Source organism: Burkholderia sp. Tr-862, assembly GCF_011753085.1.
Taxonomy (GTDB): Bacteria; Pseudomonadota; Gammaproteobacteria; order Burkholderiales; family Burkholderiaceae; genus Burkholderia; species Burkholderia ambifaria.
This window is the reverse complement of record NZ_VWWG01000055.1, coordinates 1-41,251: the sequence shown is the minus strand read 5'-3', so window position 1 is coordinate 41,251 and position 41,251 is coordinate 1. Positions and strand designations below refer to the sequence as shown.

Sequence of the window (41,251 nt, the reverse complement as noted above, 5' to 3'; positions counted from 1 at the left end):
GTCTGGTGCGGGCGAGGAACGCGTCGAGCGCCGCGTCGCCCGCGTAGCAGTCGACGCCGTCGAGCGTGCGCGGCGTGCGGCTCCAGCCGGCGCACGGGAAGCCGAAGCGCCGCAGCGTATCGAGCACGGCCTGGCCGAGCGTGCCGAGCCCGAGCACGCCGATGCGCCGCGACGCGGCCGCGCGCACCGGCTTCTCGCACCATGCCTGGACGCGCTGTTGCGCCGCATAGTCGAACAGGTCGCGGTGGATCGTCAGCACCGCCTGCGTCACGTACTCGACCATCCCTTCGACGATGCCCGGCTCGATCATCCGCACGACCGGAATGTGTGCCGGCACGCGCGACAGGTCGAACTGATCGATGCCGGCGCCGACCGAAAACACGACCTCGAGGTTGGGCAGCAGTGCGACCGGGTCGTCCGGTGGTTGCCACGCGGCGAGATAGCGGACGGATTCGGCGTCGCCGAGGTCCGGCCAGATCCGGAACGGCAGATCGGGCGCCTGTTGCGCGAAGCGCGCTGCCCACTGCGCGCCGCGCACCGGGTCGGCCTTGTACAGGAAGCTCATCGTCGGTGTCCTTCAGCCGAGTGCCTGGCTCACGATCGCGAACGCACGCAGCGCCGGGTCGCGCGCAGGCGTGGCGCCGCGCGCCATCGCGACGACGGTATCGACGCGCGGCAGCCCGAGCCCCTCCAGCCAGTCGGACAGCCCGCTGTCGCTGGGCAAGTCGAGCCGCACGAACATCCCCTCGTTCAACGCGAGCCAGTGGCTGATCAGCGCCTGCGCGCGCAGCGCATCCGGCGCGATCACCGGGCCGACCACGTGGCCGGGGCCGAAACGGCGGAACAGCGCGAAGCCGAGCAACTCGCCGTCGCGATCGAGCGCGATGCCGTTCGCGACGTCGAGCAGCGCATCGGTCACCGCGCTCCGTTCGTAGCCCGCCGCGCGCGACGCGAGCGCGGCGAGGCGCGGCCCGTCGTTGGTGCCGAGCGGGCGCAGGCGCTCGCCGGGCGGCAGCGAGATCAGCGGCGGCCGGAATGCCGCGCCCTGATGCTGGTCGATCGTATCGATCGGCTCGAAGCCGAACGCCGCGTACAGCGGCTCGCGTCCCGGCGTCGCATGCAGAAAGACGGTTCGTGTGCCGAAGCCGTCGAGCGCGCGGGCGAGGAGCTCGCGCTCGATGCCGCCGCCCGCGCGCTCGGGCGACACGATCACCATGCCGAGCGCCGCGTGCGATTCGCCGAGGCGCCAGCCCAGCGCGGTCCCCACGACGCCGGTCTCGTCTTCGGCCACGATGCCGCCGCCGAGCTGGAGCACGAAGCGCCAGTCCTCGAGCCGGTGCGGCCACTTGACCGCCTCCGACAGCCGATGGGCGGCGGGCAGGTCGGTTTCGGCGAACGGGCGATAGGTAAGCGTGCGGGAAGAATTGAGGTCGGACACGCCGGACTCCGGATGGGTAGAAATGACCTATCGACTCTGCCAGCGACCCACGGGCGCGGATAGGACGATTCGCCTGTTTTCCGGCGGTGACGGACGCGCCCGCGAGATCGACGCAAACCCGTTCGATCGACGCGGACGAACGCGCTGATCGTGCCAGCGCGGCCGATCAATCCCACCACTCCTGCTGTGGAAACGCCACTACGATAGATGCACTGGACGGCGCTGCCGCCTGCCGGAGGGCCGCACCGGTAGGCGAGCCCGCTGCGGCAGCACGGCGCCCACCGGCCGGCCCCGCCGCGCGCGATCGCGCCGCAGATCGTGCTGCATGTGCCGGGCAACACGCGGCGATTCTGCGTTTTGAGCGGCGCCGAACGATGCGCGAACGACTTTTTGCCCTGATTCAATTTCGTCAAACCCAGCCCATCCCCGGCCCTGCCGGGGCTTCACACCGACAGGACCTGACCATGATCCAGTTTGAACCGAAGTACATCACCTTCGACTGCTACGGCACGCTGACCCATTTCCGGATGGCCGAGACGGCGCGCGAAATCTATGCGGATCGGTTGTCACCGGCCACGATGGAGGCCTTCGTGCGCGCGTTCGCCGCCTATCGGCTCGACGAGGTGCTCGGTGCGTGGAAGCCGTACCGTGACGTCGTCGTCAACGCGGTCCGTCGCACCTGCGCGCGGCTCGGCGTGAAGTTCGACGAAGCCGAGGCCGAGCTGTTCTATCACGCGGTGCCGACCTGGGGCCCGCATCCGGACGTGCCGGCCGGCCTGTCGCGGCTGGCGTCGAAGTACAAGCTCGTGATCCTGTCGAACGCGATGGACGACCAGATCATGAGCAACGTCGACAAGCTCGGCGCGCCGTTCCATGCGGTGTTCACCGCACAGCAGGCGCAATCGTACAAGCCGCGGATGCAGGGCTTCGAATACATGTTCGACAAGCTCGGCTGCAAGCCCGAGGACGTGCTGCACGTGTCGTCGAGCCTGCGCTACGACCTGATGACGGCCGAGGATCTCGGGATCAAGCACAAGGCGTTCGTGAACCGCGGCCACGAGCCGGGCACGCCGTTCTACAACTATTACGAAGTGTCGGACATCGGCCAACTGGCGACGCAGCTCGGGCTGTAAGTCGGCTGCGCCGGCCGATTCATCGATCGGCGCGACGGGACGGGACTTGACCGCGATGCCGTCGGAGCCCGTCGCGTCCCGTCGCGCGTTCGATCAGCGTACGAAACGAGGGTAATTACCGATATCGAGTCGTTCAAGGCGGGGCCGCCCGGGCCGATATATGTACCGAACGGTTAATATTTCGAGGCCCCCGCATGAAGTTGTCCACCAAACTGCTGATGCTCGTCGCCGCGGCGCTGCTCGGCGTCGTCCTGCTCGCCGCGTTGTCGCTGCACACGCTGCGCGACGCGCTGATCGACAGCCGCAGCGAAGAGATCGTCATTCTGCTGACCAAGGCCGAGCATCTGGTCGATTCGTATCGCGCGATGCAGACGAGCGGCACGCTCACGCAGGAGCAGGCGCAGCAGCAGGCCAAGGCCGCGCTGGCGGCGCTCAACGCGAATTCGAAGAGCTACTTCTGGGTCACGACGGCCGACGGCGTCAATCTCGTCCACCCGAACGCGAAGTTCATCGGCACGCGCGCGAAAGGCAACCGCACGACCAGCGGCCTGACCGACAGCGAGGCGTACCGCGCGGGCATGGCGCAGTCGCATTTCGCGCTCGTCGACGTGCTGATCAAGCGCAGCCCCGACGCGGACCTTGAGCCGAAGCTGCAGGGCGTGGTCGCGATTCCGGACTGGGACTGGTGGATCGGCACGGGATTTTTCTACGACGACATCAATGCGGCGTTTGCCCGGCTCGCGATGGTGCTCGGTGCCGTCGCGCTTGTCATCGCCGCGGCGCTCGCGGCCATCGCATGGGGCGTGCTGCGCAGTGTCAGGCGCACGCTGGGCGGCGAGCCCGCGCATGCGACGCAGATCGCCGCCCGCATCGCCGCCGGCGAACTGGACGTGCAGTTCGATACGGCGCACGCCGCGCCCGGCAGCCTGCTCGTCGCGCTGGGCGACATGAAGGCGCGGCTGACCGACACCATCGCCGAGATCCAGACCACGACCCACTCGATCGCCACCGGCACCGGCGAGATCGCGCAAGGCAACCTGGATCTGTCGCAGCGCACGGAGCAGCAGGCCGCGTCGCTGCAGGAAACGGCCGCGAGCATGGAGCAGATCACGTCCACGGTCAAACAGAACGCCGACAACGCACGCCAGGCGAATGCGCTCGTGGCCCAGGCGAAGGATGCGACCGAACTCGGCGGCGCCGCCGTGCAGGCGGTCGTCGAAACGATGCGGCAGATTTCGGACGGATCGGTGCGGATCGCCGACATTACCGTCGTCATCGAAAGCATTGCATTCCAGACCAACATTCTCGCGCTCAACGCTGCGGTGGAAGCCGCGCGGGCCGGCGAGGAGGGGCGCGGGTTCGCCGTCGTCGCGTCGGAAGTCCGCTCGCTCGCGCAACGCAGCGCCGCGGCCGCGAAGGACATCAAGGGATTGATCGACGCGTCGGTCGAGCGGGCCGGCAGCGGCAGCCGGCTCGTCGAGACGGCCGGCGCGCGCATGACGGAGATCGTCCGGTCGATCGACCGGGTGGCCGACATCATGGGCGAGATTTCGGCGGCATCGGCCGAGCAAAGCACCGGCATCGAACAGATCGGGCTGGCGGTCGCGCAAATGGACGAAGTCACCCAGCAGAACGCCGCGCTCGTCGAGCAGGCGGCTGCGGCCGCATCCTCGCTGGACGAGCAGGCGGCGCGCCTGCGGGCCGCCGTATCGGTATTCCGGCTCGCTGCGTGACGGCTTCGCGCCGTCCGTCCGCGGCCGGCGCATCATCCTGCCTTCTGTGCGCCGCGCCGGCACACGCCCGGCGTGCGCGCCGACATGCCGGTGATGGACGCGTCGCCGCATGGCGGCGCGGTTCCTGACGGCTGCACGGGCCCGGTTTCCGGGCAGTCCCGTCATTCCTCCCGTTTTCCCCCAAAGCCGTTCCGATCGAGCGGCATTCTTCTGAACTTTCCTGCGGGACGTCCCGTCGCGATTCCCACCGTCGACGCCCGTCATGCGGCGATCTGCCGCAACCTGCCGCTCGTTTCGGCCGTCGTGGGCAGGCGCGCACGAATTCGACACAAACGTGCGGTTTGCGTGAGCCAAACGCGCGCCGGATGCCGAACGGGCAATTTTGTCGGCGCAATCTGCGGCGGCCGCGGCCTTACGATTTCCTGCATCGACACGGGTTCGGTAACCACCGCGACACGCCGCCGGGCCAACGGCGACACGTGCGTGCACGCAGCAATTCATGCTGCGCGGGCGGCTCAAAACGGTCGATTCGTATCGTGCGGGCGGCCCGAATCGCGACAAACCGCATTTTGGCGATGCTTAAATGAATTGCATGTGTACGACGTTGCGCCCGCCACCAGCAAGCGGGCGCGGCGGGATTCGAGAACCACGCTGGACCCAGGACCCCACTTTCCACAGTCAGGAGCAGTTCGGATGAGCGACGATATCGACAACGGCGGCAAGGGCGGCTTCACGCGCCGCGACATGATGAAGGTCATGGCGGCGAGCGGCATGATGGCCGCCGGCGCCGGCGGACTGCTGATGACCCCCGGCTCTGCATTCGCCGCGCCCGCGCCGAAGCGCGGCGGCAAGATCCGGGTCGCGAACGAAGCCGGCTCGACGGCCGATACGCTCGACCCGGCCAAGGGCTCGACGGGCGCGGACTACACGCGCTTCTTCATGTTCTACAGCGGCCTCACGCAGCTCGATGCGAGCCTGACGCCGCAGATGAACCTCGCCGAGTCGCTGCAGACGACCGATGCGAAGACCTGGATCATCAAGCTGCGCAAGGGCGTCACGTTCCACGACGGCAAGCCGGTCGGCCCGGCCGACGTGGTGTTTTCGCTGATGCGCCACAAGAACGCGGCCACCGCGTCGAAGGTCAAGACGCTTGCCGAACAGTTCGCGGACGCGAAGGCGAGCGGCCCGGACGAAGTCACGCTCACGCTCGCCAGCGCGAACGCGGACCTGCCGGTGATCCTCGCGACGCCGCAGCTCGTGATCGTCAAGGACGGCACGACCGACTTCTCGACCGGCATCGGCTGCGGCCCATACAAGCTGAAGTCGTTCAAGCCGGGCGTGTCGACCGTCGGCGTGCGCAACGACAGCTACTTCAAGCCGGGCAGGCCGTATGTCGACGAGATCGAGCTGATCGGCATCAGCGACAGCGCCGCGCGCCTGAACGCGCTGCTGTCGGGCGACGTGCACCTGATCAACGCGATCGATCCGCGCTCGACGCAGCGGGTCTCGTCGACGCCGGGCTACGCGCTGAAGGAAACCAAGTCGGGCCTCTATACCGACCTGATCATGCGCAGCGACAACCCGATCGTCTCGAGTCCCGATTTCGTCGAAGGGATGAAGTACCTGTTCGATCGCGAGCAGCTCCGCACGGCGGTGTTCCGCGGCTACTCGGTGATCGGCAACGACCAGCCGATTCCGCCGGGACACCGCTACTTCAACGCGTCGCTGCCGCAGCGGGCGCACGATCCGGACAAGGCGAAGTTCCTGTTCCAGAAGGCGGGCGCGCTCGGCGCCACGTTGCCGCCGATCTATGCGACGTCCGACGCGAACGGGTCGATCGAAATGGCCGTGCTGCTGCAGCAGGCCGGCCAGAAGATCGGGCTGAACGTGCAGGTCAACCGCGCGTCGCCCGACGGCTACTGGTCGAACCACTGGATGAAGCACCCGCTCACCTTCGGCAACATCAACCCGCGCTCGAGCGCCGACGTGCTGTTCACGCAGTTCTTCAAGTCGGATGCGCCGTGGAACGAGTCGGGCTGGAAGAACGCGAAGTTCGACCAGCTGCTGCTCGCCGCGCGTTCGGAAACCGACGACGCGAAGCGCAAGCAGATGTACGGCGACATGCAGGTGATCGTGGCGCAGCAGGGCCGGGTCGGCATTCCGGCGTTCATCAGCTTCCTCGACGGCTACGACAAGCGGCTCGCGGGCCTCGGCTCGATCCCCACCGGGCCGATGATGGGCTTCACGTTCGCCGAGAACGTGTGGTGGAACGCATGACGTTGTGGCTGGCCGCCGTCGCGCGGCCGGTGCGGACCACCGCGCCGGCCACGCGCGGTTTTTTCGGGAGTGCCGCTCCATGAACCGAATTCTCATCGGCCTGATCGGCCGGCGCATCGCGGTCACCGCGCTGACGCTGCTGATCGTGTCCGCGATCATCTTCACGATCACGAACCTGCTGCCGGGCGACGCCGCGCAGGCCGCGCTCGGCCAGTCGGCGACGCCGGAGACGGTCGCCGCGCTGCGCCAGCAGTTCGGCCTCGACATGCCGGCGCACGTGCGTTACGTGCACTGGCTCACCGGCCTGCTGCACGGCGACTTCGGCCGGTCGTTTTCCGGCGACATGCCGGTGTCGGAGCTGATCGGCGGGCGCCTGCCGAAGTCGCTCACGCTGGCGGCGATCACGACCGCCGTGTCGGTGCCGATCGCGCTGCTGCTCGGCATCCTCGCGGCAGTCAAGCGCGAGTCGGTGATCGACCGCGTGATCAGCCTCGGCACACTGTCGCTCGTCGCGACGCCGGAATTCCTGATCGCAACGGTCGCGGTGCTCGTGCTGGCCGTGAAGCTGCACTGGCTGTCCGCGCTGTCGTACAGCGGCCCGATCGAAAGCCTGCACGACTTCCTGCGCGCGTACGCGATGCCGGTGCTGACGCTGTGCGCGGTCGTGATCGCGCAAATGGCGCGGATGACGCGCGCCGCGGTGATCGAGCAGTTGAGCGCGTCGTACGTCGAGATGGCCGTGCTCAAGGGCGCGAGCCCCGCGCGCGTCGTGCTGCGCCATGCGTTGCCGAACGCGATCGGCCCGATCGCCAATGCGATCGCGCTGAGCCTGTCGTATCTGCTCGGCGGCGTGATCGTCGTCGAGACGATCTTCAACTATCCGGGCCTGGCGAGCCTGATGGTCGACGCCGTCAGCAACCGCGATTTCCCGTTGGTCCAGGCGTGCACGCTGATCTTCTGCGTCGCTTACCTGACACTCGTGCTGTTCGCCGACCTGTGCTCGATCGTGTCGAACCCGCGACTGCGCACCTGAGTGTTTCGTCTTCCTTCCGAGATGCCGCCCATGCAACCGATCGAACCCGTACAACGCAGCAGCGCGCTGCCGCCATCCGGCGACCCGCCCGTGGGGCGGGGCAGCGTGCCGCCTGCCGCGCCTGCCCCCGACCAGCCGCGCAAGCGCCGCGCCGCGCGCATCGCCTTGACCGCCGGCGGCCGCGTCGGCCTGTCGATGGTCGGCCTGATGCTGTTCATCGCGGTGTTCGGGCCGCTGATCGCGCCGCATGACGTCGGCGCGATCGTCACGCCCGACGTGTTCGCCTCGTTCAGCGCGAAGCTGCCGTTCGGTTCCGACTTCCTCGGCCGCGACATGCTGAGCCGGATCCTGTACGGCACGCGGCTGACCGTGCTGCTCGCGCTGGCCGCGGTGCTGCTCGCCGCGGTGACCGGTACGACGCTCGGGCTGCTCGCGACCGTGTCGGGCCGCGCGGTCGACGAGACGATGAGCCGGCTGCTCGATGCGCTCACGTCGATTCCGTCGAAGATGTTCGCGCTGATGCTCGTCGCCGCGTTCGGCTCGTCGCTGCCGCTGCTGGTGCTCACCGCCGCGATCAGCTACATGCCCGGCTCGTACCGGATCGCGCGCGCGCTGGCCGTCAACATCAGCACGCTCGAATTCGTGCAGGTGGCCAAGGCGCGCGGCGAAAGCGCGCTGTACATCGCGTGCGTCGAGATGCTGCCGAACATGATCCACCCGATGCTGGCGGACACCGGGCTGCGCTTCACGTTCGTCGTGCTGCTGCTGAGCGGCCTGAGCTTTCTCGGGCTCGGCGTGCAGCCGCCGTATGCGGACCTCGGCTCGCTCGTGCGCGAGAACATCGCGAGCCTCGGCGACGGCTCGGCCGTCGCGATCATGCCCGCGGTCGCGATCGCGATCCTGACGGTGGGCGTCAACCTGATGATCGACGGTCTGCCGCATCGCGGCCGCCGCAAGGGCGCGGCCGGCGCCGCCGGAGGACACTGATGCGACACGAATCGAACCCGCTCGTCGAGGTGCGCGGGCTGCGCGTGGTCGGCGGCCGGCCGGGCGGCGAGGAAACGACGATCGTCCACGGCGTCGACTTCGAGATCGGGCGCGGCGAGGTGCTCGCGCTGATCGGCGAATCGGGCTCCGGCAAGACGACGATCGCGTTGTCGCTGATGGGCCATGCGCGCACCGGATGCCGGATCGCCGGCGGCTCGGTGAAGCTCGACGGCACCGACGTGTGCACGCTTTCCGCCGCGGCGCTGACCGCGCTGCGCGGCCGCAAGGTCGCGTATATCGCGCAGAGCGCGGCCGCCGCGTTCAACCCGTCGCGCACGATTCTCGACCAGGTGATCGAGGGCGCGCTGATCCACAAGACGATGACGAAGCGCGACGCGCAGGCGAAGGCGATCGAGCTGTTTCGCGCGCTCGCGCTGCCGGAGCCGGAGACGATCGGCAAGCGCTATCCGCACCAGGTTTCGGGCGGTCAACTGCAGCGGCTGATGGCCGCGATGGCGTTGATCACCGATCCCGAGCTGGTGATCCTCGACGAACCGACCACCGCGCTCGACGTGACCACGCAGATCGACGTGCTGCAGGCGTTCAAGAACGTGATCCGGCGCTACGGGATGAGTGCGGTGTACGTGTCGCACGACCTGGCCGTGGTCGCGCAGATGGCCGACCGGATCGTCGTGCTGAGCGACGGCGTGATCCGCGAGGCGGGCGACACCGAACAGATCCTGCATGCGCCGACGCACCCGTACACGCAGAGCCTGATCGCGGCGGTCACGCCGAACGATGCCCAACGCGACGCGCAGGCGCAAGCACAAGCACAGGAGCCGGCTGCGCCGGCGCCGCTGCTCGACGTGCGCGGCGCGATCGCGGGCTATGGCGGGCGCACCGCGAACGGCTGGCCCGCGAAGGTGATCCTGCACGAAGTCGACCTGCGCATCGGGCGCGGGCAGACGGTCGGCGTGATCGGCGAATCGGGTTCCGGCAAGACGACGCTCGCGAAGGTGATCGCGGGCCTCGTGCCGGCGACCGGCGGCGCGATCCTGCTCGACGGCGAGCCGCTCGCGCGCGATATCGTCAAACGGACGAAGGAGCAGCACCGCCGCGTGCAGATCGTGTTCCAGAACGCCGATACCGCGCTCAACCCGGTGCATACCGTCGAGCGCACGCTCGCGCGGCCGCTCGCGTTCTACCACGGGATCAAGGGCGCGCGTGCACGCCGGCGCGTCGCGGAGCTGCTCGAACTCGTGCGGTTGCCGCCGGCGGTCGCCGCGCGGCGTACCGGCGAGCTGTCGGGCGGGCAGAAGCAGCGCGTGAACCTCGCGCGCGCGCTCGCGGCCGAGCCCGACCTGATCCTGTGCGACGAGGTCACGTCGGCGCTCGACACCGTGGTCGGCGCCGCGATCATCGAGCTGCTGCGCGACCTGCAGGCGAAGCTCGGCGTGTCGTACGTGTTCATCACGCACGACATCGCGAAGGTGCGCGCGATCAGCGACGACATCGTCGTGCTGTATGCGGGCCGCCGCGTGGAGACGGGCAGCCGCGACGCGCTGTGCGCGCCGCCTTATCACCCGTATTCGCACTTGCTTGTGTCGTCCGCGCCGGAGTTGCGCGCGGGCTGGCTCGACGATGCGGCCGAGCGTTGCCATCGGCCGCTGGTGCCGATCGGCGAGCGCGAGAACGAGGCCGAGCTGTGTCCGTTCCTGTCGCGCTGCGCGATGCGCGTGGACGGCGTGTGCAACCGGACGGCCCCGCCGCTGCGCACGCTCGGGAACGGCGCGCAGGTGCTGTGCCATCGCAGCGAGGAGGATCTCGCGCGCTTCCAGGCGGAGCCGATTCCCGCTGGCGTCACGCCGGTGCAGCTGTAGTGCGTGGCGCGCGAACCGTTCATCGCGCGGTGCGGTGAACGGCCCGCCGCATAGTCTGCTGCGGCGGTCGCGTAAAACGGCGATTTGTATGCGTGCCGCGCGCGAATACGCGGCAACTGCGGTTTTTGACGGTGATTAAATGATTCTCATTGAACGGTCGCCGATCGTCGTTGCCGGCATGCAAAAGAAGGATCCAATGAAACTGGAATCGTACTGGCTGGATACCCGTCCCGCGTTTCGCGCCGGAAGCGTTGGCCCCGTCGAAGGGCGGGCCGACGTCGTGGTGATCGGCGGCGGTTTCACCGGCTTGTCGGCAGCGCTCGCGCTCGCGCAGCGCGGCGTCTCGGTGGTCGTGCTCGAAGCCGCGCAGGTCGCGGGCGAAGCGTCGGGCCGCAACGGCGGCCAGTGCAATACGGGCGTCGCGCAGGACTACGCGTCGCTGGCCGCGCGCATCGGCGCCGCGCAGGCGAAGCAGTTCTATCGCGCATACGAAAGCGCGGTGAAGAGCGTCGAGACGATCGTGACCGAACAGGCGATCGATTGCGATTTCCGGCGCGCCGGCAAGCTCAAGCTCGCCGCGAAGCCGCAGCACTTCGCGGGGCTCGAAAAGACCTTCGACGCGTTGCGGCGCGACGTCGATCCGGACATCGAGCTGATTGAGCCGTCGCGGATCCGCGATGAAATCGCGTCCGACGGTTTTTACGGCGGGCTCCTGCAGCGCAACGGCGCGCAGATGCACATGGGCAAGTTCGGCGTCGGGCTCGCGCAAGCGGCCGTGCGGGCCGGCGCACGCGTGTACGAGCACGCGGCCGTCACGCAGCTCGACCGGCTCGACGGCGAGCGCCACCGGATCACCTGCGCCCGCGGCACGATCGTCGCCGACCGCGTGCTGGTCGCGACCGGCGCATCGCAGCACGGGCCGTTCGCGTGGTTCCGGCGACGCATCGCGCCGGTCGGCAGTTTCATCGTCGTGACCGAGCCGCTGCCCGACGCGCAGTTGAACCGGCTGTTTCCGCATCGCCGCGCATACGTGACGTCGCGCCAGATCGGCAACTACTTCCGCGTGACGCCCGACAACCGGCTGCTGTTCGGCGGCCGCGCGCGCTTCGCGATGTCGAGCCCGCGCTCCGACGCGAAGAGCGGCGACGTCCTGCGTGCCGGCATGGCCGGCTACTTCCCGGAACTGGCCGGCGTGCGGCTCGACTACTGCTGGGGCGGCCTCGTCGACATCACCGCCGACCGGCTGCCGCGCGCGGGCCAGCACGACGGCCTCTATTACTCGATGGGCTACAGCGGCCACGGCGTGCAGATGTCGGTGCACATGGGCCGCGTGATGGCCGACGTGCTGTATGGCGCGGCCGCGTCGAACCCGTGGCGCGAGCTCGAATGGCCGGCGATACCGGGCCATTTCGGGCACGCGTGGTTCTTGCCGCTCGTCGGCGCGTATTACCGGATGCAGGATTTCCTGCATTGAAGCGAGCGCCGGGAGAATTCGACATGACAGTGCAATTCGTTGGCTCGCCGCGTGTCGCGCGGCCCGTCTCGCCGGCGATCGGCGACGTGCTGCGCACGATCGACGCATCGTTCGCGCAGCCGCTGAACCTCGATACGCTCGCAGCGGTGGCCGGGTTGAGCGTGTCGCGTTTCACCGCGCGTTTTCGCAGCGAAACCGGGCTGTCGCCGCACCGGTATCTGTGTCTCGTGCGGATACGGCGGGCGCAGGACCTGTTGCGCGCCGGTCTCGCACCGTCGGTCGTCGCGACCGACGTCGGCTTCTTCGATCAGAGCCACCTGTGCCGGCATTTCCGGCGCGTGCTCGGGATCACGCCGCGCGATTACGTGGTCGCCCGAACGGGCGGCGCGCCGGTGCGAACGCCATCGACGCGCCTGCACGCCGAACGCCGCGAAGCGTCGTGTCACGCGGCGTAAGCGCACGCATGGACGACATGCCCCGCTGAGGATGTCCGGCAGAAGAGCCGGCGAACGACGATTTCCGATATCGCGTGACGGCTTTTGAACCAGTCCGCCGCGCACTGCACAGGAGCAGAAATGACCGCAGTTTTCGTGTTGCACCGGGCCGACGGCGCACCGTCTTCCACCGCATTCCGCAAGCAGGCGTTCGGCGCGAGCGATCCTTTCGCGTCGCATCGTGAGATTGCGTGGGAAGGCCCCGACGCGATGGCCGCGGGGCGGATCGTTTTCGTCGGCGAACTGGACGTGTCGAGCTTTCCGCACATCGAAACCGTCGTCGTCGTCCAAGGCGAGCTGACGCTCGAAGCGGCCGGGGCCGCGCCGCTGGTGCTCGGCCCGGGGCAAGGCGCCGTCATCGGCGGCGGCACCGAACTGCGCATCGCCGCGCAATCGCCGGTGCTGCTGACGTTCTGCGCGGCAGCGTGCGCGCAACCGACGAAACGCGGCCTCTTCGAGCTGCGCGCCGACGCGGACTTCAAGCCGTCCGCCACGCTGCCGGCCGAGGTGCTGCTCGGCCCCGCGCCGCAATGCCGCAGCGACAACGTGTTCACAGACGACGGCGCCGGGTACTGCGCGGGCACGTGGGATTCGACGCCGTATCACCGGATCGTCCGGCCGCATCGCGCGAACGAGTTCATGTTCCTGCTGGACGGCGGCGTCCGGTTCGCGGCGCCCGACGGCAGCGTGCAGTCGCTCGGTACCGGCGACGCGCTGTTCGTGCCGTGCGGCGCGTCGATCGGGTGGGAAAGCAGCGAACGCGTGGCGAAGTTCTACGTGATGCAGAACGTCAAACCCTCTACCGAACGAGACTGAGCATGTCCCCTCCGCTGCGCCATATCGAAACTTCGCCCACGCTGCCGGCTTCGGCCGACGTCGTCGTGATCGGCGGCGGCATCATCGGCGTCTTCACCGCGTACTACCTGGCCCGGCGCGGGGTGTCGGTCGCGCTGGTCGAGAAGGGGCGGATCGGCGCCGAGCAGTCGAGCCGCAACTGGGGCTGGTGCCGGCAGCAGAACCGCGACGAGCGCGAATTGCCGATGGCAAGCAAGAGCATCGATCTGTGGGAACGATTCGCCGCCGAATCCGGCGAGGACACGGGCTTTCATCGCTGCGGGCTGCTGTATCTCAGCAATGACGAGGCCGAGCTGTCCCGCTGGGCCAGCTGGGGCGAATTCGCGAAGACCGCGGGCGTGACCACGTACATGCTCGACAGCAAGCAGGCCGCCGAACGCGGACGGGCCACCGGGCGGCAGTGGAAGGGCGGTGTTTTCTCGCCGACCGACGGCACGGCCGATCCAGGCAAGGCCGCGCCGGCCGTGGCCGCCGCGCTGATCAAGCTGGGCGGCAGTGTCCACCAGCACTGCGCGGCGCGCGGCATCGAACTCGAAGGCGGCCGCGTCGCGGGCGTCGTCACCGAGGCCGGCGTCATCAAGACCCGAACGGTCGTGATGGCCGGCGGCGCATGGGCGTCGTCGTTCTGCCGCCAGCTCGGCATCCGCTTTCCGCAGGCGTCGATCCGTCAGTCGATCCTGAGCGTGTCGCCCGTCGAAACGCCGCTGCCGGATGCGATGTACACGTCCGGCGTGTCCGTCACGCGCCGCAGCGACGGACGCTACGCATTGGCGATCAGCGGCCGCGCGCGCGTGGACCTGACGCCGCAGTTCCTGCGCTTCGCGCCGCAATTCGTGCCGATGTTCGCGAAACGCTGGCGCAACCTGCTGCCGGGCGGCCTCGAAGGCGTGCGCGGCGGCCATGAAACGTTGAAGCGCTGGCGCCTCGACGCGCCGACGCCGATGGAAGCCGTACGCATCCTCGATCCGAAGCCCGACATGCCGACGGTCGCCGAAACGTACCGCCGCGCGGCCGAACTGTTGCCCGAACTGCGCGAAGCGAAGATCACGCACGCGTGGGCTGGGTTCGTCGACAGCACGCCGGACGGCGTGCCGGGCATCGGCGAAGTGCCGGGCGTACCGGGGCTGATCCTCGCGGCGGGTTTTTCGGGTCACGGCTTCGGGATCGGCCCGGGCGCCGGGCACCTGATCGCCGATCTGGCGTCCGGTGCGCAACCTTTCGTGGACCCGGCGCCGTACCGGCCCGGCCGGTTCAGCGAGTCCGCATGGGGCAAGGTCGCGGATTTCTAGTGCAAGGCCGTCGCGCTGATGCGGGCGCAGCCTACCGACGAGGCGCTTCGATCCGGATCGCGGACGAGCGGCCGGACCGGTGCGGCGAACGTTGGTCGGCCTGGCAGCGCGGTGCGGTGCGGTGCGGTGGACAGCTTGGGAGTGCTTGATGCGTTTCAGTTCCTACTGGCTCGATACGTCGGAGCCATTCGCGAGCAGCTCGCCGGCGTTGCCCGACGGAAGTTGCGACGTCGTGGTGGTGGGCGGCGGCATCACCGGTTCGGCCGCCGCACTGGCGCTGGCCAGGAAAGGCGCGCGCGTGATCGTCTGCGAGGCGGGCACCGTCGGGCAGGCGGCATCGGGACGCAACGGCGGCATGTGCAACAACGGCTTCGCGCAGGATTACGCGTCGCTGTCGCAGCGCCTCGGCACGGAACTGGCCAACCGGCTCTATCTCGCGTTCGATGCGGGCGTCGACACGGTCGAGCGGCTGGTCACGGAGGAGTCGATCGATTGCGATTTCGTGCGCTGGGGCAAGCTGAAGCTCGCGGCGAAGCCGGAGCATTACGACAAGCTCGCGCGAAGTCAGGCCCTGCTCGCGGCGAGCGTTGACCCCGACACGCGCCTGGTCACGAAGGCGGAGCTGCGCGACGAGATTGGCTCGAACCGGTATCACGGCGGGCTGCTGTTCGGCAAGAGCGCCGGGATGCACGTCGGCCGTTATGTGCGCGGCCTCGCGCGCGCCGCGCAAACCCGCGGCGCGCATATTTTCGAGCATGCGCCGGTGCTCGGCCTGAAGCGGCAAGCGGGCGGCGCGTACGCGGTGCAAACACCGCTCGGCGAGATCCGCGCGCGCCAGGTGCTGCTCGCGAGCGGCATTTCGCAGGTCGGGCCGTTCGGCTGGGTTCGCCGCAGGATCGTGCCGGTCGGCGCGTTCATCATCGTCACCGAGCCGTTGCCGAACGACCTGCTCGACCGCTTGCTGCCGACGCGCCGGATGGTCACCGACACGAAGAACTTCGTGAATTTCTTTCGCGTCACGCCCGACAATCGGATGCTGTTCGGCGGGCGCGCGCGTTTTGCCGCATCGAATCCGCGCTCCGACGAAAAGAGCGGCGCGATCCTGCGGCAGCAGATGGCCGCCGTGTTTCCCGAGCTGGCCGACGTACGCATCGACTACTGCTGGGGCGGGATGGTCGACATGACGGCCAACCGGCTGCCGCGGGCGGGCCAGCGCGACGGCGTGTATTACTCGATGGGCTATAGCGGCCACGGCACGCACATGGCGACGCTGATGGGCACGCTGATGGCGGAGATCATGGACGGACGCGCCGATCTCAATCCGTGGAAAAGCTTCGACTGGCCCGCGATTTCCGGCCACTTCGGCAAGCCGTGGTTTCTGCCGTTCGTCGGCGCATGGTATCGACTCAAGGACACCCTTCAATGAATTCACCCGTCAATTCACCGGTTCGTCACCTGATGGAAGCAGGGAGGCTGGATCGATTCTTCATCGACGGCGACTGGGTTCTACCCGACGACAGTGACCGATTCGCGGTCGTCTGCCCGTCCACCGAAGACACGCTGTGCGACATCCCGCTCGGCAATGCACGCGACGCCGACCGCGCGGTGCAGGCCGCGCGCCGCGCGTTCGAACGCTGGGCCGCGACCTCGCCGCAAGAACGCGCCGCGCTGCTCGACCGCGTGCATGCCTTGATGCTGGAGCGCGCGGAATGGTTCGCCACGGCGCTTGCGCTGGAGATGGGCGCGCCGATCGGCTATGCGCGCGGCGCGCACGTGCCGCTCGCGGCCGAACATATTCGCGTCGCACGCGACAACCTCGCGCGCTACCCGTTCGTCACGCGGCGCGGGACGACCGCGGTCGTACGCGAGCCGATCGGCGTCTGCGCGCTGATCACGCCATGGAACTGGCCGATCTATCAGATCACCGCGAAGGTCGGCCCGGCGCTCGCCGCAGGCTGCACGGTGGTGCTGAAACCCAGCGAGCTGTCGCCGCTCAGCGCGCTGCTGTTCGCGGAAGTGATCGCCGATGCGGGCGTGCCCGCGGGCGTGTTCAACCTGGTGAGCGGCAGCGGCGAGGCGGTGGGCGCCGCGCTTTCGTCGCACCCCGAGGTCGACATGGTGTCGATTACCGGGTCGACGCGCGCCGGCGTGCTCGTGGCGCAGGCGGCGGCCCCGACCGTCAAGCGCGTCGCGCAGGAGCTGGGCGGCAAATCGCCGAACATCGTGTTGCCGGACGCGGACCTGCAGCAGGCCATCGGGCCGGGCGTGGCCGCCGCGTTCCGCAACATGGGGCAATCGTGCAGCGCGCCGACCCGCATGATCGTGCCGCGCGACGTGCTCGGCGCGGTCGAGGAGCTGGCCATCGCGGCAGCGCAACGGCTGATCGTCGGCGATCCGTTCGACGACGCGACGACGCACGGGCCGCTCGCCAATCGTGCGCAGTTCGGTCGCGTCGCGCAGATGATCGACGCGGGCATCGACGAACGGGCGAAGCTGATCGCCGGCGGCCCGGGACGGCCCGCGGGATTCGACCGCGGCTTCTATGCGCGGCCGACGATCTTTTCCGACGTCCGCACCGACATGGCGATCGCGCAGCAGGAGATCTTCGGTCCGGTCCTTGCGATTCTTCCTTACGATACGGTCGACGAAGCCGTCGCGATCGCGAACGACACGGTCTATGGGCTCGGCGCGCATGTGCAGGGTGCCGACAAGGAACGCGCACGTGCGGTGGCCGCGCGCATCCGCTCGGGGCAGGTGCATCTGAACTACCCGGCATGGGATCCGCAGGCGCCGTTCGGCGGCTACAAGCAGTCGGGCAACGGTCGCGAGTACGGGATCGAAGGGATGGAGGAGTATATGGAGATCAAGTCCGTCGTCGGCTTTTACGACTGACGCAGCCGTCTACTTTTCGAAGGTGCCGAAATTGGAAAACCCCGTCATCCCCGACACGTCGCTGCAAGCGCATCACGCGCACTGGGCGAAGCTGCGCCGCGACCTGCATGCGCATCCCGAACTGCGATTCGAAGAACACCGGACGGCCGACGTCGTCGCCCGCGAGCTCGAAGCGCTCGGCTATGCGGTGTCGCGCGGGCTCGGCGGTACAGGCGTCGTGGCGAGCCTGCCGGGCGCGGATCCGGACCGCGGCATCGTACTGCGCGCCGATCTGGATGCGTTGCCGATCCACGAAGCCAACGACTTCGCGCATGCGTCGTGCACGCACGGGATCATGCACGCGTGCGGCCATGACGGCCATACCGTGATGTTGCTCGGCGCCGCGCGCGTGCTGAAAGCGTTGCCGCAGCTGCCGGGCACCGTCCATTTCGTGTTTCAGCCGGGGGAAGAGGGCGGTGCGGGCGCGCGCAAGATGATCGACGACGGGCTGTTCGAGCAATGCCCGACGGAGGCGGTATTCGGCATGCACAACTGGCCCGGTTTGCCGGCCGGGCATTTCGGGTTGCGCACTGGCCCGATCATGGCCGCCGGCTCGCGGTTCAGGATCACGATCACCGGCAAGGGCGCGCATGCGGCGCAGCCGCACCTGGGCATCGATCCCGTTCCGCTCGCGTGTTCGATGGTGCTGCAGTGCCAGACGATCGCCGCGCGGCACAAGGATCCCGTCGACCCGGCGGTGATTTCCGTCTGCATGTTCCATGCGGGCACGACGGACAACGTCATTCCGGACACGGCCGAGCTGCGCGGGACGATTCGCACGCTGTCGTCCGCGTTGCAGCAACAGTTGCAGCGTGACGTCCGGCTCATGTGCGAAGGGCTGGCGGCGGCTTATGGCGCGCAGGTCGACGTCGAGTTCTTTCAGTACTACCCGGCAACGGTCAACACGCCGGCCGAGACGGCACTGTGCGAAGCGGTGATTCGCGACACCTTCGGCGACGAACGCCTGTATCCCGACGTGCCGCCGAACATGACGTCCGAAGACTTCGGCTTCATGCTCGAAGAGCGCCCCGGCGCGTACGTGCTGATCGGTAATGCGCCGGCCGGATCGGCGTCGCCGGCGTTGCATCACCCGAAATACGATTTCAACGACGACATCATTCCGGCTGGCGTCCGGTACTGGGTCGCCCTGGCACGGCATTATTTCGCGCGATTCCCGTGACGCCGTGCGTGATGCCGACCCGGTCGGCAGTCGAGCCGCATTGAATGGTCATGCGCGGACTTGGCGTTAAGTTTTAATTAATGGTGAATTTATAAATCGTTAGGCACAGGAAAATCATTCCTTCCTATAGTCGGGTTATGAAACTGCGCCATTTCGAAGGATGACTTTGATGAAGGACGAACACGTGATGAACGCTTCCGGCGCCGCGACGGCGCTGCACTACCGCAGGTTTACCGCGGCCGACGTACCCGCGGCCCACGCACTCTCCATGGCGCTTCGCTGGCCGTTCAGGGCGGAAGACTGGCAGTTTTCCGCGGACACCTCGATCGCGTTCGCGGCCGAGGAAAACGGGGTGGTCATCGGTACGGCGATGTGCTGGAAGTACGGTGCGGACCGTGCTGCGATCGGGCACGTGATCGTGTCGTCCGAGCATCAGGGCCGAGGGATCGGCCGCGCGCTGATGGAGATCCTCCTCGACGAGCTGGGACAGCGCATCGTGTTCCTGCATGCGACGCCAGCCGGCCAGCCGCTCTACGAAAAGCTCGGTTTCAACGTGTGCGGATCGCTGGATCAATTTCAAGGGAACGTGAGTCAGCCCGCGGCGGTTGCGCTGCCCGACGGCGCTCGACTGCGGGCCGGCACGCCTGCCGATCTGAGCCGCTTCGTCGAGCTGGACGCGCGTGCTTCCGGCCTCGAGCGCGACGCCCTGATGTCGGCGTTGCTGAAGCGGGGAGAAAGCGTCGTGCTCGAGCAGGATGGCGAGATCGCCGGATTTTCAGTGCTGCGCCGCTTCGGTCGCGGTTACGTGATCGGCCCGGTGGTTGCACGGCGTTCGAGCGACGACGCGCAGGCGAAGGCGCTGATCAGTCATTGGCTGAGCGCGCGGGAGAACGAATTCGTTCGCATCGACGTACCGTCGGGAACGAGTTTGCCGGACTGGCTCGACGCGCAGGGATTGAAACGCGTCGACACCTGCTCGAAGATGGTTCGCAACGCGCCGGCCGATGCGCACCGCGGCGCGGCCGATCCGGTATTCGGACAGTACGGTTTGATCAGTCAGGCGATGTTGTAGGCGCCGGCCGCGCGGCCGGCGGCAGCGGGCATCACGCTCCCTGCGCGAGCGCCTTCACCTGTTCGGCCGACATCGCACCGCGATAAATGCGGAATTCGTCGATCAACCCGTTGAAGAACGGATCGCCCGGATACTGCGAACGCCCGATCCAGTTCTGCGCGGTTTTCCCGATGCGCCACGGCGCGAAGATCACGTCGTTCGCCGAGCCGATCGCATTGCCGTTCAGATAGAGCGTCGCGGTATCGGCCGCCAGCGTGACGGCGACGTGCGCCCATTGTCCTGCCGGCAATGCCGCGTTGCCGTCGATCGTGCGCTCGCCATGCCCGCCATTGGTGGTGATCGCGAAGCGCATCGTGCCGCCGTGGCTCTTCGGCGTGACGAACAGATAGCGCCCGGTGCCCGAACCGAAATCGAAGAGGCGCGCCCACGTCTGGCCGCCTCGCCAGTTGACCCAGGCCGCGATCGTGACATCCGACACGTCCGCGACGATGTCGTTCGGCAACGCGACGTAGCCGGTCGAGCCGTCGAGCGACGCCGCATTGCCCGTTTTTCCGGGCCCGCGCGATGCGCCGCCGACGAGCGTGCCCGCATGACCGTTGCCGCTCGCGTCCGCCGCACTCGTGCCGCCGGTCTCGTCGAACGTCAGCAGCGTATGCAGTTGCAGGGCCGTCGATGCGGCCACTTCCGCCGAATTCGCGGATTCGCCCGATGCAGTGCGCGCGCTGATCGTGTAGTACCAGACGCCTGCGGCCGGGTTGTCGGTATACGTCAACGGATCGACGATGCCGGTCGCGATGGTCGTATACGGACCGCCCGCAGTGGCGGCACGCTTCACGTCGTAGCTGGCCGCATTCGCGATGCCCCACCATGACAGCACGACGTGCCCGGCGGCCGGCCACGCGGTCAGCCCGCTCGGTGCGGTTGCGGGTGCAACGGGATCGCGCGTGCACGTCAGCGTGCCGTAGCCGAGCTGGTCGTAGCCGCCGCTCGTTTCGCCGTAGTTGCCGCCGCCGCCTTCGGGCTGGATCGCGCGGGCGAACTTCTCGGACCACGGTGCGGAGAGTCCCCTGCGGTTCACGTAATGGTTGTAGACGAGCGCCCAGCATGGACGAATCACGCCTTGGCTGCCGGTCGAGAATTGCGCTTGCGTGACGTCGACGTTGGCGTAGCGCGCGTACGGCACCGTCGGAAACGTCCCGTCCGGCTGCACGAGATTCGCTTTGGCAACGTATTCGGCGCCCGCGAGGAAGCGGTTGTTGTCGTGGCCGTACAGGTCGATGCCCTGGTTCCACGCCATTTCGCAGATCGCGCCGGCGAGCGCGATGCCGAGCGTGTTGTGCCCCTGGTCGCGGCCCGATTCCTGCCATTGGCCCAGATGGCCGGGATGCAGGTAATAGACGGCTTGCGCGATCGCGCCGTTGCCCGCGCCGTCGATGAAATAGTTGACGGCTTCGTCGAACTTCGCGTGGTCGTCGCACAGCACGCCGATCGCCATGATCGACGCGATGTTGCACAGATCCCAGTTCGCCCAGTAGTGCGTGATGTCCGTGTTGTTGTGGCGAGTCAGGAAGTCGGCGTTGATCGGGTAGAACTTGTCGGCCATCATCGCGCGGAACGCGGCGAAGTCGGCCGCGGCCCAGCCGGGATAGGTACGCATGATTTCGCCGGCGTTCGCGAATTCGTACCCGTAGAGGCCGGCGGCCAGGTCGACGTTCGAATCGCCGGCGAGGTTCTGCAGCGTCGACGACCACGCGTTCATGATCTGCACGGCCTTGTCCGCATACGCCTTGTTGCCCGACACCTTCCAGCGCAGCGCGCACGCATAGGCGGCCGCGATGTCCTTGTACAACACCGGATAGTTTTGCGCGCCGGTGCCGCCGCGCGTGACGACGGCTTGCGGGCGTGGCGACCACGTCAGCTGCGCATGGCTGTTTGCAATCAGCGTGTTCCAGCCGTCGCGCCACGGCGACGCGGCCGCCGCGACCTTCTGCACGATCCGGTCGAAATCGGCCTGCGTGTGCAGCAGCCCCGGATGGACGAACGCCGTGCGGGTCGTGACGGCGGCCGTGCCCGTCGCCACGCGTGCGAGCGCACGGTTGCCGGCCGCCGCTGCCGCGGTCGTGACGCCGCGGACGTTCTCGCTTGCGCCGGAGCCGTTGCATGCCGACAGCGCGAGCGCTCCGACGCTGTAAAGGAAGGTGCGCCGGGAAACCCGTGCGCCCGATTCAAGCAGGAGAGGAGTGTCGTGCATGTCGCGTTCGTTCCTTGACGAGTCTCACGGGAGGCGAGCGATGTCGCGCGGTGACGAAAGGGCACGCGGCGAAATCAGTCATCGCATGACGACGCGGATTGTAACGGAATGGAGGGCGCTGAGGACCACGAATGGGCGGCGTCATGCCAAATTTTTCGTAGCTGATTATCACGCTTCGGTTGATTAACATGCTAAGAAAGCGGAAAAAAATGGCGATTGATACGTTTGCGAGATATGATCGTCGCCGGCATGCGGGCAGCACGACTTTTCAGGTGTGCAGAGCGATAGATTCCCACTATTTCGTATAGTTGTCATACGACGGATGACGTGGTGCGGGTTTCATATCGCGCTCTCGGTCCGCACGCCGCAGCAATGAAGCCACGAACGACAAGAATTGGAGAACGACACGATGACGAGCAGCCCCCAGGTCTGAGCGAACGGTTTGCACGACGCGCGGCGTGGGTCGCGTCGCGCTCGACGCTGGCTTGCGCGGGTGTGACGGCAATGTCGGCCGCCGCCTCGGCAACGACGACGGTCGACACGCAGTTGGGCACCGCGACGCACTACACGCTCGGGCCGGGCGCGGTGAGCTTATCCGGCTCGATCGTCACGTCGAGCGCGAACGACGTGACAGTGACGGGCACGTCCGCGCCATCCGACTGCAGCGCCGCGTTCACGACGCTGAAGTCCGTCGCGCCGACCTCGCCGATCTGATCGGGCACATGGTGAACGATCTTGCGCTCGCAGGTATTTTTTCTAAAGACCGCACAACGTTCCGCCGATAACATTCAGGCGCTCAAAAACGACGCAATCGAACGACGCGCACCGACTCGTGCGCGACAGGCACGCACAGCCGGCCACCCCGGCAACAAAACACGACCGGGCGCGCGGCACCCGGGCAGCACGACGGAGAGTAGCGAAACGATGGGTACGGCAACAGGTTCGGTGCGACGCGCAATCGCGATCGCGGCCGGGGGAACGTTGTGCGTGGCGGCCGCGGGCGGCGCGCACGCGCAGGCATCGAACGCGGCGGCAACGCCATCGGCCGATGCGGCGGCGACGCTGCCGAAGATCGACGTGACGGGCGAGGCCAGCCGCGCCTCGCTCGGGCTGGTCGGGTTGCGTACCGCCACCGCGACCAGGACCGACACGCCGGTCGCCGAGATCCCGCAGACGACCAACGTCGTGACCGCGCAGCAGATCGAGATGACCGGCGCGACCGACCTGAACCAGGCGCTGCGCTACGTGCCGGGTTTCGCGACGTTCGGCTCCGATACGCGGACCGACTGGTATGCGGCGCTGCGCGGCTTCACGCCGACGCTGTATGTCGACGGCGTGGCGGCGCCGAACACGGCGGTCATCGCGAACTGGCGCGTCGATCCTTACACGATCGACTCGATCGCCGTGCTGCGCGGGCCGACGTCGGTGCTGTACGGCGCGGGCGAGCCGGGCGCGATCATCGACGCCCACACGAAGCTGGCCAACGGCGAGCGTGTGCGCGAAGCCGGCGTGCAGATCGGCAACGATGCACGCAAGCAGACCATGCTCGACATCGGCGACACGCTCGATCCGGACGGCAGGTATGCGTATCGCTTCGTCGGCATCGCGCGCGACGGCAATGCGGTGACCGGCCCGAACGCCGACCGGCGCGTCGCGGTGGCGCCGTCGTTCCGCTGGCGGCCGACGGCCGACACGTCGCTGACGGTGTCCGCTTCGTTCCTGCAGGATCACGGCGACATTTCGTCGAACTTCCTCCCGGCGTCGGGCACGGTCTTGCCGAATCGGAACGGGCGCCTGTCGCAGGACATCTACATGGGCGACCCGACGTTCAACGACTACCGGAAGAAACAATGGTCGCTCGGCTATGCGCTCGAGCATCGCGTGAACCCGATCTGGACGCTGCAGCAGGACGTGCGCTGGTCGCACCTGTCGCTCGATGACGCGACGGTGTTCGGCAACGGCCTCATGCCCGGCAGCACGACGAACATGATGCGGTTCGCGGGCCTGTTCCAGTTGAACTACAGCCGGCTCGACATCGACAACCGCGCGCAGGCGCGCTTCGCCACCGGCCCGCTCGAGCACACGCTGTTGCTCGGCCTGCAGTTCGACCGGCAGACGACGACCAATAGCGTGTGGCTCGCGCTCGCGCCGTCGCTCAACCTGTACCACCCCGTCTATCGTCCGGTGACGGCCGCAATCTTTTCCGGCCGCACGTCGCTCGGGCACGTCGATCAGTACACGGCGATGAATTCGCTCGGCGCGTACGCGCAGGACCAGATGCGCTGGAACCGCTGGACGCTGACGCTCGGCGGCCGCGAAGATCGCGTGAACGCGCGCTTCGACGACCGGGCGGCCGGCATCGGCACGCAGCAGGACGTCAGTGCGTTTTCAGGCCGCGTCGGGCTCACCTATCAGGGCGATGCGGGATTGTCGCCTTACGTGAGCTACTCGACGTCGTTCGATCCGGTGATCGGCGTGCGGATGTACGGCGGCGGCTTGCCGAAACCGACGCGTGGCAAGCAGACCGAAGCCGGGCTGCGCTGGCAGCCGGCCGGCCGGAACCTGATGCTTACCGCGGCCGTTTATCGCATCGACCAGACCAACGTCTTGACGCCGACGCCGACGAATCTCGACCCCACCGGTACGTCGTCCGTGCAGACCGGCAAGGTGCGCTCGCGCGGCATCGAACTGAGCGCGGTCGGGAACGTGACGCGCGAGCTGTCGATCGTCGCGTCGTACGTCTATCAGGACGTCAAGAACGTGCAGGCGAACGATGCATCGCTGAACAACTGGCCGGTGTCCGTGCCGCTGCCGCGGCAGATGGCGTCGCTGTGGACGGACTGGACCTGGCACACCGGCGCGCTGTCGGGCCTCGGAGTCGGCGCCGGCGTGCGCTACCAGAGTGCGTCGGCCGGTGCGCCCGACAATTCGCTGACGGTGCCGAGCGCCACGCTGTACGATCTCGCGATGCACTACGAGCTGCGTCACTGGCGATTCGCGCTGAATGTCGCGAATGTGTTCGACCGCCGCTACGTCAGCGGCTGCCAGTCTTACGCGGTGTGCGTGTTCGGCAACGAGCGGACGGTGCTGGCCAGCGCGAAATACAACTGGTAGCCGTACCCGTCATGCCGGGCGCGACTACGCGTCGCGCTGCGGTTCCCGGGCGGCATCACGCCCGGCCGCCGCATGGCGCTCTCGCCGCCACTCAGTCGGCGTGATGCCGAACCGTTCGCGGAACGCGGTGGCGAAATTCGCCGGCGTGGAAAAGCCAATCTCCTTCGCGATGCTCGCAATGCTGAGCGATGTCGTATCGAGCAGGTCCTGCGCGATGCGCAGGCGCTCGTGCCGCAGATATTCGAATACCGTCTGGCCCAGGTTGTCGCGAAACGCACGCGACAACCGCTTCTCGTGCGTACCGACCGCGCGCGCCAGCTGCTCCACCGTCGGCGGATCGTTCAGCGTGCGCGACAGATGCCGAATGGCCGCGCGCACGATGATGTCATCGTCCTTGCCTGTCGCAAACGGATCGTGCGCGGCCGGCGCATCCATTGCCAATGGCCGTTTCGTCCGCGCGAGCTGCACGCGGATTCGCGCGACGACTTCGGCCGGTTCGAACGGCTTCACCACATAATCGACGCCGCCGATTTCGAGCCCTTCGACGCGCTCGTGCAAGTCGCCGGCCACCGTCAGGAATATGACAGGGATCGCGCTCGTCAGCGGATCGGCCGCAAGCCGCCGGCACGCGGTGAAACCGTCCATGCGCGGCATCCGGACATCCATCAGCACCAGGTCGGGCATGAGTGCCTGCGCGCGCTGGCACGCCTGCACGCCGTCGAATGCGATGCTGATCCGGCATCCGGTGCTGCGCAGGACGTCGATCAGCAAACGAAGCTGGTCGGGCTGATCGTCGACGATCAGGATATGGGCATTATTCAATGCGGCGGTCGATGGCGACATCGTGTACCTGTTCAGGAAAGGCTGTGGGCAGCGTTCCTGCGCGCGGTCGATTCCGGTTCGGGAAAATCGTCGGAAGCCGTGACATGACTTCGCGAAAACGCACGGTACGCTCGCATCGACAAGCGGACTTCGCCGGACTGCACGGCAGGCAGTATGTCGGCGCATTACTCGGCGTTGTTTCTTTTGATCACTGAGCCGATAAAGGGGCGGAAGATTGCCGCTGCCGGAATCGATGCGAGCGGAATTGTAGGGGGATATCTCGATTCTCGCTAGAGTGCCGATCTCTATTATTGGGATGCGAGTCGGGGCTAACATTGAATCCCTTTTCGGTATTTTGCAGTTTTTTGCGAGATTGCTTTTAATGGCACTGCGCTCCAGCAAAGTATTTGTCCTTCCGGGAAAACATTTTTATTAAGCGCGGCAATACGAAATCGTTTGCGAGATCGGTGTTTGTCACATAAACCATTGAAAACATTGCATTTTGCAATCTATAAAGAATGCCGCCTTCTCTAATGCCGGGGCGTGTCTCATAATTCGTCCGAACTTTGGATGACGGATGGATTCGACGGGTTGGACCTCCGGCATACCGTGGCAGACGTTGCGGGATTAGAGCCCGGTGCATCAATTGATGTGCGCGCCGACGAATATTCGTCACGACGTCCGTCGCATCCGCATTATCCGCGTGGATGAAAATTCGTTCGCGTGCAGCAGATGAAATAAAAGAAACGGGGTTGGTCGCGCCGCGCGCGGCATTCAATTCGGAATGTCAATGACAGCGGGTTGACTCGCGAGAATCAGCAGGGGCGAGCTCGTCCATGGCAGTCATTTTGTATTCCTGATGGTTTTTATCGAATGAACGGAACGGGCCGTCGACCGAGCGACGCGCCCGGGCAGCGTATCGCGCATTGAGTTCGAAGTTGAAGTCGAAGCTGTGAATAAACCTAAGTAGTCCAAATTCAAACCAAAGACACGAAACGGAGCAAAAAATGCAGAGGAACCAGATTTCGGCGCTCGTCGCCGCCATGTTCGCAAGCGCAGGTGTGCTGGTCGCGGGGGTCGCACACGCGGACAACTTCGTCGATCGCGGCAACCCGGACAACGCACTGAACGGGCAGTGCATCGACGGTACGAACCCGTTGTGTGTCGCGACGAAGAGTGGGACGTTCGTTGCGACGAGCAGCACGAACTTCACGTCTGGAACGAATGCGAAGGCCGGCTCCAGCGGCATCGCGATCGGCGACCAGTCGAACGCGGGCAGCCAGGGTGGCTCCGGCAGCGGCGGCGGCATTGCGATCGGCGTCGGCGCCCAGGCACTGGCGAACTCGGCCACGGCGATCGGCACGGTGGCCGTCGCGCAGGGCAATACGGCGCTCGCGGTGGGCCGTCAGTCCGCCGCGATCGGCGATTACTCGATGGCGCTCGGCAACGTCGCCGACGCGCATGGCACGAGTTCGATCGCACTCGGTCACTCGGCGCTGGCGAGCGGCGATCGCTCGATTGCGATCGGCGGCGCGAATCCGACCACGAGCGACGGCGTGTCGAACGGCGCATCCTACGATGCCGCGACGCAGACCCGTGCGGGCGGCACGCAATCCGTCGCGATCGGCGCTGGCGCGCAGACGAACGACAACAACCAGGTCGCGATCGGCTCGGGCAGCGTCGGTGCGAACAACGGCGGAACACCGGTATTCGGCGGCACGGCTGCACCGGTCGGCGGGGCCGTCTCGTTCGGTTCGCTCGGCCACGAACGCCAGATCAAGAACGTCGCGGCGGGCGCGGCCGATACGGACGCCGTGAACGTCCAGCAGCTGAAGAACGTGAACAGCACGCTCAGCACCGGCATCGCCAACGTCGACGCACGCGTGACCTCCGTCGGCAATACGCTGTCGACGTCGATCGCGAACGTCGACCAGCGCGTGACCAACGTCGGCAACAGCCTCAGCACGAGCATCGTGACGGCGACGCAGAACGTCGTCAAATACACCGACGATTCGCACGCCGCGATCGCGCTGGACGGCAGCAACGGCACGACGATCGGCGGTGTCGCGGCCGGTATCGCCGATACGGACGCGGTCAACGTCGGCCAGTTGAAGGGCAGCGTTGCACCGCTGCAGACCTCGCTGTCGACCGCCGCCGCGAACATCACGAACCTACAGAACAACGTGACCGGCCTCAACGCATCGCTGAGCACGGCCGCGTCGAACATCGGCGGCCTGCAGGCAGCCGATGCGCGCAACGTGAAGTACGACGGCGCGAGCGGCTTCGACTCGGTCACGTTCGCCGGCCCGAACGGCACGACGCTGCACAATGTCGCGGACGGCAAGGATGCGCACGATGCCGTCAACGTGGGGCAACTGGGCAGTGGCCTCGCATCGCTCAGCACGAGCGTGACCAGCAGCGTGAGCACGACGATCGGCAACCTGAGCACGTCGATCTCGAACCAGATCGGCAACGCGACGAAGAACGCGGTGCAGTACGACGACGATGCGCATGGCGGCGTCACGCTCGGCGGCCAGGGCGCGCCGGCACCGGTCGGCCTGCACAACGTCGCGGACGGCGTGAGCGCGAACGACGCGGTGAACGTCGGTCAGCTCGGCAAGGCGACCGATACGCTGAACCAGTCGATCGCCAACGTCGGCAACAGCGTGACGAAGCTCGGCGACCAGGTGACGACGAACACCGGCAACATCGCCGCGCTGCAGCAGGATGCGCTGCAATGGAACCCGAGCCTCGGCACTTACGATGCGAGCCACGGCGGCAACAGCCCGCAACGCATCGGCAACCTCGCGGCCGGCCAGAACGGCACCGACGCAGTCAACGTGGACCAGCTGAACGCGGCGATTCACGACGGCACGAGCCAGCTCGACGCGCTCGCCGTGAAGTACGACGATGCGAGCAAGCGTCAGGTTTCGCTCGGCGCGGGCAACGGCGGGATTCCCGTGCGCGTGACCAACGTCGCGGAAGGCAACGTGTCGGCCGGCAGCACAGACGCCGTGAACGGCGCGCAGTTGCGCCGCGCGATCGACGGCACGGCAGCCGCGCTCGGCGGCGGTGCGACGGCGAATACGGATGGCTCGATCACGGCGCCCGCGTACAAGATCGGCGGCGATTCGTTCAACAATGTCGGCGACGCGCTGACGAACCTCGATGGCCGCGTCGGCAGCAACACGACGACGCTCGCGAATCACGAGACGCGAATCGGCAATGCCGAAACGAACATCGCCGGCAATACGACCGCGATCGCCGGGCTGCAGAAGGATGCGCTGCAGTTCGACCCGACGCTCGGCGCATACAACGCCGCCCGTGGCGGCGTGCCGACCAAGCTGACCAGCGTTGCCGACGGCAATGTCGCGGCCGGTAGCACGGACGCGGTGAACGGCGGCCAGTTGTACGGCGTGAAGTCCGATCTCGAGCAGCAGATCACGCAGGTGTCGAACCAGACGGGCGAGGCCGTGAAGAACGTCGTCAAGTACGACGTCGACGGCAACGGCAACCGGCTGAACTCGGTATCGCTGATCGGCGGCAACGCGAACGCGGCGGTCGTGCTGAAGAACGTCGCGGCCGGCACCGACGATACGGACGCGGTGAACGTGAAGCAGCTGAAGTCGGTGCAGTCGAACCTCGACCAGCTCGGCGCGCTCGCGGTGCAGTACGACGACAGCTCGAAGGGCTCGATCACGCTCGGCGGGGCGGGTGGCACGCGCATCACCAACGTGAAGGCCGGCACGCTCAGCGCGACCAGCACGGACGCGGTGAACGGCTCGCAGCTCTACGCGACGAACCAGCAGGTATCGAAGAACACGACCGATATCGCGAACCTGCAGGACAACGTGACCAACATCGCGAACGGCAAGGCCGGGCTCGTGCAGCAGCAGGACCCGAAAGGCGCGATCACGGTCGGCAAGGACTCGGGCGGTACCAGCGTGAACTTCTCCGGCACGGCGGGCGACCGCGTGCTGACCGGTGTCGCGGCAGGCGTGAACGCCAACGACGCGGTCAACATGGCCCAGTTCAACGACGCGCTGAAGACGGCGGCGGCCAACGACCAGATCCGTGCGGCGGCAACCGATGCGAACACGACGTGGATCGCGCGTGCCGATGCCGGTTCGATCGGCTCGACGGCGACGGCAACCGGCAAGAACGCGGTGGCGGTCGGCCAAGGCTCCGTTGCGGATCGCGACAATTCGTTCTCGGTCGGCGCGAAGGGCAACGAACGGCAGGTCACGAACGTGGCGGCCGGTACGGCGCCGACCGACGCGGTGAACGTGCAGCAGCTGAACGACAACCTCAATGCCGCATCGACGCAGGCGAAGGGCTACACCGACCAGCGGATCGGGCAGGTGTACAACTCGTTCAACGACCTGAAGAAGGACATGTACGGCGGCGTGGCGTCGGCGATGGCGGTGGCCGGTTTGCCGCAGCCGACGGGGGCCGGGCGCTCGATGGTGTCGGCGGCGACGTCGAACTATCACGGGCAGCAAGGCTTCGCGGCCGGGTATTCGTACGTGACGGAGAGCAATCGCTGGGTCGTCAAGGCGTCGGTGACGGGCAATGCACGGTCGGACTTCGGCGCGGTGGTGGGCGCAGGCTATCAGTTCTGATGCGGCGCGACGGACGTTGACCGTCGGGTATCGGGCATGTTGACGATGCCCGACACAGCAGGCAACGTCGATGACTGAAGGGCCCCGGGCTCGCGATGGCGACCTCGGGGCCTCGTCATTTGCCGGGATCGGATGCGCGCCGGTCGAAGGCCACCGACGGCTGCATGCCGCCGGCGCCCCACGCCTGCGCCGGCCGCGCGACGTGAAGCGTGTCGAGCAACTGCCCCATCCCGGCGAACACGCGGTACGCGCTCGCCACTTCCGCGTACTGGCCGCTGATGTAGTCGATGCGCGCGCTGTAATACTCGTTCTCCGCGTTGAGCAGGTCGAGCAGCGAACGTTGACCGATGCCGAACTGCAACAGGTACGCTTCGCGCGTCGACGCGCTGGAATCGACGTACTGCTTGAGCACGACCAACCGGTCGCGTGCGGTGACGTACGCGTTGTAGGCGTGCGATTCGCCTTCCGCGATCTCCAGGCGCGTGCGGTTGCGGTCTTCCTCGGCCTCCCGGATCTGCGCATGCGCTTCGCCGATATGCGCCTTGTCGGCGCCGCCCTGAAACAGGTTGTAGCGCAACCGCAGCATCACGCGGCGGTCGTTCGTCGGACCGAGCACGCCGTCACGATCATGGCTCGCGCTCAGCTCCAGATCGATGCGCGGCCAGAGTGCGGCCTTCGCCGCGTCATAGTGCGCATTGGCCTGGGCGACGTCCGCCTCGGCGGCCGCGAGGGACGGGTGGTTCGCCAGCGCCGTATCCAGCGCGAATCGTTCCGTCGGCGGCAGCGTGGCTTCCGGCGCGACCGGCTTGACGAGCACGTTTGGCGGTGCGCCCACGAGCCGCGCGTAGGCCACTTCGGCGTCTTTCAGGTTGCTTTGCTCGGAGCGCAAGTTGTCCTGCGCGAGCGCCAGCCGGCTTTCCGCCTGGTAAAGGTCGGCGCGCCGGCCGACGCCGCGGTCGCTGCGCAGCTTGATCTGATCGTGGATCCGGCGGTGGGACTCCAGGTTGTCGGTGGCGGCGGCGACCGTTTCCTGGCGGCGCAGGACTTCCAGATACGCGCCCACCACGCGCAGCGCCACGTCCTCCGAGGTTGATGCGACGCGATTCGCGGACGAGTCGATGCGTGCCCGTTGCCGCGCCACTTCGCTCCTGACCGCGAAACCGTCGAACAGCATTTGCGACAACGTCACGCTGGCCGTCCGGTGCGTGAACGTCGTGCGGTTCAGGCCGAGCAGACGCGTTTCGACATCGTCGCGCTGCTCCTTGCCGATCGCCGCGTCGACGTCCACGCGGGGCAGGTAGCCGGCTCGCGCCTGCTTCAGGCCTTGATCCGCCGCTTCCCTGTTGTATGTCGTGGCAAGGACTTCGGGGTTGGTCCGGATCGCCTGCTCGACCGCTTCCTGCAGGCTTTGCGCGGCGGCGGGCGCGGCGGTGCCCGCGAGCGCCGACGCGAATGCGAGCACGGCAAGCAGAGGGCAGTTCCTGTTCATCGACTGTTTCCTGTCGCCCGACGGTTGTTTGCAGCCAGCCTTGGGCACGATTATACGTCGCGCGAGGCCGGCGATCATGCGACCGGCCATCGCGACAGATGCATCAAACACACACACTGCCGCGAACGACGATCCGGAGGAGAGTTCGTCCGTCGGACGTCGGTCACGGGGTATTCCGGGCGGCTCAAACCTCCTGAACGTGCGGCAGCGGCGGCGGCACGTAAGTGACCACGGTGCCGCTGCCCTGATCGTGCGAGAGCTGGAAGCTGCCGCCCGACAGATTGCCTTGAAGCGCGACCTGCGCGGTGTGGGCGCCGTCGCTGACCGTGAGCGTGCCGCCCGTTCCCGTGTCGTTGGCCGTGAAGCTCAGCGTCGTGTGATCGCCGAACAGCACGTCGGTCAGGTCGAGCGCGTCGCCGGCGCCGAAGCCGCTGACCGTGCCGGTGAAACCGGCGGAGTGGTCCAGCTTGAGCGTCCCCGCGGCGCCATCGGCGAACGTCGTGTTTTCCGCGGACGCGCCGTCGAACTCGAGCGTTGCGCCGCCGCTGATCGTCGCGCTGCCGGCGCCCGTCACGTCGCCGTGGATCGTCAGGTTGCCGTTATTGGCCCACAGGTTGCCCGTGTTGTTCACCGCGCTATCGATCACGAGGCCGCCGCTGCCCGTCGCCTCGAGCGTGCCGGCGTTGGCGACCGCGTGCGTGCCCGTGTCGATGACGAGCGCGTTGGCGCCGTCGGCGACGATCGTTCCTTCGTTGACGAGCGTCAGCTGCCCGGCGCCGAGCTGGCCGGCACCCGTGATCGTGTTGTCGACGTTCACGAGCGTTGCATCCGGCGTGCTGCCGAACACGACGTTGTGGCTATCGTCGGACAGCGTCACGTGCCCGCCACCTTCCAGCGTCGCGCTCTTCGGGAGGATTTCGAAGCGGGTGATGTCGCCGGTCGAGCCGAGTGCGATCGTGCCCGTGTTCTCCACGATCCCGCCGATCGGCAGCATCGCGCCGTCGTTCACCGTCATGGTGCCGGCGTTCTGCACGACCGGTTCCTGGTCGAACACGAAGTTGTCGCCGGTGAGGTCGGCCGAATGCACGCCCGTTACCGTGATGGTGGCGCCATCGCCCAGCGTGATCACCGCATTGCCGTTCGCGTCGTCTGCCAGATGCGCCTGGACGTCGCTGAAGCTTGCGATGCCCGTGAAGCCCACCAGATCGATCTTGTCGGCGGCGAGGTCGAACGTGTGCAGCGTGTCGTTGCCGATCGGCTGCGAGAACACGAACAGGTCGTGACCGGCGGATCCCGTCAGTTGGTCGTCGCCCGACCAGGCGAAGATCGGCGCGTTGGCCGCGTACGCTTCGACGTTGTCCGCGATCGTGGCGGCGGCGTGGCTGCCGTCCGCGGCCGTCCAGGTTTCGGTCACCGTGAGCACGGTGGCGCCGGTGAAGGAGGTGGGCGGCGTGACGGTGAGCGCGCCGAGGTCGTTCGTCGGCACGAGCCATGCGCCGTTGCCGAGGTCGGTGCCGGCATTCAGCGTCCAGCCGGACGGGATGCCGGCGATCGTCACCGCAAGGTCGGCCGCGTGGCCGGACGGATCGGCGAGCGCCAGGTTGATCTCGGAGCCGGCGACCCCGGCGGGCGCCGTCTGCGTCAACGAGCGCGAGTTGCCCGCGGTGTCCCACTCCGTCACGGTGAGGGAGTCCTTGTTGAGATTCAGGCTCTGTTGCGTGTAGGTCCAGGTTCCGGCGGTTTGCTGCGTCGCGGTGTAATCGGCGTTGGTCGTGTTGTCGTGGATCAGGACTTTCCAGACATTGGACGTGTCGGTGTTGGCCGTCAGCGTGTGGCTGCCTTGACTGTATTGCCATGACAGCGTCGACGGCGCGGTGGTGTCGAGCGTGAAGCTCAAACTCGTGGCGTTCGAGATATTGCCCGCGATGTCGATCTGACGGACTTGCAGGTTGTTCACGCCTTCGGTGGCGCTGAAGCTCGTGTTCCAATGTGCGCCGTTGTCGATGCTGTATTGGACGGTGGCGCCGGTTTCGATGCCGGAAAGGTTCAGCGTGCCGACGTTGGTGATGTGGTCCGTGGCGCTGCTGCCGGAGTCGGTGGTCAATGCGACGCCGGGTGCTGCGACCGACGTATCGAGCGTGAAGCTCAGCGATGTAGCTGACGATGTGTTGCCAGCCACGTCGATCTGGCGGACTTGGACGTTGTTTAACCCTTCGACGGCGCTGAAGCTCGTGTTCCAATGTGCGCCGCTATCAATGCTGTACTGAACGGTTGCGCCGGTTTCGATGCCTGAGAGGTTCAGCGTGCCGACGTTGGTAATGTGGTCCGTGGCACTGGTGCCGGAATCGGTGGTCAGGGCGACACCTGGCGCGGCGGCTGACGTATCGAGCGTGAAGCTGAACGACGTGGCCGACGACGTGTTGCCCGCGATGTCGATCTCTCGAACCTGCACGTTATTCACGCCTTGGACGGCACTGAAGCTCGTGTTCCAATGCGCCCCGTTATCGACGCTGTACTGCACGGTGGCGCCCGTCTCGATGCCTGAGAGATTCAACGTACCGACGTTGGTGATGTGGTCGGTGGCGCTGCTGCCGGAGTCGGTGGTCAACGCGACACTGGGCGCAGCGGCCGACGTATCGAGCGTGAAGCTGAACGACGTGGCCGACGACGTGTTGCCCGCGACATCGATTTGCCGGACCTGCACATTGTTCACGCCTTCGAGGGCACCGAAACTCGTACTCCAATGCGCACCGTTATCGATGCTGTATTGCACTGTGGCGCCGGTTTCGATGCCTGAGAGATTCAGCATGCCGACGTTGGTGATGTGATCGGTGGCGCTGCTGCCGGAGTCGGTGGTCAGCGCAACACCCGGCGCAGCGGCCGAGGTGTCGAGCGTGAAGCTGAACGACGTGGCCGACGACGTGTTGCCGGCCACGTCGATCTGACGGACTTGAACGTTGTTTAACCCTTCGACGGCGCTGAAGCTCGTGTTCCAATGCGCCCCGTTATCGACGCTGTATTGCACTGTGGCGCCGGTTTCGATGCCTGAGAGATTCAACGTACCGACGTTGGTGATGTGGTCGGTGGCGCTGCTACCGGAGTCGGTGGTCAGTGCGACACCGGGCGCGGCGGCCGAGGTATCGAGCGTGAAGCTGAACGACGTGGCCGACGACGTATTGCCTGCGATGTCGATCTCTCGAACCTGCACGTTATTCACGCCTTGGACGGCGCTGAAGCTCGTACTCCAATGCGCACCGTTGTCGATGCTGTACTGAACGATGGCGCCGTTTTCGATGCCAGTGACGTTTAGCGTGCCGACATTGGTGATGTGATCGGTGGCGCTGCTGCCGGAATCGCTCGTGAGCGCGACACCGGGCGCTGCAGCCGACGTATCCAGCGTGAAACTGAACGAGGTCGGGGCGGACGTGTTGCCCGCGACATCGATCTGCCGGACTTGAACGTTGTTCAGTCCTTCGACGGCACTGAAGCTCGAGTTCCAATGCGCGCCGTTGTCGACGCTGTATTGAACGGTGGCGCCGGCCTCGATCCCGGTGACGTTCAGCGTGCCGACGTTGGTGATGTGGTCGGTGGCGCTGCTGCCGGAGTCGGTGGTCAACGCGACACCGGGCGCGGCGGCCGAGGTATCGAGCGTGAAGCTGAACGACGTTGCCGCCGACGTATTGCCCGCGACATCGATCTGCCGAACCTGCACGTTGTTCAGTCCTTCGACGGCGCTGAAGCTCGTGTTCCAATGGGCACCGTTATCGACGCTGTACTGCACGGTGGCACCCGTCTCGATGCCAGTGACGTTCAGCGTTCCGACATTCGTGATGTGATCGGTGGCGCTGCTGCCGGAATCGGTAGTCAACGAAACGCCGGGCGCACCAGCCGACGTATCGAGCGTGAAGCTGAACGAGGTCAGGGCCGACGTATTGCCCGCGACATCGATCTGTCGAACCTGCACGTTGTTCAGCCCTTCGATGGCGCTGAAGCTCGTGTTCCAATGTGCGCCGTTGTCGATGCTGTACTGCACGGTGGCGCCGGTTTCGACACCAGTGAGATTCAACGTACCGACATTGGTGATGTGATCCGTGGCGCTGCTGCCGGAATCGCTCGTGAGCGCGACACCGGGCGCAGTGGCTGACGTATCGAGCGTGAAGCTGAACGACGTGGCCGACGACGTATTGCCCGCGACATCGATCTGCCGAACCTGCACGTTGTTCAGTCCTTCGACGGCGCTGAAGCTCGTGTTCCAATGTGCGCCGTTATCGACGCTGTATTGCACGGTTGCGCCGGTCTCGATGCTAGTGACGTTCAGTGTGCCGACATTGGTGATGTGGTCAGTCCCGCTATTGCCCGAGTCGGTGGTCAGCGCAACGCCGGGCGCAGCAGCCGAGGTATCGAGCGTGAAGCTAAACGACGTGGCCGACGACGTATTGCCCGCGACATCGATCTGCCGAACCTGCACGTTGTTCACGCCTTCGAGGGCACCGAAACTCGTACTCCAATGCGCCCCGTTGTCGACGCTGTACTGAACGGTGGCGCCGGTTTCGATGCCTGTGAGATTCAACGTACCGACATTGGTGATGTGATCGGTGGCGCTGCTGCCGGAATCGCTCGTGAGCGCGACACCGGGCGCTGCAGCCGACGTATCCAGCGTGAAACTGAACGAGGTCGGGGCGGACGTATTGCCCGCGACATCGATCTGCCGAACCTGCACGTTGTTCAGTCCTTCGACGGCGCTGAAGCTCGTGTTCCAATGGGCACCGTTATCGACGCTGTACTGAACGGTTGCACCGGTCTCGAGGCCCGAGAGGTTCAGCGTGCCGACATTGGTGATGTGATCGGTGGCGCTGCTACCGGAATCGCTCGTGAGCGCGACGCCGGGCGCGGCGGCCGAGGTATCGAGCGTGAAGCTGAACGAAGTCGGGTTCGACGTATTGCCCGCGACATCGGTTTGCCGAATCTGCACGTCATTCACGCCTTCGACGGCATTGAAACTGGTGTTCCAAGTATGGCCGCCATCGGTCGAGTATTCGACGGCGGCGCCTGTTTCGACACCGGTGAGATTCAACGTGCCGACATTGGTGATGTGATCGGTCGAGCCATTGCCGGAATCGGTGGTCAGTGCGACGCCGGGCGCTGCGGCCGACGTATCGAGCGTGAAGTTGAACGAAGTCGGGTCCGATGTATTGCCTGCGACATCGGTTTGCCGGACCTGTACGTCATTCACGCCTTCGACGGCATTGAAACTGGTGTTCCAAGTGTGGCCGCCGTCGATCGAGTATTCGACAACTGCGCCAGTCTCCACACCAGACACGTTGAGTGTACCAACGTTCGTGATGTGATCGGTGGCGTCGCTGCCGGAATCGGTGGTCAATGCAACGCCGGGCGCGGCGGCAGAGGTATCGAGCGTGAAGCTGAACGACGTCGGATCCGACGTATTGCCTGCGACATCGGTCTGCCGGACCTGTACGTCGTTCACGCCTTCGATGGCGTTGAAGCTGGTGTTCCAAGTATGGCCGCCGTCGATCGAGTATTCGACAACTGCGCCAGTCTCCACCCCAGACACGTTGAGTGTGCCGACGTTGGTTATGTGATCGGTCGAGCTAGTGCCGGAATCGGCGGTCAATGCGACGCCGGGTGCGGCGGCCGACGTATCGAGCGTGAAGCTGAACGAGGTTGGGGCGGACGTGTTGCCTGCGACATCGGTCTGCCGCACCTGCACGTCGTTCCCGCCTTCGACAGCGCTGAAGCTGGTGTTCCAGGTGTGGCCACCATCGATCGAGTATTCGACAACTGCGCCAGTTTCCACACCAGACACATTGAGTGTACCGACGTTGGTGATGTGATCGGTCGAGTTGCTACCGGAATCGCTCGTGAGTGCGACACCGGGCGCAGCAGCTGAGGTATCGAGCGTGAAGCTGAATGAAGTCGGGTCCGATGTATTGCCCGCAATATCGGTTTGCCGAACCTGTACGTCGTTCACGCCTTCGATGGCGTTGAAGCTGGTGTTCCAGGTATGACCGCCATCGGTCGAGTATTCGACGGTGGCGCCGGTTTCAATACCGGTGAGATTCAGCGTTCCGACGTTGGTGGTGTGATCGGTGGCGCTGCTACCGGAATCGCTCGTGAGCGCGACACCGGGCGCAGCGGCTGAGGTATCGAGCGTAAAGCTGAACGAGGTCGGGTCCGACGTGTTGCCAGCAACATCGGTTTGCCGGACCTGCACGTCGTTCACGCCTTCGACGGCGTTGAAACTGGTGCTCCAAGTATGGCCGCCATCGGTCGAGTATTCGACGGTGGCGCCCGTTTCAATGCCGCTAAGATTCAACGTACCGACGTTGGTGATGTGATCGGTAGCGCTGCTACCGGAATCGCTCGTGAGCGCGACACCGGGCGCGGCGGCCGAGGTATCGAGCGTGAAGCTGAACGCCGTCGGATCCGACGTGTTGCCTGCGACATCGGTCTGCCGGACCTGCACGTCGTTCACGCCTTCGATGGCGTTGAAGCTGGTGTTCCAGGTGTGGCCGCCATCGGTCGAGTATTCGACGGTGGCGCCCGTTTCAATGCCGCTAAGATTCAGCGTGCCGACATTGGTGGTGTGATCGGTAGCGCTGCTACCGGAATCGCTCGTGAGCGCGACACCGGGTGCGGCGGCCGAGGTATCGAGCGTGAAGTTGAACGAGGTCGGGTCCGACGTATTTCCCGCGACATCGGTTTGCCGAACCTGCACGTCGTTCACGCCTTCGACGGCATTGAAACTGGTGTTCCAGGTATGGCCGCCATCGGTCGAGTATTCGACAGTCGCGCCCGTTTCGACACCGGTGAGATTCAGCGTGCCGACATTGGTGGTGTGATCGGTAGCGCTGCTACCGGAATCGCTCGTGAGCGCGACACCGGGTGCAGCGGCCGAGGTATCCAGCGTAAAGCTGAACGAAGTCGGGTCCGACGTATTGCCCGCGACATCGGTTTGTCGAACCTGTACGTCGTTCACGCCTTCTACGGCATTGAAGCTGGTGTTCCAGGTGTGGCCACCATCGGTCGAGTATTCGACGGTGGCGCCGGGTTCAACACCGGTCAGATTCAACGTGCCGACATTGGTGATGTGATCGGTCGAGCCACTGCCGGAGTCGGTGGTCAGGGCAACACCCGGCGCAGCGGCCGAGGTATCCAGCGTAAAGCTGAACGAAGTCGGATCCGATGTATTGCCTGCGATATCGGTTTGCCGGACCTGTACGTCATTCACGCCTTCGACGGCGCTGAAGCTGGTGTTCCAGGTGTGACCGCCATCGATCGAGTATTCGACAACTGCGCCAGTCTCCACACCAGACACATTGAGTGTACCGACGTTGGTGATGTGATCGGTCGAGTTGCTACCGGAATCGCTCGTGAGTGCGACACCGGGCGCAGCAGCTGAGGTATCGAGCGTGAAGCTGAATGAAGTCGGGTCCGATGTATTGCCTGCGACATCGGTCTGCCGAATTTGTACATCGTTCACGCCTTCGACGGCGCTGAAACTGGTGTTCCAGGTATGACCGCCGTCGATCGAGTATTCGACAACTGCGCCAGTCTCCACCCCAGACACGTTGAGTGTACCGACGTTGGTGATGTGGTCGGTAGCGTTGCTGCCGGAGTCCGCGGTCAGTGCAACACCCGGTGCAGCGGCCGAGGTATCCAGCGTAAAGCTGAACGCCGTCGGATCTGACGTATTGCCTGCGATATCGGTCTGCCGAACCTGTACATCGTTCACGCCTTCGATGGCGTTGAAGCTGGTGTTCCAGGTATGACCGCCATCGATCGAGTATTCGACAACTGCGCCAGTCTCCACACCAGACACGTTGAGTGCACCGACGTTGGTGATGTGGTCGGTAGCGTTGCTGCCGGAGTCCGCGGTCAGTGCAACACCCGGTGCAGCGGCCGAGGTATCCAGCGTAAAGCTGAACGCCGTCGGATCCGACGTATTGCCTGCGACATCGGTCTGCCGAACCTGTACATCGTTCACGCCTTCGACCGCGTTGAAGCTGGTGTTCCAGGTATGACCGCCATCGATCGAGTATTCGACAACTGCGCCAGTCTCCACGCCAGACACGTTGAGTGTACCGACGTTGGTGATGTGGTCGGTAGCGTTGCTGCCGGAGTCCGCGGTCAGTGCAACGCCCGGTGCAGCGGCCGAGGTATCCAGCGTAAAGCTGAGCGAGGTCGGGTCAGATGTATTGCCTGCGATATCGGTTTGCCGAACCTGTACGTCGTTCACCCCTTCGACGGCGTTGAAGCTGGTGTTCCAGGTATGTCCGCCATCGATCGAGTATTCGACAGTCGCGCCGGTTTCGACACCGGTGAGATTCAACGTGCCGACATTGGTGATGTGATCGGTGACATTGCTGCCGGAATCGGTCGTCAATGCAACGCCGGGCGCGGCGGCCGAGGTATCGAGCGTGAAGCTGAACGCCGTCGGATCCGACGTGTTGCCTGCGACATCGGTCTGCCGAATTTGTACATCGTTCACGCCTTCGACGGCATTGAAACTGGTGTTCCAGGTATGGCCGCCGTCGATCGAGTATTCGACAACTGCGCCAGTCTCCACACCAGACACGTTGAGTGTACCGACGTTCGTGATGTGATCGGTGGCGTTGCTGCCGGAATCCGTCGTCAATGCGACGCCGGGTGCGGCGGCCGACGTATCGAGCGTGAAGTTGAACGCCGTCGGGTCCGACGTATTGCCTGCGACATCGGTCTGCCGAACCTGTACATCGTTGACGCCTTCGACGGCATTGAAGCTGGTGTTCCAGGTATGTCCGCCATCGATCGAGTATTCGACGGTGGCGCCCGTTTCAACACCGGTGAGATTCAACGTGCCGACGTTGGTGATGTGGTCGGTCGAGCCACTGCCGGAATCGGTGGTCAGGGCGACGCCGGGTGCTGCAGCCGAGGTATCGAGCGCGAAGCTGAGCGATGTGGCGGCTGACGTGTTGCCTGCGACATCGGTTTGTCGAACCTGTACGTCGTTGACGCCTTCGACGGCGTTGAAACTGGTGTTCCACGTGTGGCCGCCATCGATCGAGTACTCGACGGTGGCGCCCGTTTCGACACCGGTGAGATTCAACGTGCCGACGTTGGTGATGTGGTCGGTCGAGCTGCTACCAGAGTCAGTGGTCAGTGCGACACCGGGCGCAG

Annotated in this window: 23 protein-coding genes; 16 read left to right on the top strand and 7 right to left on the bottom strand. The window is 66.1% G+C overall.

What is annotated here, in order from left to right; all coding sequences use genetic code 11:
- Both F3J14_RS17130 and F3J14_RS17125 read right to left on the bottom strand, forming a co-directional pair.
- The coding region (locus tag F3J14_RS17130) for an NAD(P)-dependent oxidoreductase (protein WP_282100695.1) at positions 1-565 on the bottom strand (565 nt) is incomplete at its 3' end.
- A 12-nt stretch (positions 566-577) separates the two neighbouring features.
- Complete coding sequence (locus F3J14_RS17125) at positions 578-1,438, bottom strand: GNAT family N-acetyltransferase (protein WP_166724010.1); 861 nt, start codon at positions 1,436-1,438, stop codon at positions 578-580.
- 464 nt (positions 1,439-1,902) lie between these two features.
- Between F3J14_RS17125 and F3J14_RS17120 the strand changes: the two genes are divergently transcribed.
- The 14 genes from F3J14_RS17120 (at position 1,903) to F3J14_RS17055 (ending at position 19,776) form a co-directional block, all read left to right on the top strand.
- Positions 1,903-2,571, top strand: coding sequence for a haloacid dehalogenase type II (locus tag F3J14_RS17120; protein ID WP_069620089.1), 669 nt, complete (start codon positions 1,903-1,905; stop codon positions 2,569-2,571).
- A gap of 194 nt (positions 2,572-2,765) precedes the next feature.
- Positions 2,766-4,304, top strand: a complete 1,539-nt coding sequence (locus tag F3J14_RS17115; protein WP_166724009.1) for a methyl-accepting chemotaxis protein — start codon at positions 2,766-2,768, stop codon at positions 4,302-4,304.
- Positions 4,305-4,997: 693 nt separating this feature from the next.
- Positions 4,998-6,581 (top strand): ABC transporter substrate-binding protein, encoded by a 1,584-nt coding sequence (locus F3J14_RS17110; RefSeq protein WP_166724008.1) that lies wholly within the window; start codon positions 4,998-5,000, stop codon positions 6,579-6,581.
- A 79-nt stretch (positions 6,582-6,660) separates the two neighbouring features.
- The gene (locus F3J14_RS17105) at positions 6,661-7,614 is read left to right on the top strand and encodes an ABC transporter permease (protein WP_166724007.1); all 954 of its coding nucleotides are present in this window, start codon (positions 6,661-6,663) and stop codon (positions 7,612-7,614) included.
- A 30-nt stretch (positions 7,615-7,644) separates the two neighbouring features.
- Entirely contained in the window at positions 7,645-8,601 is a 957-nt protein-coding gene (locus F3J14_RS17100) for an ABC transporter permease (RefSeq protein WP_166724006.1), read from the top strand.
- On the top strand, positions 8,601-10,481 hold the full coding sequence (locus tag F3J14_RS17095) for an ABC transporter ATP-binding protein (RefSeq protein ID WP_166724005.1): 1,881 nt from the start codon (positions 8,601-8,603) through the stop codon (positions 10,479-10,481). The genes F3J14_RS17100 and F3J14_RS17095 overlap by 1 nt, the downstream gene beginning before the upstream one ends.
- A 139-nt stretch (positions 10,482-10,620) precedes the next feature.
- A complete protein-coding gene (locus F3J14_RS17090) occupies positions 10,621-11,955 on the top strand; it encodes an FAD-binding oxidoreductase (protein WP_211080364.1) in 1,335 nt (444 codons plus the stop codon).
- A gap of 23 nt (positions 11,956-11,978) precedes the next feature.
- Positions 11,979-12,410: an AraC family transcriptional regulator gene (locus tag F3J14_RS17085; protein WP_166724003.1), complete on the top strand. Its 432-nt coding sequence runs from the start codon at positions 11,979-11,981 to the stop codon at positions 12,408-12,410.
- Between the two features lie 120 nt (positions 12,411-12,530).
- Positions 12,531-13,265, top strand: coding sequence for a cupin domain-containing protein (locus tag F3J14_RS17080; RefSeq protein WP_166724002.1), 735 nt, complete (start codon positions 12,531-12,533; stop codon positions 13,263-13,265).
- A gap of 2 nt (positions 13,266-13,267) precedes the next feature.
- Complete coding sequence (locus F3J14_RS17075) at positions 13,268-14,593, top strand: FAD-binding oxidoreductase (protein ID WP_166724001.1); 1,326 nt, start codon at positions 13,268-13,270, stop codon at positions 14,591-14,593.
- Positions 14,594-14,741: 148 nt separating this feature from the next.
- Entirely contained in the window at positions 14,742-16,019 is a 1,278-nt protein-coding gene (locus F3J14_RS17070; RefSeq protein ID WP_166724000.1) for an FAD-binding oxidoreductase, read from the top strand.
- Entirely contained in the window at positions 16,016-17,485 is a 1,470-nt protein-coding gene (locus tag F3J14_RS17065; protein WP_166723999.1) for an aldehyde dehydrogenase family protein, read from the top strand. The genes F3J14_RS17070 and F3J14_RS17065 overlap by 4 nt, the downstream gene beginning before the upstream one ends.
- Before the next feature lie 31 nt (positions 17,486-17,516).
- Positions 17,517-18,704, top strand: coding sequence for a M20 aminoacylase family protein (locus F3J14_RS17060; RefSeq protein ID WP_166723998.1), 1,188 nt, complete (start codon positions 17,517-17,519; stop codon positions 18,702-18,704).
- A gap of 169 nt (positions 18,705-18,873) precedes the next feature.
- Positions 18,874-19,776 (top strand): GNAT family N-acetyltransferase, encoded by a 903-nt coding sequence (locus F3J14_RS17055; protein ID WP_166723997.1) that lies wholly within the window; start codon positions 18,874-18,876, stop codon positions 19,774-19,776.
- Between the two features lie 31 nt (positions 19,777-19,807).
- On the opposite strand, the gene F3J14_RS17050 is transcribed toward F3J14_RS17055, so the two are convergent.
- Positions 19,808-22,027, bottom strand: a complete 2,220-nt coding sequence (locus F3J14_RS17050) for a LamG-like jellyroll fold domain-containing protein (RefSeq protein ID WP_166723996.1) — start codon at positions 22,025-22,027, stop codon at positions 19,808-19,810.
- Positions 22,028-22,590: 563 nt separating this feature from the next.
- Entirely contained in the window at positions 22,591-22,749 is a 159-nt protein-coding gene (locus F3J14_RS17045) for a hypothetical protein (RefSeq protein WP_166723995.1), read from the bottom strand.
- A 202-nt stretch (positions 22,750-22,951) separates the two neighbouring features.
- Here F3J14_RS17045 and F3J14_RS17040 point away from each other — a divergent pair, with 202 nt between their 5' ends.
- The gene (locus F3J14_RS17040) at positions 22,952-25,141 is read left to right on the top strand and encodes a TonB-dependent siderophore receptor (protein ID WP_166723994.1); all 2,190 of its coding nucleotides are present in this window, start codon (positions 22,952-22,954) and stop codon (positions 25,139-25,141) included.
- 24 nt (positions 25,142-25,165) lie between these two features.
- Here F3J14_RS17040 and F3J14_RS17035 read toward each other — a convergent pair whose 3' ends face one another.
- Positions 25,166-25,984, bottom strand: coding sequence for a response regulator (locus F3J14_RS17035; protein ID WP_166724011.1), 819 nt, complete (start codon positions 25,982-25,984; stop codon positions 25,166-25,168).
- Between the two features lie 986 nt (positions 25,985-26,970).
- Here F3J14_RS17035 and F3J14_RS17030 point away from each other — a divergent pair.
- The gene (locus F3J14_RS17030) at positions 26,971-30,585 is read left to right on the top strand and encodes a YadA-like family protein (protein WP_166723993.1); all 3,615 of its coding nucleotides are present in this window, start codon (positions 26,971-26,973) and stop codon (positions 30,583-30,585) included.
- A gap of 115 nt (positions 30,586-30,700) precedes the next feature.
- On the opposite strand, the gene F3J14_RS17025 is transcribed toward F3J14_RS17030, so the two are convergent.
- Complete coding sequence (locus F3J14_RS17025) at positions 30,701-32,074, bottom strand: TolC family outer membrane protein (RefSeq protein ID WP_166723992.1); 1,374 nt, start codon at positions 32,072-32,074, stop codon at positions 30,701-30,703.
- Positions 32,075-32,258: 184 nt separating this feature from the next.
- A complete protein-coding gene (locus F3J14_RS17020) occupies positions 32,259-41,180 on the bottom strand; it encodes an Ig-like domain-containing protein (protein ID WP_247682233.1) in 8,922 nt (2,973 codons plus the stop codon).
- Positions 41,181-41,251: the final 71 nt, after the last annotated feature.

What these genes read in the sequence shown, in the direction of transcription:
- F3J14_RS17075 (WP_166724001.1), top strand. Translation starts at nt 13,268, where the DNA reads ATGTCCCCTCCGCTGCGCCATATCGAAACTTCGCCCACGCTGCCGGCT.
- F3J14_RS17115 (WP_166724009.1), top strand. Translation starts at nt 2,766, where the DNA reads ATGAAGTTGTCCACCAAACTGCTGATGCTCGTCGCCGCGGCGCTGCTC.
- F3J14_RS17110 (WP_166724008.1), top strand. Translation starts at nt 4,998, where the DNA reads ATGAGCGACGATATCGACAACGGCGGCAAGGGCGGCTTCACGCGCCGC.
- F3J14_RS17080 (WP_166724002.1), top strand. Translation starts at nt 12,531, where the DNA reads ATGACCGCAGTTTTCGTGTTGCACCGGGCCGACGGCGCACCGTCTTCC.
- F3J14_RS17035 (WP_166724011.1), bottom strand. Translation starts at nt 25,984, where the DNA reads ATGTCGCCATCGACCGCCGCATTGAATAATGCCCATATCCTGATCGTC.
- F3J14_RS17100 (WP_166724006.1), top strand. Translation starts at nt 7,645, where the DNA reads ATGCAACCGATCGAACCCGTACAACGCAGCAGCGCGCTGCCGCCATCC.
- F3J14_RS17105 (WP_166724007.1), top strand. Translation starts at nt 6,661, where the DNA reads ATGAACCGAATTCTCATCGGCCTGATCGGCCGGCGCATCGCGGTCACC.
- F3J14_RS17050 (WP_166723996.1), bottom strand. Translation starts at nt 22,027, where the DNA reads ATGCACGACACTCCTCTCCTGCTTGAATCGGGCGCACGGGTTTCCCGG.
- F3J14_RS17030 (WP_166723993.1), top strand. Translation starts at nt 26,971, where the DNA reads ATGCAGAGGAACCAGATTTCGGCGCTCGTCGCCGCCATGTTCGCAAGC.
- F3J14_RS17065 (WP_166723999.1), top strand. Translation starts at nt 16,016, where the DNA reads ATGAATTCACCCGTCAATTCACCGGTTCGTCACCTGATGGAAGCAGGG.
- F3J14_RS17070 (WP_166724000.1), top strand. Translation starts at nt 14,742, where the DNA reads ATGCGTTTCAGTTCCTACTGGCTCGATACGTCGGAGCCATTCGCGAGC.
- F3J14_RS17025 (WP_166723992.1), bottom strand. Translation starts at nt 32,074, where the DNA reads ATGAACAGGAACTGCCCTCTGCTTGCCGTGCTCGCATTCGCGTCGGCG.
- F3J14_RS17040 (WP_166723994.1), top strand. Translation starts at nt 22,952, where the DNA reads ATGGGTACGGCAACAGGTTCGGTGCGACGCGCAATCGCGATCGCGGCC.
- F3J14_RS17120 (WP_069620089.1), top strand. Translation starts at nt 1,903, where the DNA reads ATGATCCAGTTTGAACCGAAGTACATCACCTTCGACTGCTACGGCACG.
- F3J14_RS17085 (WP_166724003.1), top strand. Translation starts at nt 11,979, where the DNA reads ATGACAGTGCAATTCGTTGGCTCGCCGCGTGTCGCGCGGCCCGTCTCG.
- F3J14_RS17055 (WP_166723997.1), top strand. Translation starts at nt 18,874, where the DNA reads ATGAAGGACGAACACGTGATGAACGCTTCCGGCGCCGCGACGGCGCTG.
- F3J14_RS17090 (WP_211080364.1), top strand. Translation starts at nt 10,621, where the DNA reads ATGATTCTCATTGAACGGTCGCCGATCGTCGTTGCCGGCATGCAAAAG.
- F3J14_RS17095 (WP_166724005.1), top strand. Translation starts at nt 8,601, where the DNA reads ATGCGACACGAATCGAACCCGCTCGTCGAGGTGCGCGGGCTGCGCGTG.